At 47.7% G+C, this 57,671-nt stretch carries 30 protein-coding genes and 1 pseudogene (2 of these 31 cut by a window edge); 17 read left to right on the top strand and 14 right to left on the bottom strand.

The features are described 5' to 3' along the window. Window positions 1-2,917: the 5' portion of a SusC/RagA family TonB-linked outer membrane protein gene (locus T499_RS0107140; protein WP_052173534.1), read on the bottom strand. It extends 221 nt beyond the left edge of the window; only the first 2,917 of its 3,138 coding nucleotides appear in the window; it begins with the start codon at window positions 2,915-2,917; its stop codon lies off the left edge, out of view. Window positions 2,918-2,969: 52 nt separating this feature from the next. After that, a complete protein-coding gene (locus T499_RS0107135; protein WP_033150383.1) occupies window positions 2,970-5,117 on the bottom strand; it encodes a GH92 family glycosyl hydrolase in 2,148 nt (715 codons plus the stop codon). Window positions 5,118-5,351: 234 nt separating this feature from the next. Between T499_RS0107135 and T499_RS0107130 the strand changes: the two genes are divergently transcribed. Next, window positions 5,352-6,752, top strand: coding sequence for a glycoside hydrolase family 125 protein (locus T499_RS0107130; RefSeq protein ID WP_232221082.1), 1,401 nt, complete (start codon window positions 5,352-5,354; stop codon window positions 6,750-6,752). 48 nt (window positions 6,753-6,800) lie between these two features. Here the strand turns inward: T499_RS0107130 and T499_RS0107125 are convergent, their stop codons facing one another. The 4 genes from T499_RS0107125 to T499_RS0107110 all read right to left on the bottom strand — a co-directional run bounded on the left by T499_RS0107125 (window position 6,801) and on the right by T499_RS0107110 (window position 16,106). Further along, window positions 6,801-8,414: a RagB/SusD family nutrient uptake outer membrane protein gene (locus tag T499_RS0107125; RefSeq protein WP_033150381.1), complete on the bottom strand. Its 1,614-nt coding sequence runs from the start codon at window positions 8,412-8,414 to the stop codon at window positions 6,801-6,803. Between the two features lie 21 nt (window positions 8,415-8,435). Beyond that, entirely contained in the window at window positions 8,436-11,645 is a 3,210-nt protein-coding gene (locus T499_RS0107120; protein ID WP_033150380.1) for a SusC/RagA family TonB-linked outer membrane protein, read from the bottom strand. 243 nt (window positions 11,646-11,888) lie between these two features. Beyond that, window positions 11,889-13,904 carry a bifunctional carbohydrate acetyl esterase/feruloyl esterase gene (locus T499_RS0107115; protein WP_033150379.1) on the bottom strand — a complete coding sequence of 672 codons (2,016 nt, stop codon included), beginning with the start codon at window positions 13,902-13,904 and terminating at the stop codon, window positions 11,889-11,891. Between the two features lie 24 nt (window positions 13,905-13,928). After that, on the bottom strand, window positions 13,929-16,106 hold the full coding sequence (locus tag T499_RS0107110; protein WP_084162953.1) for a cellulase family glycosylhydrolase: 2,178 nt from the start codon (window positions 16,104-16,106) through the stop codon (window positions 13,929-13,931). Between the two features lie 187 nt (window positions 16,107-16,293). Here T499_RS0107110 and T499_RS0107105 point away from each other — a divergent pair, with 187 nt between their 5' ends. The 6 genes and pseudogenes from T499_RS0107105 (at window position 16,294) to T499_RS0107085 (ending at window position 27,830) form a co-directional block, all read left to right on the top strand. Further along, window positions 16,294-18,561, top strand: a complete 2,268-nt coding sequence (locus T499_RS0107105) for a SpoIIE family protein phosphatase (protein WP_033150378.1) — start codon at window positions 16,294-16,296, stop codon at window positions 18,559-18,561. Window positions 18,562-18,856: 295 nt separating this feature from the next. Further along, the gene (locus T499_RS0107100; protein ID WP_033150377.1) at window positions 18,857-21,973 is read left to right on the top strand and encodes a SusC/RagA family TonB-linked outer membrane protein; all 3,117 of its coding nucleotides are present in this window, start codon (window positions 18,857-18,859) and stop codon (window positions 21,971-21,973) included. Between the two features lie 29 nt (window positions 21,974-22,002). Beyond that, window positions 22,003-23,727, top strand: a complete 1,725-nt coding sequence (locus T499_RS0107095) for a RagB/SusD family nutrient uptake outer membrane protein (protein ID WP_033150376.1) — start codon at window positions 22,003-22,005, stop codon at window positions 23,725-23,727. Between the two features lie 552 nt (window positions 23,728-24,279). Then, window positions 24,280-25,206: pseudogene (locus T499_RS15145) on the top strand (family 43 glycosylhydrolase); the annotation flags it as partial. Between the two features lie 471 nt (window positions 25,207-25,677). Beyond that, the gene (locus tag T499_RS15140) at window positions 25,678-26,376 is read left to right on the top strand and encodes an acetylxylan esterase (RefSeq protein WP_369793380.1); all 699 of its coding nucleotides are present in this window, start codon (window positions 25,678-25,680) and stop codon (window positions 26,374-26,376) included. Window positions 26,377-26,378: 2 nt separating this feature from the next. Then, window positions 26,379-27,830: a family 43 glycosylhydrolase gene (locus T499_RS0107085; RefSeq protein ID WP_033150375.1), complete on the top strand. Its 1,452-nt coding sequence runs from the start codon at window positions 26,379-26,381 to the stop codon at window positions 27,828-27,830. Window positions 27,831-27,881: 51 nt separating this feature from the next. Here T499_RS0107085 and T499_RS0107080 read toward each other — a convergent pair whose 3' ends face one another. The 7 genes from T499_RS0107080 to T499_RS0107050 form a co-directional block, all read right to left on the bottom strand. Further along, window positions 27,882-29,231: a hypothetical protein gene (locus tag T499_RS0107080; RefSeq protein WP_198021260.1), complete on the bottom strand. Its 1,350-nt coding sequence runs from the start codon at window positions 29,229-29,231 to the stop codon at window positions 27,882-27,884. Window positions 29,232-29,250: 19 nt separating this feature from the next. Then, entirely contained in the window at window positions 29,251-31,530 is a 2,280-nt protein-coding gene (locus tag T499_RS0107075) for a C13 family peptidase (protein WP_084162950.1), read from the bottom strand. A 34-nt stretch (window positions 31,531-31,564) separates the two neighbouring features. Then, window positions 31,565-32,629 carry a hypothetical protein gene (locus T499_RS0107070; RefSeq protein WP_157054548.1) on the bottom strand — a complete coding sequence of 355 codons (1,065 nt, stop codon included), beginning with the start codon at window positions 32,627-32,629 and terminating at the stop codon, window positions 31,565-31,567. After that, on the bottom strand, window positions 32,626-35,352 hold the full coding sequence (locus T499_RS0107065; protein ID WP_198021259.1) for a hypothetical protein: 2,727 nt from the start codon (window positions 35,350-35,352) through the stop codon (window positions 32,626-32,628). Before T499_RS0107065 ends, T499_RS0107070 begins: the two co-directional genes overlap by 4 nt. A 257-nt stretch (window positions 35,353-35,609) precedes the next feature. Continuing rightward, window positions 35,610-37,541, bottom strand: coding sequence for an alpha-amylase family glycosyl hydrolase (locus tag T499_RS0107060; RefSeq protein ID WP_033150370.1), 1,932 nt, complete (start codon window positions 37,539-37,541; stop codon window positions 35,610-35,612). A gap of 110 nt (window positions 37,542-37,651) precedes the next feature. Then, window positions 37,652-41,680: a two-component regulator propeller domain-containing protein gene (locus tag T499_RS0107055; RefSeq protein ID WP_033150369.1), complete on the bottom strand. Its 4,029-nt coding sequence runs from the start codon at window positions 41,678-41,680 to the stop codon at window positions 37,652-37,654. A 116-nt stretch (window positions 41,681-41,796) separates the two neighbouring features. Further along, window positions 41,797-42,876 (bottom strand): HAD family hydrolase, encoded by a 1,080-nt coding sequence (locus T499_RS0107050; protein WP_013063153.1) that lies wholly within the window; start codon window positions 42,874-42,876, stop codon window positions 41,797-41,799. Between the two features lie 269 nt (window positions 42,877-43,145). Between T499_RS0107050 and T499_RS0107045 the strand changes: the two genes are divergently transcribed. The 8 genes from T499_RS0107045 (at window position 43,146) to T499_RS0107010 (ending at window position 54,142) form a co-directional block, all read left to right on the top strand. Beyond that, window positions 43,146-46,175 (top strand): SusC/RagA family TonB-linked outer membrane protein, encoded by a 3,030-nt coding sequence (locus T499_RS0107045; protein ID WP_033150542.1) that lies wholly within the window; start codon window positions 43,146-43,148, stop codon window positions 46,173-46,175. Window positions 46,176-46,215: 40 nt separating this feature from the next. Continuing rightward, window positions 46,216-47,802, top strand: a complete 1,587-nt coding sequence (locus T499_RS0107040) for a RagB/SusD family nutrient uptake outer membrane protein (protein ID WP_052173531.1) — start codon at window positions 46,216-46,218, stop codon at window positions 47,800-47,802. Window positions 47,803-47,851: 49 nt separating this feature from the next. Beyond that, a complete protein-coding gene (locus T499_RS0107035) occupies window positions 47,852-48,766 on the top strand; it encodes a hypothetical protein (RefSeq protein WP_033150368.1) in 915 nt (304 codons plus the stop codon). 48 nt (window positions 48,767-48,814) lie between these two features. After that, the gene (locus T499_RS0107030) at window positions 48,815-50,020 is read left to right on the top strand and encodes an esterase (protein ID WP_033150367.1); all 1,206 of its coding nucleotides are present in this window, start codon (window positions 48,815-48,817) and stop codon (window positions 50,018-50,020) included. A gap of 42 nt (window positions 50,021-50,062) precedes the next feature. Next, window positions 50,063-52,453: a beta-glucosidase family protein gene (locus T499_RS0107025; protein ID WP_052173560.1), complete on the top strand. Its 2,391-nt coding sequence runs from the start codon at window positions 50,063-50,065 to the stop codon at window positions 52,451-52,453. Between the two features lie 168 nt (window positions 52,454-52,621). Next, window positions 52,622-52,843 (top strand): helix-turn-helix domain-containing protein, encoded by a 222-nt coding sequence (locus T499_RS0107020; RefSeq protein ID WP_033150539.1) that lies wholly within the window; start codon window positions 52,622-52,624, stop codon window positions 52,841-52,843. Further along, window positions 52,830-53,141: a HipA N-terminal domain-containing protein gene (locus T499_RS0107015; RefSeq protein WP_033150366.1), complete on the top strand. Its 312-nt coding sequence runs from the start codon at window positions 52,830-52,832 to the stop codon at window positions 53,139-53,141. The genes T499_RS0107020 and T499_RS0107015 overlap by 14 nt, the downstream gene beginning before the upstream one ends. Beyond that, window positions 53,141-54,142 carry a type II toxin-antitoxin system HipA family toxin gene (locus T499_RS0107010; protein WP_033150365.1) on the top strand — a complete coding sequence of 334 codons (1,002 nt, stop codon included), beginning with the start codon at window positions 53,141-53,143 and terminating at the stop codon, window positions 54,140-54,142. The genes T499_RS0107015 and T499_RS0107010 overlap by 1 nt, the downstream gene beginning before the upstream one ends. A gap of 285 nt (window positions 54,143-54,427) precedes the next feature. Here the strand turns inward: T499_RS0107010 and T499_RS0107005 are convergent, their stop codons facing one another. After that, window positions 54,428-56,473, bottom strand: coding sequence for an Ig-like domain-containing protein (locus T499_RS0107005; protein WP_033150364.1), 2,046 nt, complete (start codon window positions 56,471-56,473; stop codon window positions 54,428-54,430). 371 nt (window positions 56,474-56,844) lie between these two features. On the opposite strand from T499_RS0107005, the gene T499_RS0107000 reads away from it, so the two are divergent. Then, window positions 56,845-57,462: a fumarylacetoacetate hydrolase family protein gene (locus tag T499_RS0107000; protein WP_033150363.1), complete on the top strand. Its 618-nt coding sequence runs from the start codon at window positions 56,845-56,847 to the stop codon at window positions 57,460-57,462. 36 nt (window positions 57,463-57,498) lie between these two features. Beyond that, window positions 57,499-57,671, top strand: partial view of a type IX secretion system sortase PorU gene (porU, locus tag T499_RS0106995; RefSeq protein ID WP_033150362.1) — the 5' end (the start) only. It continues 2,968 nt past the right edge of the window; only the first 173 of its 3,141 coding nucleotides appear in the window; the start codon lies at window positions 57,499-57,501; its stop codon lies off the right edge, out of view.

Genomic DNA, 57,671 nt, shown 5'->3' with positions numbered 1-57,671 from the left:
CAAGGTTCTTTAAACGTGCATACTTGGCATCGAGCACGAAGATGTCTGACGGGCGGCCCCAGTTGTTGGTATCTGAGGCCGAGCCCTGTGCTGCCAGACGTGGATATTTAGCGTTTGTGTTAGTTGGGGTCCAGAAATCAAGCTGATGTTTGTACATCACATAAGAATAGTTTGAGTGGTATGGCTCGAGCAACTCGCCACGCAGCATCTGCGAACGTTTGCCTACACCCTGCCAGAACATACTGAAGTCGAAGCCCTTCCACTCGAAGCGGTAGGTGAATCCGAAGGTGTAACGTGGGAAAGCGTTACCAACGATGACACGGTCGTTAGAGTCGATGACACCATCGCCATTCTGATCCTTGAACTTAAGGTCGCCAGGTGCTACCTCTGCGCCAAGAGGCAGAGCTGAGTTCTTAATCTCATCGTAGCTCTGGAACAAGCTCTCTACCTGCCATGCATAGTAGGAGTTGAGGGGCTGACCAACGCGAATGATCTTATAGATCTCATCAACACCGCTAATCTGCTCGTTACCAGGGAATTTAGTCACCTTGTTCTTCGAATCGCCGATATTGAAGTAGAAGTTATGCTTCATATCGCCGGTCTTCAAGCGGTAGTTGATAGAGAGTTCCCATCCGTCGTTCGACATTTCACCAATATTGGTGCTTGGCATGGTGGTTCCGAAAACACTGGGCTGCAAGGGCTTCATCAGGATGTCCTTGGTGCGCTTGGTGTAGTAATCAAATGTGATGTTCAGTGCATTGTGCAAGAACGAAGCATCGAAACCTATATTGAAAGTGTTGGTACGTTCCCAAGTCAGGTCCTTCAGTCCGAGGTTGAATCCGGCACCGGCTACGGCCTGATTGTTATAAGCATAGGTGGTAGAGCTAACGCTATAGCGGGTATAGCGGTCGTAGTCGCCTACAGCCTGACTACCCAGAATACCGTATGAACCACGAATCTTCAGGTCGCCCACCTTTTCGCGATATTTCTCCATAAAGGGCTCCTCGCTGATGCGCCAACCTAACGACAGTGAAGGGAAGAAACCCCAGCGGTAATCCTTATGGAACTTTGAGCTACCATCGTAACGGAAGTCGAACTCAGCATAATAACGCTCGTTGTAGTTATAGCCGATACGACCTAACAGTGAGGTAATGCTGGTCTGACCAGAACTATCCACGGTGGTAGCACCACCGATGTTACCTACCTCACCAGTAGTGATGCTGGTAGAGGTACCCAAGTCGGGATCAACATAGTTCTTCCAGATTTCGTTGTTATACCAGGTGTACGACTCGTTGGTGGCACCAAACAGGCCACTAACAGTGTGCACGCCGAAGGTCTTATTATAATCCAGCAGGATCTGAGTGTTCAGACGGTAGTTGTCGGCATTCCAGTTGCTGGTTCTGAAATCCGACTCCTTACGTGGACGGGGCTCGGTAGCATCTTCGCCGGCATAATAATAAGAAGGCATGCTACGCGAGTAACGGTTGTTACCCACCACATCGGCGCCAAACACGCCACGGAGCTTCAAGCCATCGATAATCTTGAGCTCACCGGTAACACTGGCGGTGATGGCATTGGTACGGTACTTATCGAAACCGCCCGACTCGAGCTGACCGAGTGGGTTGAACTCACCCCACACATCATTGAGCAGGTAACGACCATCGGCCGACTTCATCTTATAGATATAGGCACTAGGCACACGACTGGCATCAATCTCCAGACTACCACCATTGGTATTCTTGCTATCGGTGCGGGTATAGGCCAGTGTGGCAGTAAGCTTCAGGCGGCCCAACTCAGTAACCAGGTTGGTACGGAAGTTGTAGCGCTGCAAACCGAACTTCTGGGTGCTCACATAGTTGCTACCCTGATCAAAATAGCCGGCAGAAACCATATAAGTGGTCTTATCGCTACCACCGCTGATGCTGATATTGTAGTTCTGCTGCATAGCTGTCTTGAAGATCTCGTTCAGCGCCCAGCTCTCCTCACTCTGATGGGCGTAATAGTCGAGAATCTGATCCTGACTGTAAACGGGAGCATTACCCACATTGGTCTCGGCCATGTTGCGCAGCACTGCATTCTGATAGCCGGTAACAGGTGTGAACAGGATATGGGGATCTTCCCAACCTACCATACCATTCAGGCGGATACTGGTGCGCTCGTTGTTCTTACCCTTCTTGGTAGTAACAAGCACAACACCATTGGCCGAACGTGAACCGTAGATAGCGGCGGTACCGGCATCTTTCAGAATCGAAATATTTTCTATGTCATTGGGGTTCAGACGATTGAAGTTATCATAATCGGTAACCAATCCATCGATCACAAACAGCGGACTGTTATCGTTCAGCGTACTGATGCCTCGAATATTAAAGTTGTTGTTCTGAGCGTTAGGGTTGTAGTTCTTACGCTGGATGATAACGTTTGGTGCTGCACCCTGCAAAGCCTGTGTAACGTTGGCTACAGGACGATTCTCCAACAGGTCGGAACGAACCTGATCTACAGCACCCACGGCGCTTTTACGAGTAGTGGTGCCATAACCGATAACCACCACCTCGTCGAGGATAGCATTGTCTTCCTTCAGCACAATACGACTCAGGTTGGCATTGGCACGCAGCTCCTGGTTTACATAGCCTACATACGAGAAGACCAAGACATCAGTTGGTTTGCAGTTCAGCGAGAAGCTACCATCAAGACCAGTCACGGTACCAGAGGACGAACCCTTTACCGAGACCGTTACACCGATCATAGGTTCTCCCGATGCATCAACAACTGTGCCCCTGACAGTGGTTTGCTGTACATTGTTAGTAGCAGCCACCGAGACACCATTGGCAAGAGCAACGGACGGACTACCTACGCATAGGGCCACTCCCATAAAACCTTGCCAGATGAATCTGGAATAGTTGAAATTACCTTTTTTCATTTAGTAAAACTTTAGATTGAATGTAATTTTAGTTATAGAACAGTTTAATTGCTTATTCGGTTTTAATCAGCATTTCAGCACCTTTTGCCAGTTGGGCGTGTGGCACGAACCAGCCCTTAAGCGGCTTACCACCTACCGTTATCTGACTGATTTTACGACCACTACCCTCGCGACGGATAGTAAACGTGTTACCAGTGGTGCCCAAGGTGAATCTAACCTTGTTGAACAATGGCACGGTAACGATATACTGCGGATCGGCAGGCGAATAGGTATAGATACCGATGGCATTGAGTACATACCACGACGACATCTCGCCGGCATCGTCCATGCCTGCATAGGCCAGTCCCTCTTCGCCCATACCATAGTAATGGTTCAGCAGCGAATCAATCACCACCTGTGCCTTCTCCTGTTTATCGGCAAAATAATAGGTATAAGGAATGCTATGACCAGGCTGGTTGCCATGACAGTAGGTGCCAAGGAAACCCGTAAGGTTCCAGGCCTCGTAGCCATGGTTAGGCTGGGTAAACAGCGAGTCGAGTTTCAGTTCAACAGCCTTTTTTGATGGGTAGAGCGCCACCATACCCTCAGGATCGTGCGGGGCAAAGAACAGCGAGTTCCAGGCATCGGCCTCACGATACATATAGGCATAATAGGGGTACCAGGGATCAAAATCCTTAATCCATGAGCCATCGGCGATCCTGCCACGCCAGAAACCTGTCGACGCATCAAACAGGTTCTTGTAATTCTGCGAGTGCTGCATCAGTAGTTGGTAGTTTTTCTTATCTTTCAGCTCGCGGGCAATCAGAGCGGTGGCATAATCATCGTAGGCATACTCCTGGGTCTTGGTTACCGAGGCCTTATACTCATCCCAAGTGGGCACGTTAGTGGTATCCTTCTCGGCTATCCAGCCCTGCTTCAGGTACTCTTCGAGCCAAGGACGACCGCCACGACCTGGAACGGTAGCATTCTTGAGCAGGAGCTTATAGGCACGCTGCAAGTCGAACCCTTTGATACCACGCAGCCATGAACCTGCCACAAAGGTAGAGGCATGGTCGCCATGAAAGAAGGTTGGCATATAACCACCGGCTTTCTCGCCTTTATCGATAATCGACTTGATGATATCGGTAGCCACATCGGGGTTAATCATACCTAACAGAATGAGCTTGTTACGATAGGTATCCCAGAACGAAGGATTGGTATAGTAACGGAAGTCGGCCTTACAAACACGGCCCTGCTCGTCGGTATACTCGCCATTCACATCGCTACGCAAGGCAGGCCAAAGGAAGGCACGGTAGAGTGTAGAGTAGAACATGGTTTGCTGCTTCTGGGTACCACCCTCTACCTGGATATGTCCCAGCTGTTTGTTCCAGATGTTATCAGCCTCCTGGCGCACCTGCTCAAAACTCTTGTCGAGCATCTCGGCCTCGAGGTTCTGCTTGGCGTTGGCAATACTTACAAACGAGAAACCTATTTTGAGCTCCAACGCGCGCGATCCTTTATTATTTAGGAAATCGACCACAGCTATCTGATGGCGAAAATCCTTCTGGATGCTTACCTCGCTTACATCGTGATTGGCCACAGCATAGAAGTAGATACGGCCCTCGCCATCCTGGAATCCCTGGAAGGTGTTGGCACCCGACTTCTCGATTTTCCACGTGCGGGGACGATTGTTGCTACGTGTGATATCTACAATCAGACGCTTCTCATCGCCGGCACGGAAGGTATAACGATGGAAGCCGCAACGCAGGGTTGAGGTGAGTTCGGCATTTACATGATAGCGGTCGAGATACACCTGATAGTAGCCAGGATGAGCCGACTCGTTAGCATGACTGAACCATGAGCAGAAGTTATCGGGATAGAACCTACCAGTAGCTGGCATGATGGGCATGTGAAGCAGATTCCAGTGGCCCTTACATGTGTGCGCGAAACCATATATCTGATGGTCTTCGTACTGATAACCTGAACCCGAAGGATACATGGTGACAGGGGTGAGCTGTACCATGGCATTGGGTAAGGCTGAGCCAGGAAATGACTCAGCTCCCCAAGCGCGTTTAGTTTCTGTGCGTGTATATCCCAGATCGGCTGGGCTCCATAGAGTTGTTGTTCCGATAAAAGGGTTCACCTTTCCGGTTAGATTTTCAGCCTGTACGAGTTGTCCTGAAATGAACAGGCAGACGAGTAATGTTAGAGTTTTCTTCATCACTTTACGGTTTTTATTATTTTCGTGTGGCAAAGGTAGACAGAAAGAAACGAAACAATGTCCTCGTTTCTGCAATTATTGTACAACATACTGATTTGACAGGAATTACGACAAGGAGCTTATTTATAATTAGTATCTTTGCAAACAACTAATTAAAACATTAAAAACAGAACAAAAATGAACAGACGTACATTACTCACCACCATCCTGTTGGCAGGGCTATCGGTGCCTGTTATGGCCGACGGGATAGAAGACTGGAGCAAAACGATTGCCGCTCCAGCCGACAACACAAAAGTATCTCGCAGACCCGCCGCCAAAGAGCGACTGTTTTACTCAGACACCATCGAAAAGAAGATTGCCGAGGTAAAAAAGATGCTGAAGGACGCTCCATACTTAGCATGGATGTTCGAGAACTGTTTTCCGAACACGCTCGACACCACCGTACACTACTCGGATGCTGAGGGCGACGACGATACCTTTGTATATACAGGCGACATTCACGCCATGTGGCTGCGCGATTCGGGTGCCCAGGTATGGCCTTACGTACAGTTTGCCAAGAAAGACAAGAAAATCAGAAAAATGGTACGAGGCACCATCCTGCGCCAGTTGAAGTGTATCTGCATCGACCCCTATGCCAACGCCTTTAACATGGGACCTACAGGCAGCGAATGGGCCAGCGACCACACCACGATGAATCCCAACCTGCATGAGCGCAAGTACGAGATCGACTCGCTGTGCTATCCCCTGCGACTGGCCTATTATTACTGGCAGGTAACTGGCGACGATAGTATTTTTGGCGACCTGTGGCAGGAGGCCATCGGTAAGATTCTGAAGACTTTCCGTGAACAGCAGCGCAAAAACGGGCATGGTCCATACCGCTTCCAGCGTACCACAGCCCAGCAGTACGATACCGTGAGTCATGGTGGTTATGGAAACCCCGTAAAGCCAGTAGGACTGATTGCCTCGATATTCCGTCCCAGCGACGATGCCACGGTGTTCCCCTTCCTCATCCCATCCAATTTCTTTGCCGTAACATCACTGCGTAAGGCTGCTGATATCCTGACCAAGGTGAACAACGACACCAAGACTGCCAACGAGTGCACAACCTTAGCCAACGAGGTGAGCGCCGCCCTGCAGCAGTACGCTATCTATAACCATCCTAAATATGGTAAGATTTATGCCTTTGAGGTGGATGGCTTTGGTAACCAGCACCTGATGGACGATGCTAACGTGCCCAGTTTGCTGGCAATGGCTTACTTAGGTGATGTGGATGTAAACGACCCTATCTATCAGAACACCCGTAAGTTTGTATGGAGCGAGGATAACCCTTACTTCTTCCGTGGTAAGGCCGGCGAAGGTATCGGTGGACCTCATGTAGGCTACGATATGGTATGGCCCATGTCGATTATGATGCGTGCCTTTACCAGCACCGACGATCAGGAGATTAAGGAGTGCCTGCAGATGCTGGTGGATACAGATGCCGGCACAGGCTTTATGCACGAGTCGTTCAACAAGGACAATGCTGCCAATTACAGTCGCCACTGGTTTGCCTGGCAAAACACCTTGTTTGGTGAGCTGATACTAAAACTGATAGATGATGGAAAATTGAACCTGCTCAAAAACATTCATAAATAAAAAAAAAGTTGCGATAGCCTATAGTGATATAGGCTATCGCTTTTTTATTTACTCCCAACCAGGATTCTGTGTAAGAGCAGGATTGTGTTGAATTTCATCCTGTGGGATAGGCCAAAGGAGAACCCACTCAGGAATAGCACCAATCTTAACATTATCTACAGGTTTATTCTGGATCTTCGCACCTGAGAGCGCAACCCAATTGAGTTTTCCAGAATAATCGCCAGCAGCTTCTGGATACAAACGAGTACGACGGATATCATCCCATACTTTGAATTCAACAGGGAACTCGTGCAGACGTTCTGTCAAGATAGCTGTAACAAGTTCATCGCCAGTTGCTGTCTCGGCAGTCAAACCAGCACGTTTACGCACCTGATTCAGATACTCCAACGCTTTTGTGGTGTTGCCTGTACGGGCATAGCCTTCGGCAGCTATCAGCAGCACCTCGGCATAACGCATGGTAGGAATATTATAGTCGCCACCGTGGTTCTTGATGATGGCATCCTCATCAAACCACGACCAGATACCAGTATAGTTGAGCGTATGCTCCACACCAGTCTTATCAGTATAGGTATTGAAGAAGAACTGCTTCTCGTGACTTCTGATATCCTCGGGAGCATAACTCTTGAAAATCATATCACATGGATGGTAGGCCTTATGTAACACGTTCATGCTGAACACCTGATTACCATTGGCATCCTTCCAGGTGGTAGCGTCGGAACCGATACTGAGATTAACATAACCATTACCTATATTATTATTAGCATAGTCGTACTCTTTAGCAAAGATGATTTCCTTAGAAGTCTTCGAGGTCTTAATCACATTATAAGCTGAGTTCAGATCGTCGGAACTGCCATTTGCCTGCTCCAGTACAGCAGTACCACCATCAATCACCATCTCGGCCATCTGTGCAGCCTTTTTGTAATCTTCGGCACCACCATTCATGGGGAAACCGGCACGCTGAAGATATACCTGAGCCAGAAGGGTTTGTGCCATAGCACGGGTTACACGACAGCCATTATCGTAGAACGACTTGTTGGGAAGTGCCGTTCCCGTAGCGATATCAGTCAGGTCGTCGATGATATGCTGATATACTTCGGCAGCAGAGTTACGCTCTTTGAACATGCCATCGGTAGATGTGTATGGCTCATCCACATAAGGCACATCGCCAAACTCCTTTACTAAATAGAAATAGGCATAAGCACGGAAGAATTTACCCTCGGCCACATAGTTGTCGATAGTAGCCTGATCGAGCACATCGGTCATCTTGGGCACATTGGCCAACACGAAATTGGCACGGGAGATACCTTTGTAGAACTCATGCCACAAGGACATGGCAGGGCTGGAGAACTTCTCCAAGGTATAGGTACATGCCTTCGCAGCTTCGGCCAACTGTGAGTCGCCATGGTCGTCGTAGAACAAACCAGAGATAATACCACCGTACATCGTGGCTTTGGGCTGCCAGCCACCACCATTCTGATTCAAATAAGGTACGCCACCGAAATAAAGCGCATCAACACCTGTCTGCGCATCTTCCTTTGACTGCCAGAACTGGCTTGACGATTTCTGATCCAGTGGCTTTTCTTCCAGGAATTCGTCACAAGAAGTAAGACCGAATGTGGCACTTGCCATCATTCCATATATGATATATTTTATTGTTTTCATAAAACAGTTACAATAAGTTGTTTAGAAAGTTACATTAACACCAAAAGAGAACGTTTTTGGACGAGGATAAGAGAAGAACTGACGGTTGGCACCCCAGTTATTACTACCCAGACGTGTTGAGTTATCTGGATCGTAACCCTTATAATCGTCGGAGCAGATGAGCCAGAAGTTGTTCAGGTTAGCATACAGGCGCAAAGCTGAAATACCAAGAGTTCGGCAAGCAGAACCAGAGAAGGTATAACCAAGTTGCAAGAGATTAAAACGCAAGTAAGAACCATCACAAACCCAGTCGGAATCGGCCTGATTGTTGGCGCCCATACCGAAGTTATTCAAACGCAAGGCCTGCTCTACCCCATTGGGATTGTTTACTGGATGCCAAGCCTCCTCGTATAAACGATCGAGACCATTGGTAAGGAAACGAGCCAAGGTAGAGTGATAGTACTCCTGCATAATATCTGCACCCATTGAGAACTGAAGATCAAGCGTAAGGTCGAAATTCTTGTAGTTGAAGGTATTGATGAAAGAACCTGTCCAATCAGGCAGACCATTACCCAGAATCTGACGCTGCTTATAAGTAACCTTTTCGCCTACAATAGATGGGATATTCATCGTAGTGGCATCCCAGTTCTCGGGGTGACCATCGTAGATACCAGCGCGCTTGTAACCATAGAAAGTAGAAAGCGCTTCGCCTTCGCGGATAAGCATATCGTAACCTACAAAGCCATCTGTAAGAATCTGACGTTTTCCGCTGACTGGATCAACAGAAGCACCCTCATCGAGTTTCTCCACCTTATTCTTATTAAAGCCCAGGTTCAAAGTAGAGGTCCACTGGAAGTCTTTAGTCTGAATAGGATAAGCTGTTACCAGAATATCAAAACCGTGGTTAGATACGGCACCAATGTTGTCCATAATCGAAGAATAACCTGTTGACTCGGGAACAGGACGATTCAAGAGCAGATCAGAGGTGTACTTATAGTAGTAAGAGATGTCAAAATTCAAACGATTCTTGAATAAACCCAGTTCGAAGCCTAAATCCCACTGTGCCGTCTTCTCCCACTTCAGGTTGGCATTAGGCATATTGTCAAGATAAGAAACGGTTACCATCTTACCACCTAAGATAGTGGTTGACTGACTGACAGTAGCCAGAGAACGATAGGTACCAATCTCAGAGTTACCCGTCATACCAAATGAGGTATGAAGCTTTAACTTGCTGATGGTCTCAATATCCTTCAAAAATCTCTCGTTCGAGGCTAACCATCCTAAGCCCACTGATGGGAAGAAAGCATACTTGTTGTTCTGACCAAACTTAGAAGAACCATCATAACGCCCCGTTACAGTAGCCATATAGGTATTATTGTAGTTATAGGCCAAGCGTAAGAAGTATGAGTTCATGGCCCACTTATCGTAGTCGGAGCCAACAGATGGCTTCAATGTGCCAGAACCTAGGTTATAGTAGCCATAGTAATCGTCGGTAAAGGTATTGTCGGAAGCACCGAAATAATCATATTTGCGTGCCTGCCAAGAAGCACCAGCCATGGCATTCAGATGATGTTTCCCAAAGTCGTTTACATAAGTAAGATAGGTTTCTTCCTGCCAATAAAGTGAGTTTGAGTTACCTGCAGAAGCTGCACCCTGAGAGGCACCTTGGTCGATAAGCTGATGTGGTTGGAAAGGTATATATCCCTTACTGCGGTTATTATGGTAGTCGATACCTAACTGGGTTCTCAAATCCAATCCCTTTGCAAGGTGGAAAGTAAGAGCAGCATTTCCGAAAATCTGAGTCTTATACTGTATAACCTGTACACGCTCAAGCAACTCTACTGGGTTGGCAACACCCTCGGGAGAGAATGTCTGATAACCGCTATTGGGATTATCCTTATCTTTAAGTATACCTGTTGTATTAATCATGTTATTCTGTACATACTCACCATTAAGCTGTACAGGCAACCAAGGCAACTGCTCAATCATCGTGCGCAGAGCACCCTGTCCATAGGGATTGTCGGAGGTATGATTACCCCATGAGTGGTTCACCAACAGATTCAATCCTGTAGAAAGCCACTTAGTTGGGTTATCATCGTAGGCCAGTTTTGCATTTACACGCTTATAATAAGTATTGAGAAGAATACCCTGCTGATCGGTAAAGTTAAGGAATGCACCAACCGAAGAGCCATTCTCGCCAGAGCGTTGGATACTCAGCTCATGATTATGAGATACGGCTACACGAGAACACTCGTCCTGCCAATCGGTATCATAAAGCGGATTACCATTGCTATCAAAATAACGGGTATCGGTGAATATCTTCGACAGGTCGGTATCAAAGTTCATGCCCTGGAACTGATTAGCATTCTCAAGACCTTGCTTGAAAGCGCTCATCCACTCAGAAGCATTCATGACATCCATCTTTCGGGCCATACTGCTTACCGAAAACGAGCCATCATACTTGATGTGCGCTCCCTTACCGGCATTACCACGTTTGGTGGTTACCATAATAACACCATTGGCACCACGGGCACCATAGATAGCCGCCGAAGAGGCATCTTTAAGCACCTCGATACTCTCGATATCATTAGGGTTGAGGAACTGGAAATCAGTCATGGCAACACCATCTACGATATACAATGGACTAGAAGAGGCATTGATAGTTGAGATACCACGGATAATAACACGCATCTCGCCACCAGGCTGACCGGTGTTATTAAAGATGTTTACACCCGCAGCCTTACCTTTTAAACCTTCCAAGGCATTGAAACCCTGCATTTTCAAGATTTCAGAGCCCTTGGTCGTAGAAGACGAACCTGTAAGGTCGGACTTACGCATCGTACCATAACCTACCACAACCACCTCATCCAGGAGTTGTTTATCCTCCAGGAGTACGATTCGCTGCGAGCCACCTTTACCGAGTTTAATGGTTTGGGCAACATAGCCAATAGACGACACTCGTATCTCGTCGCCAGAAGCTGCATCGATGTCGCACCGGCCGTTAATATCGGTAATGACACCTGTTTTAGAAGACATCATCATCACACTGGCGCCAACAACCGGCTCATTCTGGCCATCAACGACGGTAATGATTACCTTTTTTTGCTGTTGAACAGATGTTACCTCTGTCAACGGTTGGGAAACTGAGTTAGCTAGAACACTGACTGGAGAACCGAATGTCATTGCACCAGCAGAAAGTAGTAATAGCGAAGAACACATCGTCTTCGAGACTTTTCTTTCGCGTTTGTACATAATGTTAATTAGTTAATGTGTTAATAATTAAATATTAAGTAATAAGTATAGTGTTGAATTTACGAGTTGGTGAATTTGGAATTCTGGTTGCAAATATCTGTCTTTTAAAAATAATAGCAGTCCTATCCTCTGCCATTTTTGTCCAAAACACGGTTAATTTCCGCATTTTTCTTTATAACCATAATAAAGCGCCCCTCTCGATGTGACTCGGGAGGGGCGCGATGTTAGGTTTGGGGGAATTGGCTATTTTTTGAACAGATGTGGGATAAACTCGTTGAGACCACGGCGCCAGGTGAGCCACTCGTGGGCGGTACCCTTCGACTCGTTTGAATCTACCTTGATACCCAACTCACGCAGCTGCTTAACGATATCGCCACTCTTGATGAAATCTTCCTCGCCCCAGTTCATATACATATAATGTATCTTCTTATTGAACTCGTCGGCGTTGGCAAACACACCATCGTAGGCAGTCTTCACATCGAGACCAAAGATAGCACCGCTGAAGGTTCCGAGCCAAGCAAACTTATCGAGATTGGTCAGTACAACATCGAAGGTCTGATGACCACCCCACGACAAACCTGCCATAGCACGGTTCTCGCGATCGCTCTTAGTGCGGTAGTTGCTATCGATATAAGGAATAAGGTCGTTCAGCAGTACAGGATAGAACGAAGCACCATAGGCGCTGCGACCAGCCTGATTGTTACCACCACCGAATGGAGCCTTGATATCGCCACTCTCCATGACCACAATCATAGGCACAGCCTCGCCCTTGGCAATGGCGTTATCCATGATGTGCTGCATGTGGCCCTGCTTGCTCCAGCCAGTCTCGTCCTCCCCCATACCATGCTGCAGGTAGAGCACGGGGTAACGCTTCTTGGCATTCTTGGCCAACTCGTACTCGGCTGGGGTATAAACCATTGCATGGCGCCAGGTCTTCTGCTCGTTGCTATAGTAATAGATGCTACGAACCTGACCAGCTGGCACACCCTGCTGTGGACGGTAGTAATCGCCCTCAGAACCCTCGGGAATCTCGATACCACCGGCCTCGCGGTTACAGCCGAAGAAGGTCTCGGTTGAAGGATCGATGAAGTTTACACCGTTGATATTCATGAAATAATAGTGGAAACCAACGGGCAGGGGATCGGTAACAGCCATGAAGTTGCCCTTACCATCGCGCTGCATGTCGTATTTCTTGTTGCAGATGTCGAGCACCACCTTGCGGGCTTCGGGAGCTGCGATGCGGAAATAAGCACGACCTTCCTTATCAACCTTGGGGAACTCGTTACCAGGAACGGTTGTCTCGGCAATGAAAGCATCGGCAGGAACCTCAATCTGCTTAGGCATCTCGATATAGGGGCGCTTGGGCTCGTAACCCAGATGACGGGCTACAGCCTCGCCATAACGGCAACCTAACTCACGATAGCCAGCGGCATCGAAGTGCAGACGATCGGGACCATTAGTACAACCATCCGAAGAGATGACCTGCGAGGTGTGCAGGGTAAGAGGCAACTCATCAATCTGCTTCTTACAACCGATACATACACCCTTACCATCGGCCTGAACAATGTTTCCGGCATAGAGGTTTACTTCCTCGGGCTTCAGGTTCAGATCGCCACACAGATTGTCGTAAACCTGCTTAACCATACCAGCCCACTTGGGATCGCCAGTATTGGTCTCGCCCTGGTGCATCAGGATACCCTTGATAACACCATCCTTCTGAGCCTTCTTAGCCAGTGTAACCAAGCGCTCATAGGGATTGTTATCGTAAGCAGCCAGCATACCCTTCATCCAGTTGGGAGCTACCTTCAGGTAGTTCTGGATGCTATCAGGCAGGAAGCCCTTGATATCGATACCACCGATAGCCACGTGGATGACACCTATCTTAATATTCTCAGGCAGTGAAGCCACGAGGGTACGACCGAACCAGTCGGCGGGAGTCAGACCAGTGTTTGGACGACAGAGAGGAGCCGAAGCCTCGCACCACTCACCCATCTTACGACCCTTTTCGGGGAAATCGACAGCGGGCATCAGGAGGAAGCGTGGACCAGGACTAGTCAAATCCTGAGCCTCGGGACGGGCATTACCCTCCATGTTTGACTGACCGAAACACAGGAAAATGTAGAAATTAGGATCGGGCTTGCCAACCTGTTCGGTAGCAGCCTTCTTAGGAGCGGCCTTACGTTTCTGGGCCGACATGCTGGCGGGCAAAATGAGCAATGCCGATGCCAACAGGATAGTTTTTAAAGTTGATTGATACATTTTAATTGAGTTGATATAAAGTTATTATTTAAGTTTTTTCTTTCCACCAACGATGTAGATGCCACGAGGCAGCGCATCCCACTGCTGAAGGGTTGCTATCTTGATGCCCTGAAGCGTATAAACAGCATCGTTATCCACAGAACGCTCTACCTTATGAATACCCGCTGTAACGCTGGATTTCAAGAAATCGAAATAGGCTGGCGCATCGTATTTGGCTGGGGCCGCATCCTTCAGGTATTTGCCCGTAGCCATATTCTTCAATGTAAAGCCCTTGCCACTCTCATATTTAATTTCCCATACAGCGCCATCCTTGACATCTTCGCCATTCAGGTTGTTCAAACCGAGAATAAAGCTACACCAGCCTGTTGTTGGCTGAGAATTAAGATAGCCTGGCTTGCCATAAACGCTGTATTCGCTACCGTTCAACGTCATCAAACGCAACAGATAACAACCATCACGACCAGAAATAGCCTCGGCCTTAAACATATAACCGCTGATACTCTTGTTATTGATGACGCCCAGAGGATCGCCCATGTCAAGATTCTGATTCGCAGGACCATAAAACATCTTCTGACTCTCCTTATTCACGATAGCAAAAGGCTGGTCGGTTATATCCGAAAGACTGCTCAAAGCTGTCAGGGCGCCTAAATCAAGACCGGTAACCTTAACCACAAACGATTTCTTCCAAATGATACCCTGCACATCGGTATATGAGGCCTGTACCTGGGCTTCGCCATTGGCCAATGCACGTATAGAACCATTCTTGACTTCAACCACCGAGGGCTGATCTACTTCATAGGTGGCTACATCAGAGATATCCTTCGTATGGCCATCGCGATAGAGCACATTCAGCAATATCTTGGTCTTATCGCCAATCATCAAATCGAATGACTCCTGATCAGCCTTCAGCGATTCGATGGTATAGAAGTCGCCAGTCTCAGCCTCGTCGTCAGCATGGGGATAGTTCACTGTATAATACTCGGCATACCAATCCATGCAAGCCTTACCACAGGCCTCTTCAAGACCATTAAAAGCCGGATAGACATTGCCCGTAGAGAGCAGCTTATCGATATCGAACAAACAGCCTGTTCCCGACAGCGTCATCGAGATATTACCATAATAGTCGAGCATAGCCTTGTAAGCCTTACCCCACTTTGAGGTAGAACCTGTTGACCATGTACCATAGTTGGGCTGTACCCACTCGTTATGCTCATTATAATGACCTTGAGCCGAGGGGTTCTCGGGACTCCAATCAACCTCGGTAATAATAATCGGGTTGGTATCAACTACAGGCACCTGCTTATGGAACTGCTCAATTTTGTTCTGTGGATCGGGATTGGCATCGCTGCAGCCATACCATCCAGTATAGTCATGAACGGCATAACCGATGTTATCACCCTCGATAGGATAAGTAGCATAACTGGTATAGTTGGCCTGCCATCCAGTACCAGGCGCCCAGATAATACCCGTAAAGCCGTTTTCGCGGATCTTATTGACGATAGGCTGGAAATAGTCATGGAGCGCTTTGGGATCGTCCTGATTCTGGGCATTTCTCAAGTTAACAGGTTCGTTGGCCAACTCAATACTAATCTGACCGGCATGATCCTTCACAAATTCCTGCTGCGAGAACACATCCCATACATACATCAGATACTGATTATAATAATCGCCCACCTTCAAGTCATGAGGACATACACCGGGAGGGCGTACTACTACGTACATACCATATTTCATAGCCATCTCGGCCAACTTCAGATATAGCTGTGGCATGTATTTCTGATAGCGCTCGGGATTAAACTTCTTGATGTCTGCCTCGCCCGACGCATCAGAAGCCTGTCCTGCTGAGCCTGCATAAACATAACCATCGGCAGGATCGTTGGTCCAAGCAGGATCCATGTGCAAACGGAACACATCGCACTTAGCCTTCTCCATGCCTTTGAATAGTTTTTCAAAATAAGCCAGACAGTTAGTAACGCCTGTATCATTATAGTGGTCCCACCAACCAAGTGCCTTGGAACCTTCCCAGCGTCCACCATTAAAATAATTACTGGGCGTATCCATCACACCATGGAGCACCACTTGGTTTCCATGTTTGTCAACAAGCCATCTTCCTTCAGTATGGAGCGAGGGCAATGGCTTGACTCCCTGAGCTCCTGCGCCAAGCGCACATAGAATTGTAATCAGAGTAAATATACGTTTCATCAATGTTTCAGTTTATTCTGGGTGCAAAGGTACGCAGTTTTCAGAAAATACCTTTTTCAAAGAGTTACATTTACTTTTGTGTGCGTATCATCGTCCCCTAACAAGCACTTTTTTGCCTTGTTTTTGAGTTTATTTAAAATTCTTTTGTATCTTTGCATCCAGAAACTTCAATTACTTGGAACAGTATATGAGACAGACAAAAATTTGGATATTCCTGATGGTGATGGCAGGCGTGTTGATGGCAGCCTGCAACAATGAGGAGCAGAACGGACAGATGAGTGAAGCCGACAAATTGATTGAGAACACTCAGAAGACCAAGAACTACCCTGAACTGCTGAAGGTGGTTGACAGTTTAGAAACCACCGGCAGCATCACCCCCACCAAAGCATACTATTGGCGAGGCTATGCCTGCGACAAGATGAAACGACAGCGCCTGGCTGAGTTCTATTGGAAAGCATCGCTCGATGCTGCTGAAAACGCAACCAGCAGCGACGAGATGGCTTACTATGCCAAGTCGGCCAGTCGTCTGGCTAACATGCTATCCGTAAGAGGTGACTACGAAGAGGGACTGAATGCTGCCATACCTGCAGCCAACAAACTGGAAGAACTGCACTGCGACAGTACCAGCGACTACCTGAACATACTAATATATATAGGTTGTTGCCAGGAGGGATTAGGCACAGCCGATGGTAATAGCGACGGTTTTAATAAGGCATACCAGCGCCATAAGGAAAATATTGAGACCTTCCACAACGATGTGGTCTATAAAGATGGTATCACCGGTCTCATCAATATTACCTATAATTATATATATGCCAAGAAATGGCAGGAGGCCCTGACATGGACCACCCGCTTTGGACAGATACTGAGCGAATACGAACAGCGACCTGATGCCGATGCCGACTTTATCGACCGACAGCTGGCCCGCTACGATATCTATCACGCCATAGCCCTGCAAGGCTTAGGTCAAACCGAAGAAGCTGCCAAAGCCTACGAAAAGTTCCAAAGCACCCATTACAGCAACACGCCTAAGGGACGTATCGACGCTAACGACTATCTGACAGCCGCCAACCGCTGGGACGAAGCCGCTGAACACTATAGCAGTCTGGATGCTATGATGGGCGAAACGCCACAGAATTACTCGTTGGAGAACATCGAGAACCTGGTGCTGAAGAAATACCGCACTAACCTGTTGGCAGGTCGACGCGACTCGGCCATCCAAGTTGCCCTGAATATCAGTAATGCATTAAGTCAAGCTATTAACAAGTCGAAGAAGATAGAACAGGAAGAGCAGGGTGTGATTGTAAAAACCGTAGAGAAAATGACAGAGCAGGAAGCTAAGAAGAATCGCAAATATCAGTTTATGATAGCTTTCGGTATAGCCATCGTCATACTCTGTCTAATAGCCTATGCACTCATCCGACGCCGTATGGCCCATCAGCTACAGGCTGCCTACGAGGATCTGAAATACGACTACGACCGCATGGAAGCCGATACGGCAGTGAAAGAACGCGAAGCCTCAGAATTCCGTATCGCCCAGAATATACAACGTGTGATTGCACCTCGACTGTTACCAAAGTATAAGTCGTTCGACCTATGGAGCGCCATAAAAATGGGCCAGATGGAAGGTGGTGGTGTGATGGACTACTGTGTACGCGACGGCAAACTGTTCTTCTGTGTAGGAGAATCAGGCGTAGAAGGTGTCAAAGCATCATTGCTTACAACCATCGTCAAAGCACAGTTCCGTACAGCAGCCACCTTCGAATCGCAGCCCGACAAGATTATGTCGGCTATCAACAACGCATTGGCACAGAAAGAAAACAAGGGTATCGATATACGTCTGTTTATTGGTGTACTCGACATTTATAATGGCAAACTGTACTTCTGTAATGCCAGTCATGCAGCTCCACTGTTGGTAAGCAACGAGTTGCACCACCTGCCTGTAGAACAGAACGTGGCCATAGGCGAGGAACCCAACTATGCCTACGAGGCACAGGAGATTACAATGCTGCCTGGCACCATGATATTCCTGAATACCGAAGGACTTATTAAGGTAAAGAATGCCGAGCACCGTGTGTTTAACGAGAAACGTATGTTAGGATCGGCACTGCAGGCCATGAAGCTGGATCCACGACCAAAGCCCTTTATCGAGAACATGCTGGATGCCGTACACCGCTTTGCCGGCGACTTCGAACAGCGTGATGATATGGCCCTGTTGGCCATCCGTTTCAAGGGTGCTACCAAACTGGAGCAGAAAGCCGACGAGGACTTAGAGCCCGAGGTTGACCCCGAAGTAGAAGCACCAGCTGCTCCACAGCAGCCAGAGCCAGCAATCGCTACTGAGCCCATACCTGAGCCACAGGTATTCGAAGAGCCCAAGGTTTACGACGAACCAGAGTACTACGACGAGCCCGACGTAATCATCGAAGATGCCGAGGCAACAGAGATACAATAGATAAACATTTTGCAAAAACATATTCAAAAGGTGCTGCGCAACACAACGCAGCACCTTTTAATGTTATTAGAAGTTTAAAAATGGTAAACGTTTAATGAGGCGATAGTATTAAAAAGTAACCAGAACTTTATCAAATGTTACATTTTTGGACAATTTGACAATTTTACAAACTCTACGTTACAAAAAATAAACTAAATGAGTTAAATTTATAATATATTTGCAACCGAAAATTGAAACCTAAAAGTACGAATTCAGCCAAATAACATATTCAATTATCTAACTAATTAAATTAATTATGTGGAATTTTAAATCAATCCAAAAGCCGTTAATGGCACTGTTCCTGCTCTGTTTGTTCCCACTGGGAGCGCTGGCTCAGAGCTTGATCAAGGGAACGGTGAAAGATGTATCTGGCGACCCGATCATTGGTGCTAGTGTAAAAGTACAAGGATCAAAATCGGGCGTCATTACGGATTTCGATGGTAACTTCAGTGTTCAGGCCGACAACAACGCCACACTGGTTATCAGCTACATTGGTTACACAACCGAAACAGTAAAGGTTAGTGGCCGCAACAATCTCTCTATTACTCTTAGAGAAGACGCACAGACTCTGAATGACATCGTGGTCATCGGTTATGGTGTTCAGAAGAAGTCAGACTTGACCGGTTCTGTAGCATCAGTAAAGGCCGAGGACCTGAAGAACCGTTCAACCACTGATGCAGCTGCTGCTTTGCAGGGTAAGGCTGCCGGTGTACAGATTCTGAACAGTTCTGGTAAGCCAGGTCAGGGTGCTTCAATCCGCGTACGTGGTTATTCTTCTAACTCAAGCAACATTGGTCCTCTGTTGATCGTTGACGGTCTGCAGGTATCAAGCATCCAGTACCTCGATCCTTCAATGATTGAGTCTATGGAGGTGCTGAAGGACGCTGCTTCGGCTGCCATCTACGGTGCTGAGGCTGGTAACGGTGTTGTTCTGATTACCACTAAGAGCGGTGCAAAGAGCAAGGGTCAGGGTTCTATCACTTACGAGGCTAAGTTCACCAACCAGGGTCTTGGTCACGTTGGTAAGCTCCTGAACGCTTCTCAGTTCAAGGATTGGATGACCATGCAGCTGGGTGCTGAGCGCGTAAACGCTGATTTGGCTGATGCTCAGAGCCTGTACGGTTGGAATCCCAACACTGATACAGATTGGATGAAAGAATATTTCGAGAACACATGGGCACAGCAGCACACTCTGACTTTCCAGGGTGGTAACGACCGTGGTTCTTACTTCCTGAGCACAAGCTATGTAAATCAGGATGGTATCGTAAAGGGCAACAAGGATAAATATGAGCGTCTGACTGCTCAGATCAACGCCGACTATAAGATCAAGGATTGGTTGCAGATTGGCACAAACACTGCTATCGAGAAGTGGTCTTCACGCGGTGTATCTGAGAACGGTTACGGTTCTTCGTTCGAGATGTTGCTTCTGTTGGATCCTCTGACTCCAATGTATTGGACCTCTCGCAACCAGATGCTGGGTGAGTATGCATCATACTACGATGCTATTCAGGCTGGAAACTCTAATTACACCCTCTTTGGTGACGAGAACGGTTACTATGCAACCTCTTACTTCAACCAGCGTCTTGCCGGTGCAAACCCATTCTCTCAGCGCGACCGTGCTGAAGGCAGAAACGAGGGTGTAAACGTAAATGGAACTGTATTCATGAACGTTACTCCTATCAAGCAGGTGACATTCACTTCTCGCCTCGGTTATCGTTTGTCATTCAACAACACTTCTGACTGGCAGTATCCTTACTACCTGAACGGACAGACCAAGGGAGACAACTACACCATCAGCGGTGCAAGCAACAACTCTACCTGGTACCAGTGGGAAAACTTCATCAACTACAACCAGGACTTCGGTAAGCACAATGTAGGTGCCATGGCCGGTATGTCATTCCGCCAGTACAACTCTAACGGCGTAAGCGCAAACGCTTCTGGTCCCGACATCCTGAAGGCTTACGAGCCAAACTTCCGCTATCTGAACTGTGTAAACGGTAACGATGATACTGTTAAGAGCTTCAGCGGTCAGCCTAACATGACTCGCGCACTCTCTTACTTCGGTCGTGTTCTCTATAGCTACGACAACCGTTACAGCTTGCAGGGTAACTTCCGTGCTGACGCATTCGACTCTTCTAAGCTGTCTAAGGACAACCGTTGGGGTTACTTCTTCTCTGGTTCTGCAGGTTGGACATTCTCTAACGAGAAGTTCTTCAAGGACAATGTTGATTCAAGCATCATGTCGTTCGGTAAGATCCGCGCATCTTGGGGTACTAACGGTAACGTAAACGTACTGAACAACTACGCTTACACCGCAGGTATCAACACCAACGGTCAGTGGTATCAGTATGGCGCAACAAACGCTGCTTCTTACGGTTCAATGCCTAACGGTATTGCTAACCCCGACCTGACATGGGAAAAGTCACAGCAGTTCGACCTCGGTGCTGACTTCCGTTTCTTCAACGATCGTCTGGCCCTCGGTATCGACTGGTATAAGAAGAAGACTAAGGACCTGCTCGTATCAGCTCCTGCTATGCCTGAGTCAGGTGTATCTTCTCTGACTATCAACGCCGGTGAGGTAGAGAACAGCGGTCTTGAGGTAGAGCTCTCTTGGAAGGACAACATTGGTGACTTCAGATACAGCATCTCTGGTAACTTCGCTACTCTGCACAACGAGGTAACTTACCTCGATCCTTCTATCGAGCGTATCTCTGGTGCTACTGTTGAGGGTGCAAGCCCTGAGGTTGTACGCTGCTACTTCGAGCAGGGTCAGCCAGTATGGTACATGCGCGGTTATAAGTACGCTGGTCGTGCTGCCGACGGTACTGCTCAGTACTACACCAAGGATGGTAACATCACCAACGACCCACAGGCTGAGGATATGACCAACGTTGGTTCTGGTCTGCCTTCTCTGACCTACGGTATCACTCTGAATGCTGAGTATAAGGGCTTCGACCTGACCATCTTCGGTGCTGGTGAGGCTGGTAACGATATCTACTACGGTCTGTATCGTACAGGTTACAACAACATCGCTAAGGGTATCTACGATGACTTCAAGACTGACAAGATGCCAACTGCAGCCTCAGTTGCTGGTAGCGGTACATTCTGGCGTTCTTCTGCTATGGTTTACAGCGGTTCATTCTTCAAGCTGAAGCAGATTCAGCTGGGTTACACCCTGCCTACCAACCTGACCAAGAAGGTTTATATGCAGAACGTACGTGCTTACGTATCTCTTGACGACTTCTTCACATTCACCAAGTATCCTGGTCTCGATCCAGAAACCTGCACACAGGAGTACAACTGCCCAGGTCTCGACAAGGGTGTTTATCCTAACATGCGCAAGCTCGTTCTTGGTTTAAGTGTTACATTCTAATCCAATAAATTTAAATACCGAATATAAATATGAAAAAAATATTTTTATCTGTAGCTGTGCTCACTGCAGGCATGATGTTTACATCATGTAATCAGGATCTGCTCGACATCGAGCAGAAGGCTACCAGCAGCACTGAGAACTTCTATAAAACAGATGCCGATGCCGAGTCTGCCGTTACAGCCATGTATGCTACATACATTGGTGAGATTGGTGGTACTGAGGGTATTTGGAATGCCTATATCATGGGTTTGAACTACTCTGCTGACGATGTATTCGCAGCTGGTGGTGATATCAACGACCACGCTGACTTCCGTATTCTGAATGAGATGCGTTACGACCCAAGCTCTGGTCCAATCGGAACTCTTTACAACCACATCTATAAGTCTATCTACTCTGCCAACCTGGTTATCAACTATTTCGGCGAGACAGCTGATACACCAGCTAAGAGAAAGGCTGTAGCTGAGGCAAAGGTAATGCGTGCTTGGGCTCACATGCTGGCTGCACAGGTTTACTATCAGCCACCTATCGTTGACCATCTGATTACTACCGACAAGCCAACCAACGCTGAGTCACAGAAGGCTATCTTCGACTTCTGCGTGAAGGATTGTGAAGAGGCTATGGGCGACCTGCCTGAGCGTCAGGGTCCAAACGACAAGGAAGGTGCTTGGCGTGTAACTAAGGGCTTTGCACAGTTCGTTGCCGGTAAGGCTGCTCTGTTCGCTGGTGATAACGCTAAGGCTGCCAGCCTGCTGAAGCCACTGGTAGAGTCTTCAAACTATGCACTGGTTCCCGGTGAGCGTTTCCGCGACCTGTTCCACGTAGAGGGTGATGGCTGCGAGGAGAAGATCTTCGAGTTCAACTATACCACTAACACCGCTATCGGTGGTACATGGGGTGGTAGCATTCAGCGTGGCCGCTGGATGGTTGCCAACGTACTGAACTGGCGTGGTGATGATATCCAGGGTGGTGGTAAGAGCCCACTGATCTGCTCAACCGGTGGTTGGGGCGGTGGTTCTATCAACCAGGACTTCGCTCACAAGATGCTTGATAATGATGGCGACAGCTATCGTCGTAAGGCTACATTCCTGACCTCTGACGAGTTCTTCTATGATGAGACTCTTTGCGGTTGGAAGAGTGACGCAACCAAAAAGACACGTGCCGAGAAGGAGTTTGACCCAGATCGTGGTATCACTAAGTCTGCAGGTTCATTCTCTCGTAGCGACGTGATGGAGGTAAAGATGATGTGCCATCCTAATGATGTTGACCTCTCTGTAGGTGACAACTGTAACAACACTAACCTGTGTATTGCTCGTCTGGGTGAGGCTTATCTGCTCTACGCAGAGGCTTGCTTGGCATCTGGTAACAGCGCAGAAGCTCTGAAGTATGTGAACAAGATTCAGCAGCGTGCTGGCTCAAAGACCATCTCTTCATCAGTTGATCTGCAGACCATCCAGGACGAGAAGGAGTATGAGCTCTGGTTCGAGGGTTGCCGTTGGTTCGACATCGTACGTTGGGGTATCGCTAAGCAGTGCTACGACAAGGTGCTCGACAACATTCCTCTGCAGTGGGATGAGTACTTCCAGTCAGGTGGCAGCAAGCCTCACAAGCTGGTTTACAAGATTCACCATCCATTTGCTGATGCTGGTATCAAGCTGGAGTTCGTAGCTGGTAAGAATGAGTACTGGCCAATTCCACAGACCGTTATCGAAATCAACGATCAGATGCATCAGGTACGTGGTTGGGCTAACAACTAAATCAAATCGGATGTTTAACAAATGAATTATAGTAGTTAGTATTAGACACATTGTTTTGGTATTTCGAAGGTGCTGCGTCGCGAGATGCGGCACCTTTTTTATGACAAAAGCAACATTTGCTTGAATATTAAAAGAAATTAACAGGAATGATATAAATCAAAAAGAATTTGTTACAAGAAATAAAGTGAGATAATCGTTTTTTGTCGTATATTTGCACCATGTTACGATAAGAGTGACATGAGTGATAGTCAACCATAAACCTTTTACCACTATCCCGAAGCTTCTCTTACCAATCATAAGAATCTGACCATACGACTATACAGATTAATACTAAAAAAGACTTGTTTTGGTTTTATTTGTAAGATGCTGCGTTGTGATAACGCGGCATCTTTACGAAGAGGAATGTTACATTCTGTTTTGCATTTGTAACATTTATATATAAAAAGGTAATAAGGGATTAAACGTTTCCCTAAGAAAAGACTCAAATAACTGAATTCTAACGATTAAACGTATTACTATACATTATCTATAATAAATAACAAACCATTGCCAATGAAGAAAATTTGTATTTCTTTACTGATGTCTGTGCCTCTGGTATCATTAGCACAGAATCCGGTAATCCGCGACCAATTCTCGGCAGACCCGACGGCTCGCGTATTCAACAACAAAGTGTATCTCTATCCATCGCACGACATCATGCCACCCGCTGGTCAGCGACAGGACTGGTTCTGCATGGAAGACTACCACGTATTCTCATCAGAGAATCTGACCGATTGGACAGATCATGGTGTGATTGTAACCCAGAACAAAGTGCCCTGGGTACGTCCTAACTCGTACTCGATGTGGGCGCCCGATTGTGTGTACAGAAACGGTAAGTACTATTTCTATTTCCCATCTGCCCCCGCTGAGGGAAAGGGATTTGGATTTGGTATCGGCGTAGCTATTGCCGACAATCCTGAGGGTCCATTCATTCCAGAGCCAGAGCCCATCAAAGGCATCAGCGGTATCGACCCCTGTGTGCTACAGGCTTCGGATGGTAATGCTTACATCTTCTGGGGAGCTGGCCGCTGCGCCAAGCTCAAGCCCAACATGAAGGAGTTGGCCGACGACACCCCCACCGAGAAAGTAAAATTTGGCGAGCGCGAGTTTGAAATGAAAGGTGTGAACTGCTTGAAAGGCCTGCCAAGTCGTCAGGCCGAAGGTCCATTCGCTTTCGAATATAATGGTAACTATTATCTCACCTATCCTTATGTAAGAGAGAATACCGAGGTTCTCGGTTATGCCATGAGTAAGAACCCAATGGGTCCTTATGAGTACAAAGGATTGATTATGGCCGAGCATGCTAACGGCTGCTGGACCAACCATCACAGTATTATCAACTACAAGGGTCAGTGGTATCTGTTCTATCACCACAACGATTTCTCACCACGTGACGACAAGCGTCGTTCGGTATGTATCGAAAAGTTGTACTTCAACCCCGACGGAACCATCCAGGAAGTGAAGCCAACCATGCGTGGTGCAGGTATCAACGAGGCAACAGAGAAGATTGAAATCGACCGCTACAGCGAGGCCAGCAATGATGTAACCACATCGCTGATCGACACTGTTAATACATTCCGTAGTTACCAGGCCACACTCCCTGTAAAAGGTAGCTGGATTAAGTATAACGATGTAAACTTCGACTGTCTGACCGAGGGATACCTGATTGTAAATGCCAAAGCAGCCGGCAATACCACACTCTACGTACGTGAAAAGGCAGCCAACGGCAAGATTATCGCTAAGATCGACATGACCGTGAAACCCGAGAGCCCTGCTGGTGCCCCCGCTATGTTCCGTCGCGACTTCAGTAACCAGTGGCTCACACTCACTGCCCCATTAGAGTACATGCCTAAGGGTGTTACCGATCTGGTAATAACCTGTGAGGGTGATGCTGGCGTAAGCGTTGACTGGATTCAGTTCAAGAACCGCCCTAAGTACTTCTCGGCTGTTACTACACCTACAGCTAAGCCCGATGACGAGGGATTCATCCGTCGCTGGTTGCTTCTGGAGCCTATCGACAAGCCCAATAGCGGCAACACCGTATTCACCGACTCATATCTGCGCGAGCACTTTAACACAACGTACTTCAAGGGCCAGCAGACCATCGTTCCAAAGGATGGACAGAAAGTGAAGGCCGAATATAAGAAGGTAGAAGTAGCTCCCGGCTTCGGTCGCGGCTTTGGTCAGCAGGCACCTGCCGAACCCAAAGTAACAACTGTGAAGCAGACCCTGACATGGCATGCTCTCGACAGCGAGAACATGAACGTAAAACTGTTCCGTTTTGCTGAGAAATGGGGACAGCAGGTTTACGGCGTACTCTTCTGGGCCGTGACCATCATCGACTGTGATGAGGACATCGAGAATGTACGTTTGGCAGTAGGTTCTAACTCAGCCTCAATGTGGTGGCTCAATGGCGAGGAAGCACTGCTGCTCTCTGGCGACCGCCGTATGGTAAAGGACGACGCTATGTCGGCACGTCTCACCCTGAAGAAGGGACGTAACATCCTGCGTGGTGCCGTTATCAATGGCCCAGGTATGAGCGACTTCTGCGTTCGTTTCCTCGACGAGAAAGGTAATCCTGTAACTAACTATACAATCAAAGCACAATAAAAATGAAAAGACTACATACACTTCTGGCGGCACTTGCTGTAACAGCAGCCGCTAATGCGCAAATTGGCGCTCCTTATATTCACGACCCCTCGACACTCGCTGAGTGCGATGGCAAATACTACACCTTTGGCACTGGTGGCGGCGGTATCATTACCGACGATGGCTGGAGCTGGCATAGCGGCGCCGACCGTCCTGGTGGCGGCGCAGCACCCGACGTACTGAAGATTGGCGATCGTTACCTCTGCATCTACGGTGCAACAGGTGGTGGCTTAGGTGGCGGACACGCTGGTCGTATCCTCACCATGTGGAATAAGACCCTCGACCCCAAATCGCCCGACTTCAAATGGAGTGAGGCTGTAGAGGTTTGCGCCTCTGACGGTATGGAAGATCAGGATGCTATCGACCCAGGGTTGCTGTTAGATCCTACTACTGGTCGCCTGTGGGTAAGCTACGGAACCTATTTCGGAACCATCCGACTGATTGAGCTCGACCCCAAGACCGGTTTCCGCAAGAAGGGTAACAAGGAGAAAGATATCGCTATCGACTGCGAGGCCAGCGACCTGATGTACCGCGATGGCTGGTACTATCTGTTGGGTACCCACGGCACTTGCTGCGACGGCGTGAACTCTACCTATAATATTGTAGTAGGTCGCTCACGTAGCGTAGAAGGTCCTTATCTCGACAATGTTGGTCGTGACATGTACCATGGCGGTGGAAAGATGGTGATTGCAGCCGAAGACCGTGCCTGCGGTGCCGGTCACTTCGGACGTTTCATCGTTGACGAAGGCGTTGAGGTAATGTCGTTCCACTGGGAGGCTGATTTCGAGCAGAGCGGTCGTTCGGTATTGGCCGTACGTCCTATCGTTTGGAAGAACGGCTGGCCTGTTGCCGGCGACAACTTCAAGGGTGGTAACTTCTGGATTGAGTCGGAGCGCCGTGGTTATGCACTGGAACTCACTGTTGACTTTATTCGCATGAAGCAGGAGCGCCAGGGCTGGTTCAACCGCAACCAGATGGAGCAGCCTGTGAAACCTATCGCTAACCAGACCCTCGCTGAGGTAATCGACACATGGCCTAAGGGTGATATTCCTGCTCGCATCTGCGACTATATGAACCGTCCTCACCAGCGCTGGACCATTACTCCAGTTGACTCTGCAGGTGGTTATCTGAGCAATCCTTACTTCAAGATCACTATCGAAGGTACCGAGCGCGCCCTGGCTGCTACTGCCAACAAGGAAGTAACAACCGTTGCCGCTTATACTGGTGCCGACGAACAGCTCTGGCGCATCGAGCAGCTCACAGATGGCACTTACCGCATCATGCCTAAGGCCATCCCCTGTCAGGCGGGTATCAACAAGGAGCTCTGCCTCTATTCTGCAGGCGACTCAACACCTACACTCGCTAAATACGATTTCAATACAGACAACTGTAAGTGGAATTTCAAAAAGCGCTAAAAATACGTCTATCATCAAAAATCCCTCACACATACATGTGAGGGATTTCTTTTATTCAGGTTTGGGTGTCTCTTCTGGTTCACTGTTCAAATCGTATATACCATTAGGGGCATCTTGATAATAGTACTTATTATATACATATATATCCTTACAACCATTGATAGAGGTTTTGGGATTGTACACCTTGTTTTTGCTGAGTTGCTTACCTGTTTTATAGCGTACCAGGAAACGGAATAATTCCTTTTCACCAAAAATGCGATAATCGAAATGGTTTCGAAAATCCAGAGGCAGCGTAGATAAGTCTCTCTTCATTGTCAAATAATCTACGCTGTGCATATTATTCATTCCATCCCCCTTACCATCTTGATAATGAGCGTAATAAACGCCACCATTCCATCCGCTACCATAAGGCCATGTGTACCCTCTATAGACAATGTCAACACCTTTACTAGATATGTAATACGCTGCATTTTCTCGCGTCATATCGAGCAAATTATCATAGAGTTTTTGTTCCTGCCATGCCTTATCCACACGTTGCCAGAAATAGATATTATGATACTTCATCCTTTTGGTACTGAAATCATGAAACATCGGAAGCTTAGGCGAAGACATCAAAGTATGCATCCATCTGTCAGGGTACAACATGGCGTAGAGCATCTCTACCATGTTCTGCATGTGCTCGGTGCTCTTACCAAGCCCAGTTGGCAAATAATAGTCGAAAGTATTACTCCCCTTGTAGTGATAAATATTCTCTTCAGGCAGAGGGAACGATGTGGACATCCAGTGACTATCGCCCTTACCCTCAAGTGAAAAGCTGGGGCGCACACAAATCCAATAGCTTCCAAACTCATCCTGCACCACATCGCCAAAACGGTAGTAGGCTGTTCCTGTTAACGAGGCATTCAGTCCCGCCTGTTTTTCGGTTTGGTAGAGAATTTTCTTCAGATGTGGCATTTGTTTGATATCAACAGAAACCTGCGCCAGATACTGGTCGTTCTCAGATCCACGCTGGTAGTTAAGCGATCCGATACCATCGAGCGAGAACTGATAGCCAGCTGTTGATTCGTCGATTTCAAGCCCTACCAGATCGCCATAACGGGTGGCAGCAGTAGCCACATCATTGGTCATCACGATGCGGGTATAAGGATCGTCGTCCTTGGCTACGCCAATAGTCGGTTCGAAGGTTTTATTTTCCCAATCGGCAGGTGCAGTACGCTCGTCACTGAGTTGGGTGATGATATCCCATCCCAACTGCTGCTGTTCATACTGGGCTTCGGTAGGCTCGTTGCCATTATTACCATTGTTGTCATCATCGCTTTTACACGAGATGGTTCCCCAACACAGGCTTGCAGCCATGGCAGCCATCATGAGGGGTGTGATCAAATTTTTCGTTCTCATCATTTTATAACTATATTATAGATTATTCGGGGAAGAAATCCCTAGCATCTTCATAATAAACCGAACCGTAATTCTCTTCGTTGTATAGCGTCACATGACTGCCAGAAGTAGAGAGTGCCAGCTGGTAGTACAAGTCACGCAACTTGATGCGGTAGTTTTTATCAATCTCCTTACGGAACGAACGTGCAAAGGCGTTAGAAAGGAACACACCCAGTTCGCGGTTATGCACGTCGGCCTTCGAGGGTTCAATCTTGTTGGCAGCTGTGATGGCCACCACATCGGGCAGGCCAACAATGGCATCACCAATCAGTCCGCTGAAACAAGTCTCAATAGCCAACATGCAACGACGGTATCCGTCACGGTCGTTCAACTCTTCAAGGATTTGGCGCATATACTCACCTGTGAATGTCTGGCTACCGTTACCATCGTTCCAGCACATGCCGCGCCCGTCGGCACCGTGACCGCTCCAGAAGATAAAGATGTTACTAATCTCGGTAGTATGCAACACCTGAGGCAAACGCCCGCCGTCGGTATCGCCCAGGATGATACGTCGGATATCCTCCATCTTTAAGTCAGAGAAATGGTAATCGCTCACAAATCCCTGATGCACATTTTCGGGCTCAGTATTTTCAATCATATTCTCTACATAGACCTTACCCGGATAGACATTTTGCGATGCGTTGGCCAGATTGTCCTCGCACACCACCACGATATGATCATCGTCGTAGCCGTGCCGGCGCAGCAATTGATACATAGCCATCACATCAGCCTGATGACGATAGTTGGCCCAAGTGGTTGAGGGTGTAACTAGCAGAGCCCAATAATCCTCATAGATAGGCAGATGATGATGCACAAAGAGATCTTCATCAAATTTCTGACTGACAATCTTTTGCCATTCCCATGCAGGTAGTGTGGCCACCTCACCGTTTTCCCCATGGGTTGATAAGGTAATGAGTGGGGTATGAGAACCTTTGCCGTCGGTATGCCACAGCCAGTAAGTGGTCTGCAGGATGGTGGTATGCATCTTGGCATCAAAGAGCAATTTTCCGGTAGCCCCTCTCACATTCGGGTTCTTGCCTTCACTCAGCATATTAAACGCCATGCGCAAGCCATCGGTATTCCAGATGGTAATCTCCCCCGTCTTATCTGCCACCAGGGCACGCATCCAGTCAGACAGGTTCGGACCAAACGGCTCGTCACGATATGCCACCTCTTCGCCATCAATCTTCAGATGGTCAGGCCCCGTGGGATTGCCAGCCCTTTTAGCAGCTCCCAGTGCAGCCAGCATCAACGCATCATACACCTGAGCTCCCCCCTGAGGTACGTTGGTTCCGAGAAGGCTATAATAAGAGGTGTCGAATCCACTGATGGATGAGGGTGCCGGGTTCAGGCCCAAGAGTGGCAGGCTGGCCTGATGCACCGCATCAATGTCGCCCACATCGGGTACGACGTACATCACCATTGATTGGTTAGATTCATTGATCGATAATCTTTTACGCACGTCAAGCACCTGCTTGATGAACTGCAGATATTCCGCTTCGGTACTAAAGGCCATCAGCACCATAGAGGGCTTCGAATTTTCCAAGGCATGACGCTCGATGCCTTCCAACAAGTTGGTAACATCCTTACCAGCCCCATAGGCACATATGTGCTTGGGCTCTACGTTGACACTGTATTCGGTAGCCATATAGCCAAACCAGTTGCGGAACGAGTTGCCGTAGCGATCGTCGGTATAGAAAAGGGCAGCCTCTCGCAGGCCTTGAGCACTACTCACATTGAGAATAATATCACAGGCCGTCACATCGCTCTCGGTAAAGAACCAGGTATTGGGTTTTTCACCATAAACGCGCTGTAACTCGTCGCTGGTCACCACAGGCATCAGCACCGGTACACGACGGATAGCAGCATTCACCAGCACCATTTCGGCCTTCGACGACCTGTAGGGGCCTAGTATCAAATGACACGTGTCGTCGCCAGCCTCAGGAAAACAAAGACGATAAACGGTTTTGTCAAGGTCGGCAGCATTCTCATCATGATAGCGCAGGTTCATGAATACCCGTTTAGGCAGCGCCTTCTGCGCCTCGGCGATATTGTCAAGTGCCAGATTTATCACAGGCTGCCACATCTTCTGAACGTCGGGTGGCAGAATAACATCCACATTCAGGGTATCAACAATCTGTGTCGATACAGGCTGTATAGGAGCAGGCGTGTCGGTAGCGTCGCTGTTAGAACAACTCACCATGAAGCCCGCCAACCAGCCAAAGGCAACAAGCCATATCAAGCTACTGATTATTTTTTTCATACCTTATTATATGATTACCAGTTCAACATTTTAATCAGATTCGCTCTTGCCAGGGACTAAACACGGCTTTGCCGCTCCATTCCTCTTCTGGCATATCGTCGGGATGGGCCATCCAGCGTAGTAGCCACGACTTTAGTTCGTATTTGGGCACTATATAGTCTAATGGCAGATGATTGTTATCATACTCACCGATAATTACAGCCTGCGGTTTCCATGGCGAGTTAAGATGCGTCATAATATACCACTCATACGAACGGTTGATTGTGCCCCAGTCGATAAACTGAATAGGAATGCGGAAATATCCCTGTTTCATATAACTCACAGGGTCCTCCCACATGAGATAGGCCATCAGATAGGCAATTTCGCCCAAATAGCTTGCCTGAGTTGCATTGTATAAATCCATACTGCTAATACTGATATCATTAAGACCAACGTACAACGTTTTGCCAACCTTTTTCTCAGGAAACATTTCAAGCAGTGTCTCTACTAGACTATCAGCATAGCACATTCTATCGTCAAGATTCGTAATAGTAATTTTGTGCTCTATCGGATAGTTACCCGACGACAATGTGTCGGCATACTCCTCCAACGTTAGCTTAGAGCGATATGCCACAGCTTGTCTTACGGCATCAGCATACGATACGTTGAGTACATATGAGCGGCCGGCAGGCCCCACTTGCTTAGCCGAGTCAGCATAGGTTCTCAGCATCAACAGGTGATCGGACGACTGCAACTGAACCCCCTCCATTGCTCGGGCCAACGAGGGAGATGTCAAGATGAGCAGACGGTGCCGACGTTTGTCGGCACCGTACGCTTGTGAAGCCCAGAGCTTTAAAGCCTGGTTAGTTTCAGTATAATTATTTCTGCACAAGAAAGTGCTTGCCAATGAGTCAGGATACGCATTGGCAACATCCTCCACGTCCTTGAGCAGATAGTCGTTGGTACACATCGACCCAATCTGTCCAGGTTCGAACACGATGGCAACCTCCAAAGGAGCCGGCTCTTTGGGTACCTCGGGCACTGGCATCACTTCAGGCGAATCATCGCTGTTGCAGGCAGCCAGCAGCACAAGGGCTAAAAGGATGACTTGATGTTTCATTGATCTGTATTTGTTTCTACTGGTTTGTGATAAACAACAATTGTCATAGGATAATGAAGCATCTTGCCCGATTTTTTATCCCGCAATTGTACTGTATATTGCATTTTTCCCTGCCTTTTAGACACACTCGGAGCTGTAAACTCAAAGTAGCCATGGTAAACGCCACCTCGCCTTACATTGATTTCTTCGGATGTCGCACTAAACTGTTGGTCTCCTGTCAGTTCAACCTTGCCCGAGCGACCAAGCTCACTATAAACCGTGTAGTGAACTTGGAATGTCTCATTCGCATAAACATGTATGTTCTGAAAGTAAGCATCCAAGCTTCCATCAAAGTACTTATCGCAGCTATAGCCACCGTAACGACCAATACAATCAGCATCGCCATCAAAGAAAAGAATTTGATAGGTAGAATTGCCATATATAGACTGTTCAAAAGAGTAATTCTTAGTTTCACCATCACTGCCAGTGAATCCTTCATATCTCTTGTCCACATCCACGTTTTTAACATCTTTCTCTGGAGTATAAGAACTATACTTCGCTGAAAAATGATCACCGCTGACCGAACTACCATGACTGGTAACCTGAATAGTAAACTTCATCTTCTCGCCTGTATATGGATAGGGGTTATCGCAAGTAATCTTGGCCGTATGAGGCACATCGATACCTACCGTATAAGTAAACACCGTATCCGCATCAGCAGCGCCTGGAAGAGCATTAGTCACCTTAATCGTTCGGAATGTCTTTTTCTTAGCCTGTAAATCAGGCACAAAGATGGCAACATCATCTTTAGCTAATAAAGTCATGTCCCATGACTTAGTATTGATAAGCTGATCACCTTCATAAAGAAATACGGTATAAGCCAACGTTCCTACTCTGTAATCATTATGATTGGTAGCATAAAGCTTAAAAGGTTCATCATCATACAAATCTGCGAGTTTGATATACTCAGGCAGATCTGTACTAATCTCAATCATTCCAGCACTGCAATCAGGATTTGAGATGTTGATGGCTGTAGATAGCGTATCTTTACCTCTGTCCACCCAGGCTCTGATTGTGTAGTTACCAGCGAAAATAGTACTCCAAGTATAGTTAAAAGTCTGCTCTTGGTTCTGGCTGATGTTGATCTTCTTGCCGTGTTCTATCACTTCTTCTGAACCAGAGTTCGCTTTCACCGCAACAACATGCAGCGTGGCATCAGTGATCTTCATACCTCTGTTGCGCACCTTAAACTGAATCTTATGGTCGTTCTTGATTACGCATTTACCATCAATCTTCATGTCAGACAAATCAAAGTAGTTGCCGTAAACATAGTCATTTTCATCGGCCACACTCTCTTCCACTGGCTTTACGTCCTGAGTCAGATAGTCGGCTGGTAGTCCCAGCTCTTCCTGGGCGTTATAACGGTAAATCTCTGTTACGCCTGGTATCGCCATCTGCTTGTTGTACTTGCCATTACCATTGTCCTTAGCCAGTTGCTCACCGGTTTTATAGCGCACTACATAAGCATAGGTACTATTCGAAGCGCTCTCAACAGGACTATAACCCAATCCATACTTAGCCAGCGTCTGGATACTGAATTTCTTGCCACCCGACTTGGCAAAACGACGCTTGTCTTCTTTATCGCTACTCTCTTCCTGCCAGCCATTGCCACTGTATGAGCGCATATAGCATCCTGTCTGACTGCTTAGTCCAGCCATGATGTAGCCGTTATAATAAAGTCTAAGCGGTGTATAGCGACTCTTCAGATCGTCAAGTGCTGCATATTCTATCATCTCCTTATCAAACTTAAAGATATTCTGCCAGAGATTGTACTTGGTGTAGAAGTAGCGCACATTCTTCATATAGTATTTCGAGTGATACACATAATCGATATCGCCCAAACCTTTCTTTACCTGTAACTGATTCATCTGCTGCATGTTGGCATACTCCTCGGGCCAAAGGATAGCAAAGAAGAAATCAACGAAGTTACGCATGTGAACAGTGCTATTGCCAAGACCTGTAGGCAGGCACAGTTCATCGTCCTTACCTTTATTATAATATACTAAGTTTTTCTCAGGCAACTCCGAAGTACTAATCCAGTGGCAGTCCTCCTTCTTGCTGTAGGCCCATGCCGAACGTACGCATACCCAGTAGCTGCCATCCTTGTCTTGAATCACATCACCCAGTCGGTAGTAAGGAGTTCCGCTCCACGAACCGTTCAAGCCCAAATCTTTGGCATAGACAATGCGCTTCAGATGCGGCATCTGCTGCAGATCAACATCTACAACAGCCACCTGTCCGGCATCGCTAACCTGTCGATAGGTCATCGTGCCCACTCCATCATATTTCCAGGTATAGCTGGTGGTTGTAGAGTCGATGTCGGCTCCAGTAAGCGAGTTGAAACGGCGTGCGGCATCGGCTGCACCGCTCACACTCTGAGTACGACTATAGGGATTACCATCATCGCCCACGAAACCGTTCGAAGGTTCAAAGGTAGCCTTTGCCCAATCATTAGGCAGTTCGCTTGTCTCGGTCAACTGACTGACGATGCGCAGCAGCGTCACCGCAGCTTCAGTCTGCTTTCCATAGGGGTCTTGTGCCAGTTCCTCTTCAGACATTTCTGTTTTAGCTTCTTCTTGAAGATCATCTTTTCCATCGTCTTTACATGAGGTAACACAACAGCTCAAGGTTATAAGCAAAGACGCCACGAGCCAATACGAGCACATCAAATACTTTTTCTTCATATCGTCATTGTTTTACGTTAATAGATTAAATTTTAAAAAAATAGCAGGGATTCACATCCCGAGTATTAGAATTTGGGCAAAGTTAAGGTTTATTTTAATATAAAACACAAAAAAATCAACTTTTCAAAAAAAATAGTTGTCCCCAAAGAGCATCTTTGTCCCCAAAATCGAATTTTGACTGTTTTCATCGTCATAAACACAACAAAAGAATCCTCGCCGGAGCAAGGATTCTTTCGTTGATATAAGGGGTGTACTGTTTAATACTCCAGAACAAGCGACTGTCGTGGCTTCAGGTCGAAGTTCTTTGACAAATCATAGTAACGATTCGTCAAGATATCCTTAGCCTTTGATGTCTTTCCAATAACCTCGGCATAACGCTCAACTTCAAGTGTTGCTGGTTTCGATGTACCATTCAGGATGGTGAGCGCTGTTTTACCCTGATACTGACGGGCAATCACATAGATGCCATTAAACGGTGTAAACTGAATCTGCTTACCCTTAATAATCACATCGTTACCCTGGCGCCAGTGCAGCAGACGAGAGAGCCAGGTAAACATAGCCTGTTCGCTCTGCGTACGACCTTCCTTGGTAAAGCAGTTATGTGTATCGCCGGGGAATCCACCGGGGAAGTCCTTGCGCACATCACCATCAGTCTTCTCCTTGGTGCCGTTCATCAGCACCTCGGTACCATAATACAGTTGAGGAATACGATTCACGGTGAGCAACAATGCCAATGCTTGTTTCAAGGCAAGAGTGTCTTTGCCATTACCCAAATAGCGATCGGTATCGTGGTTTTCAATAAAAGCCATCACACTCGATGGATTGGGATAGAGATAATCATAAACAAATGAGTTATAGAGGCGGTTCAAGCCTTTCCACCAGCCATCAGTCTCCTCATCCTTAGCCTGTCCCAACTTATCAAAGAAACTAAAATCCATCACCGTTTTCAGATAGCTATTCTTCTCTGAGAGTTTGGAATCCTTCTGCCAGGCAGCGGTGTAGGCAGGCTCGGTGACCCAGGTTTCACCAACGGTATTAAAGTTAGGATATTCGTCGTCGAGTTCCTTCATCCATTGAGCCATAGCATCGGCATAGGCATAAGGATAGGTATCCATACGGATGCCATCGATACCCACGGTCTCAATCCACCAGATAGAGTTCTGGATGAGATAACGCATCAGATGAGGGTTATGCTGGTTGAGATCGGGCATAGAGGGCACAAACCAACCTTCTACGGTTTCTTTCAAATCAACTTCTGAGGCATAAGGATCAACCACTGGGGTAAGCTTATACGATGTTTGCAGATAAGCGCTCTTGGCAGGCTCTGAACCATCGGCATTAGCGGTAAAACCAGTCATCGGGTCGCGACCGCTCTGCTGCTCGTTCAGCCATTCGGGGGTGTTCAACCAGTCCTTGGTTGGCATATCCTTGGTCCAGGGATGCTCAAAACCGCTGTGGTTAAAAATCATATCCATCACAATCTTCAAGCCTTTCTGGTGAGCCTCATCACAAAGGCGCCTGTAATCCTCATTCGAACCAAAGCGGGGGTCCACCTTATAATAATTGGTGGTGGCATAGCCGTGATAGGTTGCGAAATCATTCTTGGTATCGGGCGAATCATTCTCAAGCACAGGGGTAAACCAAAGCGCGGTTACGCCCAGTTCCTTAAAGTAGTCGAGGTGCTCGCGGATACCATTCAGGTCGCCACCATGACGCAGACTGGGCTTGGTGCGATCCTCTACATAGTTACGCATGCCCTTTATCTTTGTAGGATGATTGGCACCCTGTGCGAAACGGTCGGGCATCAGCATATAAAGCACATCGGCATTGGTAAAGCCCATACGCTTATCGCCACTCATCTCACGCTGTTTGAGCTGATACTGTACCTTGGTCTTACCAAAGTTCAACACCATCGTGCCTGGCTGTGCATCACGCAGATTCATATACACCAACAGGTAGTTGGGCGAATCAAGTCGAACGATACTGTCGATGACTGCACCTGGATAATCGGTTGTTACACTGGCAACATCGCGGATACCTTTTCCGTACACCATCAGCTGTACCTGAGGATTCTTCAAGCCTACATACCAGTCGGTGGGTTCGATACGGTCAATCACTTGTTTCTTTGCTGCACTCATCGTTAAAACGTTTGCCATCAGGATGGCGGTTACTAATAAAATCCGTTTCATTTTTGTTCTTAGTTTATTCTCATGCTGCAAAGATAGGGATTTTTCTGATACGTTGTTCGCATCAGAAAAGAAATCCCATAACATAGCTGTGGCAAACGATTGCACAACCCCTACCCCTTGTACTCGGTAGGGGTAACACCAAACTGTTTCTTGAATACCACCGAGAAGTGACTCTGGGTACTGAAGCCCGTCATATCCGCAATCTCGGCTACCGTATGCTTACCACCCTTTAACAGTTCGGCAGCGCGGTTCAACTTGTAGGTACGGAAGAAACTGCTGGGCGTTTCGCCTGTCAAACCCTTTATCTTATAATAGAGTTTGGTACGCGAGATATAGAGCATCTTGGTGATACGGGTTACATCGAGTTCTGAATTCGACAACTCTTCCTCCATCAGTTTATAAAGTTCCTCCATAAAACGCTTATCCTGCTCCGACAGAACGTTATCCACACCTTCATCCTCGGTAGTAGTGGCATTGGTGAGCAACTTACGCACACGGTCGCGGTTCTTCAGCTGCGACTGGATGAGTGCCGAGAGCACAGCGGGCTCGAAAGGTTTGGTAACATAGGCATCGGCACCTACATTCAAGCCCTCAACCTGATTTTCGGCTGTTACCTTGGCTGTTACCAGAATAACAGGGATATGACTCAGCTGGATATCCTGCTTGATTTCCTGACAGAGCTGATAGCCATCCTTACCAGGCATAGCCACATCGCTCAGAACGATATTCGGTTCTGCGGCACGCATCTCTTCGAGTGCCGTGTCAGCATCTAGGCAGGTAATCAGTCGATAATCATGCGAGAACAGCATTCGCATATAGTTAATGATTTCGGTATCATCGTCAACAACAAGGATTGTCGGACGGTCATCATCATTCTGATGCGAGGTGATGGGTGATGACTGATAGGTGGTAGTGGTTAGCTGGGCGCCGACTGCTAACGTATTATCTCCTTCCAGCGGTCTGCACTCTGCATCGGTATATGCCTCTTTATTCATGGGATAAACCAAGGTAAACACAGCTCCCTCGCCATCAGTACGGTTGCCTGCTGTCAAGGTTCCATGATGCAGCTCGGCTAATCGGCGCGAATAATAAAGACCTATACCCGTACCATAGTTTACGATAGCCTTCGTCTGATTATCCAACTGATAGAAGCGTTTAAAGATGTTTTCCTTGTGCTCCTCGGGGATTCCCTTACCCGTATCGGCGATAGTTACCTTCACCTTATCATCAACCACATCCAGCTGCACATCTATCCTGCCGCCACGTGGGGTAAACTTCAACGCATTCGACAGCAGATTGCTCACAATCTTCTCCAGTTTGTCGCCATCGGTCCAAGCCATCAGCTGGTCTTCCATACCAAAGCGGTTCAGTGTCAAGCCCTTTTCCTTGGCATTAAACTCGAAGGTATCACAGATGTCGTTCAGTAGTTTCACCACATCTATCTGCTCTACACTCAGTCGCAGGGTATCGTTTTCCAGTTTATTAAAGTCCATCAGCTGGTTTACCAGTTTGAACATACGCAGAATGCTGCGCTGGGCGATATTCAGCAAGTTACGCTCCTCGCCGCCTACACTATTGCTCTTAGCCAACTGTGCCACAGGTCCGGCAATCATCGTTAACGGTGTACGGAATTCATGAGCGATATTCGCAAAGAAACTCATGTTCATCTGGTTGGTACGCAGTTCCTGTTCCTTCTCCATCTCGGCCTTTCGGGCAGCACGACGGGCAGCCACCACACGACGTGCACTCTGGTAAAGATACAAGGCAATCAATGCGCCTACTATCAGATAGATAAGCCAAGCCCACCACGAAAACATCGGTGCAGGCTCTACTATCACACTTATCTGACGCTCATCGCTGCTAGCCTCATCACTGGCGCTATCAGAAATACGCACTCGGAAAGTGTAATGTCCCGAAGGCAGATTGGCATAACCGGCAGCATGTCTGCTACCCGCATCAATCCAATCGTTATCAAATCCATCCAGCTTATAATAATAATGTACGCGCTCGTATTCGCCAAAGTCGAGGGCGGTATAGGAGATGCTGAAACTATTCTCACTGTGCTTCAAGCGTATCTCCTTACAATTATCGAGCATCGACTCGATGGGAGCGCCCTCTGTGGGACGTATCATCTGGTTGTGGATCTTCAGATGACAGAACTTCAAGGGAATCGTCCTGAGCGTATCGATATCAGCGGGATTGAACATGGTGATACCATCGGTACTACCGAATACCAGACTACCATTTGGCAACTGGCACGAGGCACGATCGGCAAACTCATCGCCAGCCAGTCCGTCGGCCTTATAAAGTGCAGTCATCGTGCCTGTCTTGGGGTCGAGACGGTTCAAGCCTTTCATGGTACTAATCCACAGATTACCCTGTCGGTCTTCCTCAATGCTACCTACATCCGAACATGACAGGCCGGCAATACGACGCACCTCGTTGGTCTGCGGATAATAGCACAGCAGTCCATTGCTCACAGTACCAATCCAGATATTCCCTTTCGCATCCTGAAGCATATCGGTAGGGATATACACACTGCGACGGATGCAACGCTGCAAGCTGGGGATATCCAACGCACTCAGCTTCCCCGTTTGAGGGTTCATCTTCGTGATGGGCTGGTAGAAAGCAGATATCAGCATCGAGCCATCCTTTAATTTCAGCAGCGATGGGATAAACGTAAAGTCAACATTAAAGGCTTGCTTGGCCTCCGGTTCTGTGCTTCCTGGTCTGAAGGCGAAGATATAGGTGGTGCTTGTAGCTGCCCAGACAGTGCCATCGCCAGTTTGTTCGAAACACATCGTTGGTGGCAACTGCCACTGACTCAGGATATTCAGTTTCGTACCATCATACTGGCACTTCATCACCCCACTGGTGGTAGAAAGCCAAAGCTGTCCGTCGCGATCGCAGAAGATATTGGTGATCGCATTCTTCTTCTCGCCTGCCGGCAGACCAGCAATCTCGATATGCTCGGCTTTCTGGGTGGTAGAATGATACACAAACACCCCCTTCAGCAGCGTAGATATCCACAGATTGGCCTGTTTATCGATAGCCACTGCCAATACCGACGAATTCTCAATCACCCTATTCAGGTAGTTATCGCTACCGCCGAACTTCTCTTTATAATAGTAGTCGGCAAAAAGGCCCTTATCATACGTACCCAACCAGATGTTCTTTCTGGAATCCTGGAAAATCTTAGTGACATAGGCATCTGGCACCGGTAAGGTGAAGTTAGCGTCGGCCTGACCTTTCAGCGTATGAGTGAGCAGGTTCAATTCAAAGAGTCCGTTACGTGATGTGCTGAGCAGGATGGTATTGTTATCCAGCAAACAGGCAGCCTGCAGCACACTATTGTGAGCTGTTAGCCTCTCATGCATCTCGGTACTGAGCGGAATTATCTGCTGCGACTTGGTATCGTAGAGCACCAACGTGCCATTACCCGAACACAACAGCAAACCGTTGGGCAACAGTTCGAAGAAATAGAAGCCCAACTGCTGACCGGCCTTCACCTCGGCTTTCTGTTTAAACGTCTCGCCATTGATGACCAGCAGATTGTCGGCGCTCACCATCAGGATATTATCGGCGCCATCAATAAAGCAGTCGCCCCACGACTGATTGGTGGCCGTTCTGTTAAACTTCGACAGGAAGATATGATGCTGCTCGTCGTACATCAGCAGGTCCATACCATTATACACAAATATGCGGCCCTTACTGTCCATCAATAGTTTACGGGCATTCCGGTTGCCCGTTTGCATCGGTATCGATTCAAAATTGTCCTGTCGGGTATAACGGCACACACCATTTACGGTAGCCACCCAAAGCCTACCTTGCTGATCGCAAAGCAGACTCTGTATCTGATTATCGGGCAGCCCCAAGGAGTCGAAGGTACAGAAATACTGGTGATATTCGTGACCATCGTAACGGTTCAAGCCACGGAAGGTGCCAATCCACAAGTAGCCATCGGCATCTTCGGCGATACACTGTACACGACTGTTCGACAGTTCATTGGCCACCACCAGATCGTGCTCCTCATCCTTATCGAGTGTAGTACCAATAGTCCCTTGACGCTGGCAGCCCAGCATCAACATAGCAAGCATTGCACAAACTATAATCGCGAAAACAGGTTTTCTATTAGTCATCTTTTTGTAGTTATTTGCTTGCAAAGATAACAAAAACTCCTGATAATTCAGCAATTATCACCATTATTTGAACATACACGACAACTTTTAAACAAATCGGACAACCCGCGTAGGGCTTATTCGAAGGTGAAAGGCACCTTCACTACCTCTGGTCCGTAGATGGTTTTAAAGTCGTCGCGCATAGAAATCACATGGTAGCCGCTATCGCGCCACTTCTGTGCCAGCGATAGTGCCTTTTCGCGGTTAGCATGGTCGCGAGCCTCATCATCAGCCACCAGCATAAAGGCGGCAGCACGGTGTTTGCTATTGCTCAAGCAGTAGTTATGCATGGCGCTGTCGCCACCGCTATTGCCAAACGACAGTACGGGCACCTTACCAATCTCCTGTGATATCTGCAGCACCTTATTGGTCTTCAGATTCTTGATAATCAACTCATCGGTACGCACCAAGTTCTCTTCTTTGCCCATGGTATAGTTCACACCTGCCACGTCGCCCTGACTGCTAGACACCAGTCTTACATCCATACCTATCACCCTGTTTGGTGCAATACCGATTGACTCTACCAATGCACGACAGATAAAACGATCAGAACCCGATACCACATAATAGGTAAAGCCATGCTCCCTCAGATACTCGAACACCTCGAGCATGGGACGATAGAAGCTCTGACCATAGGTCATACCTGTAAAACCGTTAGCAGTCTTAGCAGCATAGGCTTTTACGTAGGCATCAAACTCGGCCAGCGTCATACCAGCATAAGCTTTGGCAGCGGCTTTGGCATGAATCATATCGAAATGGTCGGGCAACGCCGTGCCGTTACGCACAAAGTCTCGGATGTTCTGGGCTGCTGTACGCACATCCTCGGGAGCTTTGTCGCGGTAGTCAGCATCGTCGAGCACACGGTACTCCAGCAGATTATACTCAAAATAAGTAGGATAAAGCTCACCCACAAAGGTGCCGTCCATATCAAAGGTGGCAATACGGTCTTCCTCGCTGATATAGTTCGGCGATTTCGGGTTAGTCACATCCTCAACATACTCCTGCAAGGCAGTCAGTGCCTCACACTTGTTCCAGGACTCAAAATACGATTTTTGTACAGTAGCTTCTACATCATCATTACTGCACGAAGTAATTGCACTTGCGCCGCTGAACGATAACAAAGCGGCAAACATCAAAACGGTTAATTTCTTTATCATCTTATCATAAGATTAGTTTGTTGTTGCAAAAGTACAAAACATATTTAATAATGCAAAAGAAAAATACGGAAATATGAACAAAATCGACAAGTTTTAAACAAATCGAACAACACCTATATAGATTTGAACAAGCGCGAAAAACGAAAAACAGAATAAAAAAACACTATTTAATAATTCGTGTTACCTTTGCAGCCGATATTTTCATAACCAAATAATATTCCTAACAATTAACTCAAAACAATTAAAGCTCAATGAAGAAGAGTAGTATTATGTTGATGTTGATGGCACTGATGATGTCAGTAACATCTTTCGCCCAAGGACTGAAGGGCCATGTAATCGACGAGAACGGCGAACCCGTTATCGGAGCAACCGTAGCCGAGAAGAACAATCCCAAGAATGCCACCATCACCGATTTTGATGGTAATTTCGTGGTAAACATTCAAGCAGGTCATACCCTCACGGTGACCTACATCGGCTATCAAACCTTTGAAGGTGCCGCTAAGAACGGCATGACTATCAACCTGAAACCCGACAACAAGGTACTCGACGAAGTCGTTGTTGTTGGTTATGGTGTACAAAAGAAGAGTAGCGTAACAGGTGCCATCTCTCAGGTAAAACCCGAGGATATGGAAAACCGCACCATCGCCAACGCTCAACAAGCCCTGCAGGGTAAGACCTCGGGTGTACAGATTATCCAGTCGAGCGCTGCTCCTGGTTCATCACCAACCATTCGCGTACGCGGTTATTCCTCTAATTCAAGCTCAGAGCCCCTGTTCGTTGTTGATGGTGTGCGCCTGAGTGATATCAGTGGTATCGACCCCAGCACCATCGCCTCGATGGAAATTCTGAAGGATGCAGCCTCGGCCGCTATCTACGGAGCCGAGGCCGGTAACGGAGTTGTTCTTATCACCACTAAGAAAGGTAAGCCTGGACAGGGAAAAATCTCTTACGACTTCATGTTTACCGACGAGAGTCTGGCCCGCATTCCCAAGATGCTGAACGCCGAGCAGTATATCCAGTATATGGACGAGGGTAACATTTTCACGAAGGACTATATGCTGAAGAACTGGGACGGTGTGACCAACACAGCGTGGACCGATGTGGCTTTCAATCATGGTCACATGCAGAAGCACGCCCTCTCGTTCACCGGTGGTAACAACCGTGGCAACTATTTCCTCTCGCTCGCGTACCTTAATAATAATGGTATCGTGAAAGGCGACGCTGATGTGTACAAACGACTCACAGCCACCATCAACGCCGAATATAAGATTAAAGACTGGTTGAAGGTAGGTACTACCAACCAGATTGAGAAATACGACGTTCGCTCGGTATCTACCAACAGCGAGTACGGCTCGCTGCTGACATCCATCCTGATGCTCGACCCACTGACTCCCGACACCTACACCGCCGAGAACCTGCCTTACCAGATGGTAAATGCCCAGGCCAACGGCAAGCAGCTGTTGCAGGACGAGAATGGCAACTACTATGCCGTATCTAAGTTCTATGCCGGCGAGCAGTATCATCCCATGATTATGCGCGACAACGGTCTGTCGAAGAACCAGGGATTCAATATCAACGGTTCTATCTATGGTGATTTCACACCATTAAAAGGCCTCACTGTTACCTCTCGTTTCGGTTATCGCCTGGCTGGTACACGTAACAGCAGCACCAGTCTGCCATTCTATGGTAACGGTGTTCAGAGCCGCGACTACCTCGACTTCAGCGCAGGCTCATCTACCTCTATCTACTATCAGTGGGAGAACTTTGCCAACTATATGAAACAGTTTGGTGGTCATACCGTTACAGCCATGGTAGGTATGTCGTTCCAGAAGTCATCAAGCGACAATGTGAACGGTTCGCTGACAGCCAATGGCGAGGATGCCTTGAAGAAGAACGACCCATTGTTCTACTATCTGAACTATGCCAACGCATCGGCCACGAAAGGTGTGAGCGGCGAAACCAACGAGAGTACCAAATACTCCTACTTCGGTCGCCTGTCTTACGATTTCATGGGTCGTTACCTGCTGCAGGCTTCGCTGCGTGCAGATGCTGCCGACTTGTCGAAGCTCTCAAAGAAAACCCGTTGGGGTTACTTCCCTGCCGTATCAGTAGGTTGGACCATCAGCGAGGAGAAGTTCTTTGCACCACTGAAAAAAGCCTTCGATAGCTTGAAGTTCCGTGCCAGCTGGGGTCAGAACGGTAGTCTCTCGGCATTGGGTGGCTACAGCTACAGCACCGATATGGCACTGGGCGGACTCTATCCATTCTCTTCAGGTATCAACTACACCCAGGCCGCAGCCCCATCAACCATGGGTAACGACGACCTGAAGTGGGAAACCTCAGAGCAGTTGAACTTTGGTTTCGACGGCATCCTGATGGGCGGTCGCATGACCTTCGGCATCGACTACTTTATCAAGAAGACTAAGGACCTGCTGGTATGGGGTACCACACCATCGCTTATCATCGGTGGCAGCACCTCGCCTATGAATGCCGGTAACGTTGAGAACAAGGGCTTTGAGTTTGAGCTGGGCTGGCGCGACCATATCGGCGACTTCAACTACAGCATCCGTGCCAACCTCTCTACCCTGAGCAATAAGGTGACCTATATCGATCCTTCTATCACCCGCCTGAGCGGTAGCAGCTTCCACACTTACACCATCACCTACTTCGAGAAGGGCTATCCCGTTTACTACTTCCGCGGCTACAAGTTTGCCGGCATCGACAAGGAAACAGGTAATCCTTTGTTCGAGGATCTGGATGGCGACGGAAAAGTATCTGATGGCGATCTGACCTACATCGGCGATGCCATCCCCGATTTTACCTATGGTCTCACCCTCACAGCGGCCTATAAGGGCATCGACCTGACCGTATTCGGAACCGGATCGCACGGCAACAAGATTTTCAACTGTATCAACCGTCCCGACTACGCTGCTTCGAACCGTTTGAAGGAAGTGTTCTACGACAACCGTTGGACGGTAGATAATCCTAACGGCACCGTCCCCCGTGCTGGCGCTAACGACATGGATAAGTATGCCACATCGAGTGCGCTGGTTTACGATGGCAGTTTCTTCAAGATCAAGCAGATTCAGCTGGGTTACACCCTGCCTAAGAACCTCATCAATAAAGTAGCCTTGAGCCATGCCCGTATCTACGCTTCGCTCGACGACTTCTTCACCTTCTCTAAGTATCCAGGCTTCGATCCTGAGGCTGCAACCAACTCTACCTCGGGTATGGGTATCGACAAGGGTGGCTACCCCACCTCGAAGAAAGTGGTACTTGGTTTGAACATCGAATTCTAAGAGAGTTAAAGAATTAAAGAATTGAAAAATTGAAATCATTATGAAAAAGAATATATATAAAATGGTTGTAGCAGGAGTATTCTCCTTCCTCCTTCCTCTTTCCTCTTTCCTCGTAGTGAGCTGCGACAGCGAGCTCGACATTGCCAAACACGGCAACCTGGGAAGCATGGAAGACTTCTACACCAACGACGGGAACACCATGCAGGCCACCTCTTCGCTCTATCTGCAGATGCGTAGCCTACATTACAATTGGTTTATGACCAAGAACTGTCTGTCTGACGATGTCTGGACAGGTGGCGGTTCGCGTGGCGACAACGCCGAAATGGAGAAACTCAACGAATACACCTTCGGCACCGATCACGGTATGGTTCAGAGCCTCTACTCGGGTCTCTATGGCGTCATCTATAAAGCCAACCTGATTATCGACAAGACACAGGGAGAAACCTCTATTATGAAACGCGCCATCAACGAGGCTAAGGTGTTTCGTGCATGGGCTTCGTTCGAGCTGGTAACACTCTTTGGCACAGCTCCTGTTGTGGACCACCTGTTGGAACCAGGTGAGTATCGCTTAGGCAACAGCGATCCTGCCGAGATGTGGGCACTCATCGAGAACGACCTGAACGAGGCCATCAACAGTGGAACCCTGCCCTCAAAGAGCGACGTGAACGATGCCGAGGGAGGCATCCGCATCACCAAAGAGACGGCTCAGGCATTCTTAGGTAAAGCTTATCTCTTCGAAGGCAAGTACAGCGAGGCTGCCGCCATGCTCGACAATGTGATTAACTCAGGCAAATACGCACTCTATCAGGGTGAGTACGACGCTCAGTTCCATGCTGCAGCCAACAACAACTGCGAGTCGGTATTCGAACTGCAGAAGCGTAACGATACCGAGCAGATGTGGAACCAGTTTGATATGTACCTGTTGATGCAGGGCTGGCGTACTGACAAGATGAACTACAGCGGACAGGCTGCTACCGTGATTGCTCAGGGAACCTACGGATTCATGAACCCACGCAAGTCGCTCTACGATGCGTTCGTGGCTTGGGAAGGTGCCAACGGCTACCGTCTGAACAAAACCATGATGACCTACGAGCAGCTGAAGAACTTTGGCGTTAGCATCCAGACGGGCGCCTTGGTATATGGCTGCGAGGGTTACTTTATGTGGAAGAACCAGTCGCTGAAGGAGGACTGTGTTGTCGATCAGTCATTCTTCCAGGGTGTTCAGTTCACCAATCTGAAGATTATGCGCTACGCCGAGGTTCTGCTGTTGGCCGCCGAGGCTCAGCTGCAGGCAGGCAACAGCAGTAAGGCACTCGACTACATCAATCAGATTCGTGTACGTGCCAAGGAGACACCGCTGACCAGCGTAACGCTGAACGACATCAAGACCGAGAAGCGCCTGGAGCTCTGCAACGAGAGCGTACGTTTCCAGGATCTGGTTCGCTGGGGCGATGCAGCTTCGGCACTGGGTCAGCAGGGTAAGGAGATACCAGCCTTCGGTACCGAGGGTGTACAGTGGCTCTTCAAGAACGACAAGTATGGTTTCCAGGAGAAGCACAACCTACTGCCAATCCCTCTGAAGGAAATCGAACTCAACCCCAATATGACTCAGAACACGGGATGGTAATTCTACAATGTAAAAATGTAAGAATGAGAAAATGTAAAAATTGATAATTATGAAAAAGTTTAGATATATCATCATGTTGTTGGCTGTGATTGGCTTTACGGCTTGCGACAATAAATCAATCGAAGACCTGCAGGGCGAGTTCAACAACATCACCTTCTGCACCTTCAATAACGGCAGCGTACAGCCTACCACCAAATTGGGCAAGGGCATCAAGGCGCTGAACACCCAGTTTACCGATGCTGCAGGCAACAGCCTCAGCCTCAGCTTCGGCAGTAAGGAATGGATTCTTAGCGAGGGAACCTATCAGCCTGTAGCCACCCTCACTACAGGTGGCACTTACGCTGGTAGCATCAATGGCGCAACCATCAGCGAGGGTAGCATCGACGTGAGCGCCGTCAACGGTTGCTACTTTATCAGCGGACTGGTGAAGACCAGCGACGGCAAGCAGTACAAGCCTTACTTCAAGGGTGAGCTGACCTTCATCGTTGGCGAAGATGATCCTGAGCCCAGCGGCTATACCATGACCATCGCAACGAGCGAGGTTGCCATCATGGACTGGACCACCTTCCAGAACACCGTTTATCCCGACGTTACCAAATATACCATTACCGTCAAGGATCCTAATGGTCAGCAGGTAGCCCTGTTCGATGCCATCAATGGCAACAACAAGCAGGCCGACGGTCTGGCTGGTACCTATACCATCGTTGGCGATGCGCATGATGCCATGCAGATAAGCGCCGGCTACTCAATACCCGATTACGGTATGGCAGGCGGCACCAGCTATCTGGATAATGGCGGCACAATGCAGTATCTGACAGGTGGTAGCGTGGAGATAACCACCGCCAAGAGCGCCGAGGGCGAAACGCTGTTCTCGTTCAAAGGCACAGGCCTCGAAACCATCGATGCTGCAGGTACTACCGGTAGCGGTGCATTCAATTTGATGTTCATTTCACTTGTAAAGTAAGAAAAAAATTGTATATTTGCAGCGTGAATAGCTAAAAAAATAATAATAATGAAGAAACTAATGCTTATGGCTGCCCTCTGCCTGATGGGCATGGCAGCCCAAGCTCAGCAGAATCTGAGCTGGGGTCAGGGCCCACAGGTGGCCTCACCCGATGTACATGCCGACAACAGTGTAACATTCAACCTCATTGCCCCTGAGGCACAGAAGGTACAGATTACCGGCGACTTCCTGCCTCCCAAGAAGGTTGAGTTTGGCGGTAACACCTACGACGCCCCTAACGTAGTTGATTTGGTTAAGAACGAGAAGGGTGTTTGGAGTTTCACGACCGAGCCCCTGAAGCCCGAGCTTTATACCTATAATATGATTGTGGATGGTGTAAAGATTATCGATCCCCTGAACGTTTACAATATCCGTGACATTAACAACCTGTTCAGCGTACTGCTGATTGGTGGCGATCAGCGTACCGACCTCTACAAGGTTAACAAGGTGGCTCATGGCACTGTAAGTAAGGTATGGTACGAGAGTCCTACTGCCGGTCTTACCCGCCGTGTAACCGTTTACACCCCTGCCGGCTACGAAACCAGCGGTAAGGAGTATCCTGTACTCTACCTGCTGCATGGTATCGGTGGCGACGAGAATGCTTGGAGCGAGCTGGGTCGTGCTGCCCAGATTCTCGACAACCTGATTGCTCAGGGCAAGGCCGAGCCTATGCTGGTAGTGATGACCAACGGCAACATCTCGCAGGAGGCTTGTCCAGGCGAGACCAGCGAGGGATTCAAGGTGCCAACCATGATGCTGCCTAAGACCATGGAGGGTAGCTTCGAGACCGCCTTCCCCGATGTGGTTAAGTTTGTAGAGAAGAACTACCGTGTCAAGAAGGATAAGGCTCACCGCGCCATCGCCGGTCTGTCGATGGGTGGTTTCCACAGCCTGTTCATCTCTATCAACAATCCTGATATGTTCGGTTACGTCGGTCTGTTCTCTGCCGCTGTCGATCAGCAGCAGCCTAACGGTGGTTTCCCCAACATCTATGCCGACCGCAATGCTAAGATCGACAAGCTGTTTGCCAAGAACCCCAAGCTGTTCTGGATTGGTATCGGTAAGACCGACTTCCTCATCAAGAACAACAACGACCTGCGCGCTTATCTCGACTCTAAGCACCACAAATACACCTATCTGGAGACCGAGGGTGGTCACATCTGGCGCAACTGGCGAATTTATCTCTCAGAATTCACTCCACTACTTTTTAAATAATGAAAAAATGTAATAATGTAATAATTAAAAAGTTATATGATTATGAAGCAGTCAGATGGCTTAATTTTTAAATTTTCTCATTTTTACATTGCTGCAGCTGCTTTGCTGCTGACAGCCTGCGCTACTGCTGACAAGCAGAGTCCCAAGAACACCATCAATCAAGACGAGGTGATGTCGAAACTCTCACTTGAGGACAAGGCACACTTCGTGATCGGTACTGGTATGGCGGGGTTCTCGGGCAATGATGCCGTGATTGGTGCTACCCGTAGCTTAGTGCCTGGTGCCGCTGGTACTACCTACCCTCTCGACTCTTTAGGCATTCCCGCTGTGGTATTGGCCGACGGTCCTGCCGGACTGCGTATCGATGCCAAGCGTGACAATGATTCAGCCACCTACTACTGCACCCACTTCCCCATCGGAACCCTGTTGGCCTCAACATGGAACACCCAGCTCATCGAGCAGGTGGGACAAGCCATCGGTGAGGAGGTTAAGGAATATGGTGCCGACGTACTGCTGGCTCCTGCCCTCAACATCATGCGTAACCCACTGTGCGGTCGTAACTTCGAGTACTATTCTGAGGATCCCGTTGTAGCTGGTAAAACAGCTGCTGCCTATATCACAGGTGTGCAGAAGAACGACGTGGGTACCAGCATCAAGCACTTTGCGGCCAACAATCAGGAAACCAACCGCATGAACAACGATGCCCATATCTCTCAGCGTGCCCTGCGCGAAATCTACCTGAAAGGTTTCGAAATTGCCATCAAGGAGAGTAAGCCTTGGACGGTGATGACCTCTTATAATTATATCAATGGCGTTTACACCTCAGAGAGCAAGGACCTGGTAACCACTATTCTGCGTGATGAGTGGGGCTACGAGGGTACGGTGATGACCGACTGGTTTGGCGGCAAGGATGGTGCCAAGCAGATGTGGGCTGGCAACGACATGCTGCAGCCGGGTAAGGCCGAGCAGTTCGACAGCATCGTAGCTGGTGTGAAAAGCGGTAAGCTGAGCGAGGCCGACCTCGACCGCAGCGTCAAGCGCATTCTGAACCTGGTTGAGAAGAGCCCCCGCTATCAGGGTTATAAGTATTCAAACAAGCCTGACCTCAAAGCACATGCTGCTGTCACCCGTCAGAGTGCTGCCGAAGGTATGGTGCTGATGAAAAATGGAGGCGCCCTGCCTTTTGCCAAGAGTGTTAAGAATGTTGCCCTGTATGGTAACACCTCTTACGATTTTATTGCCGGTGGTACTGGTTCGGGTAATGTGAACCACGCTTATGTGGTGTCGCTGCTCGACGGTCTGAAAAATGGCGGCTATACCGTTTCGGACGAGTTGAAGAACGCCTATGCCGCCTACGCTGCCGAGTGCAAGGCAAAGGTAGAGGCAGAGATTGCAGCTGCTGCCAAGAAAGATCCCAAGAACGCCATGCTGCTGCGCTTCATGCCCCGTCCACTGCCTGCCGAAAAGCAGTTCAGCGCCGACGAGCTCACAAAACAGGCCGCCGCTTCGGATATCGCCGTGATCACACTCGGTCGTATCTCTGGTGAGTTTATGGACCGTAAGGCTGCCGACTTTAACCTGAGCGACTCAGAGCGCCAGCTCATCACTCAGGTGTGCGATGTTTACCACAAGGCTGGCAAGCAGGTTGTGGTACTGCTCAATATCGGTGGTGTTATCGAGACAGCCTCATGGAATCAGCTGCCCGATGCCATCCTGTGTGCTTGGCAGGCTGGTCAGGAAGGTGGTAACAGCGTGGTTGACGTGCTCAGCGGTAAGCAGTCACCCAGCGGAAAGTTCACCATGACATGGCCTGTAAACTTTACCGATGCCTACAGTTCAAAGAACTTCCCCGTGGATCAGGATCCACGTATCGACATGACCAATCAGGGCTCAAAGAGCGCCAATGTGAAGAATGTGGATTATACCGATTACGAAGAGGATATCTACGTGGGCTACCGCTATTTCGACTCGTTCGATGTGCCCGTTAGCTATCCATTCGGTTTTGGTTTGAGCTACACCACCTTTGCGTATAGCGATGCCAAGATTGTTGAGAATGGCGATGCCTACGAGGTGAGCGTAACGGTTAAGAACACCGGTAAGCACGAAGGTAAGGAGGTGGTAGAACTCTACATCTCAGCCCCCGATAACCAGGCTGCCAACAAACCCGTCAAGGAGCTCAAGGCCTATGGTAAAACCAAGCAGTTGGCTCCAGGCGAGAGCGAGACAATAACGATGACCGTACAGGCCGCCGACCTGGCTTCGTTCGACGAAGCAGCCTCGGCCTGGGTAGTAGCCGCCGGCGAATATCAGTTCCTGGTAGGCGCCTCATCGCAGGACATCAAAGCCACTCTCAAAGCCCAAGTCAAGGGGCAGCAGACCAAGGTTAACAACGTGATGAAGCCCCAGGGCACGATGAATCTCCTGAAGAGATAATACCTAATCAAATTTCTAACTATTCCCGCCGCCGATGAGCATCTCCCCCAGATCTCACCGGCGGCTTTTATTTAATAAATCACAATTTATTGTGAATTTTCTTGGAGGATATTGTTCTTTTTCTTATCTTTGCAGCGAAATCACAATATAATGTGATTTTAATTGCTTATGAATCAAAAGGAGATAGGAACTTGCATTAAGGAGCGCCGCAAACATCTTGGCGTAAATCAGCAGACTTTGGCCGATCTGGCAGGGGTGGGCATCAACACCCTTGTAGCAATCGAGCGTGGTGAGGGTAATCCACAACTCGTAACTCTTCTTACAATACTCAATACCCTTGGGCTGCAGATGGATCTAAAAGTTAAGACATTGACATATGAGACAGTGTAAAGTATTAGTTCACAACAAAGAGGCAGGCATTCTGCAAGAAACCGACGATCGCCAGTATATCTTTACATATCATGATGGATATCATGGCGACGCAGTATGCTTAGCTATGCCTGTACGAAAAGAACCCTATTATTCCTCTTTCCTGTTTCCTTATTTTTTTAATATGCTTTCCGAAGGTGCCAATCGCGAGCTGCAGTCATGTCTGCTTCATATTGATGAGAATGATGACTTTGGTATTCTTATGGCCACAGCTCAATTCGACACGATAGGAGCCGTAACCGTTAAACCAATAGAGTAATGGAAGAACTTAATATTTGTCCCTCAACTCTTGCCGAAGGTTTTAGCACCTATTCGCCTGCTGCGCTTAAACAGTTATTTGATGGCGAACAGGTTTCACATATTCTGCCCTTTGATAGTCCTAACAACGACAACTCAGACAACGCTGAATATGCCAAGCATGTTGGACGCATATCACTTTCGGGCGTACAACCCAAAGCAGGCTTACTTGTGAAAGATCATCAGCTTGCAAGACCGATGGAGAGCGAACAGGGACGTTATATCCTAAAGCCTGCACCTACGTCGTATAATTTATTGGAACGTAAGTATTGTCCGGCTAACGAGCATCTTAGCATGCAGTTGGCTGCGCAGGTATATCATATCGATACAGCAGCCAATGCTGTATGCTTTTTCAGGGATGGCGAGGTGGCCTATATCACGCGCCGTTTTGACATAGCACCTGATGGTAACAAATATCACCAGGAAGATTTGGCTTCGCTGGCTGGCCTTACAAAGGCTCAAGGCGGAAGTGATTACAAATACTGTAATCTTAGTTATGAAGAGTGCGCCGAGATTATTGGTAGATATACGACTGCTCCTGCCGTCGAGATTTTGAAGTTTTTCCGTGTGGTGGTGTTCAATTACCTGATTCTAAATGACGATGCCCATCTTAAGAACTTTTCGTTAATTATGCGTGGTGATGGCGAATACCATCTGGCACCAGCCTACGACCTCATCAATACAAGCCTTCATCTCTACGAACCTCGCATCTTTGCGCTCGACAAAGGTCTGTTCCGTGAAGGCATGACACTAACAGATACCCGAACAGTTAATCGTGGTGATTTCGAGGAGTTTGGCAGTCGCATTGGCCTGGCACCAAGGTTGGTAAAACGAGAACTGGATACTTTTGCCACAGAACAGCCCTTAGCAAAAGAGCTTATCAATCGTTCATTCCTATCTGATAAACTTAAAAAGTATTATTGGCAATCATTCAACTATCGCCGCTTAACGCTTACTTTTTAGCAGCTATTCTACGGAATCGATATACCCTAACAGTAGAGCCCTTGTAGTATGATACTATAGGGGCTTTAGTATGATAGCATAAAGCTCCCCGTTACCTGTGTGGAAGATGGTAGCGGGGAGCGAGGTTTAATTGAACTATATAAGTAGATATCCTGATCTAGCCAAACATACATCTCGCTAGATGTAGGGTTTTATAAAGCCCCGCTACCTGTGTGGAGCGGTAGCGGGGCCGGGTCATCTAATTTTTGACTAAACTAATTTATTTGTTTAACCTAAACTGTGATATTACTCAGATACCTTGTTTCTGATGTACTTAGGTCTCTCAGGACCAGTAATCGCGGTATAGTTTGTACCATCAGTACTGCCTTCGAATGTGCCAACCAAAGCACCGCTTACTGCGTGATGATCTGGGCTTTCTGCATAGAACTTACCACCAGAAACCTCAACATCACCCTTAACAGCAAATACAGTACCAGCAGGACCATAAACTTTCAGATCACCACCAGTCATTTTAACCTTAGTGTCTTGTTCTGCGGTTGCAGTAAACCCTACAATTTGACCGACGGCATCGGTTGTAGGACTACTTGTGCCGACAACAATAGTTCCATCACTAATATTCAGAGCATTTGTCTCGATTCCTTTAAAGTTAACTGTTCCATCAGTCTTGTTAATGGTAACAGATCCAATCTCAGTCAACGTTCTTGCAGCAGTTGTCTTAACCTTTTTAAGTGTAAGACCCGTAATGGTAGCCATATCATCAATAGGAGTTTCACTAATGACAGCTGTTCCAATATTTGTCAAAACACCTATAGAAGTAGCATTATCGATTGTAAGAGTTCCAACCTTATTCGCAGCACCTGCAGCACCGATAGCGCCTACAGAAGCCTTGGTAATAGCTAGAGTTGTAATGCCCTTCAAATCGTCTGCACTTGTACCTTCTGAAATGGTAACAGTTCCAACATTAGTCACATCATCTACATCTGGAGTACCTGTTGAAGCGACCTTAGTGAGGGTAAGAGCTGCAAATTTTTCAACATTCCAAGCAGTACCATCAGTAATATTAACATTTCCAGTACCTGTACCAACCAAATTCTTGATTGAACCATTAATAATGTTAACATTTTCAACAGCGTTAGCAGGAGCACTTATATTAACTCCACAAATATTAACCTCTTTGAACTCCTTAATGTTTGCGAATGTGGCAGCACCGGTTGCAGGTGTTACACCAGTCTTTTTCTGTGCAAAGAAATTCAGCTTATAATTCTGCGCTGCACTTTCATCCATAACGTCCTTTGATGTGCTAAAAGTAAAAGCATTATTCAGGATGATATTAACATCGCCCTTAACTCGAATATTATTATTAAAACCAGCTAAATTACGATCAACATAATACCAACCAGCATCAAGAGTTACATCAGTTGTTAAGAAAGCAGTCTTTCCTGCATTCATCAGCTTGTCACTCAGATCGGTATACTTCTGGCCAGCATAATCCTTGAACAAGGTCTCACGGATTTCAGAACCATCAGCTTTATAACCAGCAATGTAAGCAACACCTGGCTTTACCTCTACAACAAATGTATCAGTCTCCAACTGATCACTGAATGAAGTTATCTCGAAGCCATCAGGTACATCAGTTTTTGCAGCAATCTTTGCGATAACTTTTGCCATACCAGTTTTGCCACTAAGAGTAATTTTTCCGCCTGCTGTTGAAGAAATAATACCATTAGGATCAACTGTTGTGGGATCACCCTTTTTATTAGGAACCGTAGTATAAGTCAAATTCAGTCCTGTTGTACCCAATGCAGGCCATACATCCAAAACCTCAGTCAAGTCGATGGAGGTAGCCTCAACGGCAGGTGTAGCAGTTGGATCAGCTGGTACAAAATCAGCAACATTGAGAATTGCTGGTTTAGCATCCTCAGTAAGAGCGATACGAGCGCGATAGTCCTTAACCTTTACAGTGAAGCTCTCTTCAGCCTCCTGATAAGTCTGCTTACCGTTACTATCCAAACCTGTGGCCTTAACGATAATCTGACACTCACCTTCGCCTACACCTGTAATCTTACCATTAGCATCAACGGTAGCCACCTTCTCATCAGATGAAGAGTACACAAGCTGTGCACCGGTAGCAGCAATACCCTTACGGATAAAGGTTGCCTTCTCAGGATGAGCAGCATGCAACTCAAGGTTAACAGCAGCCTGACTAACAGTTAAGTGCGATGGAATGGGATTGTCAACGTCACCAAACACATCGTCACAACTTGCAATTACCAGAGGAGTGCAGATCAGAACAGCTGCCTGCATCAGGCTCTTAAAATTGTTCTTTTTCATAAGCTTTAAAGTTTTAAGTTAATAAATTAAAAGAATATCTATCTTAAACAAACTATATGTTTTTTTATTATTGGTAAATAATGTACGCGTTCGGAAGAGACGCGTACCTATCTAAAGGAATTTTCTTTTATGATGATTAGATTTTCTCATACATTCCAAATTGTCTTAGACTGTTCTAAACTTTTTGGCAAATATAAGTAAAGTTTTAGATATACACAAACCTTTCGACTATTATTTATCGTTTTTTAACACTTTTATTGCTTCGTCCCAATTTTCACCTCTTTTATATATATGGACCAAATAAGCATTAAAGTCGAAAAAGTTGCGTTTTATTTGGATATTCACTGAATTTACACTATCTTTGCAGCCATATGAAGATATTTGCTATTGGCATGAACTATGCCGCACATAACCAGGAGTTACACGGGACGCTGAAGCGCCCTGATGAGCCTGTGATATTTACGAAGGCCGATTCGGCGATACTGAATCAGGGTAAGCCATTCTTTATCCCCGACCATCTGGGTCGTATCGATTACGAGACCGAGGTGGTGGTACGTATCTGTCGTTTGGGCAAGAACATCCCCGAGCGTTTTGCCCATCGCTACTACGACGCTGTGACCGTAGGCATCGACTTTACAGCACGCGACCTGCAGCGCAAGGCCAGCGAGGCCGGACAGCCCTGGACCATCTGCAAGGGATTCGACGGCTCGGCAGCCATCGGCGAATGGGTGCCCAAAGAGAAGTTCATGGATCTGCAGGCACTGCACTTCCATCTGGATATGAACGGACAGACCGTTCAGGAGGGTTGCACCAGCGATATGCTGTATAAGATAGATGAGATTATTGCCTACATATCGCAGTTCTTTACCCTGAAAACAGGCGACATACTCTACACCGGCACACCCGCTGGCGTGGGTCCCGTAAAGATTAACGACCGCCTGGAAGGTTGGCTTGAGGAACGAAAAGTGCTTGACTTTCATTGCAAGTAACGCAATAAAACACAGCTCTTTACGTTAATACATATAGTGAAGACCATCAGCACGTTACTTTCAGTGCTGCTCATGATAGCCTTAGGCACCACGGCCAAGGCACAAGGGCGGTATGCGGAACACTCGGTGCTCCGCGAGGGTAACTGGGCAAAAATCAGCGTTGCCGAGAGTGGTTTTTACGAACTAACAGACGGATTGGTTAGAAAAGC

This window comes from Prevotella sp. RM4 (assembly GCF_000701965.1).
Taxonomy (GTDB): Bacteria; Bacteroidota; Bacteroidia; order Bacteroidales; family Bacteroidaceae; genus Prevotella; species Prevotella ruminicola.
Note: the sequence above shows the minus strand (reverse complement) of the source record. Positions and strands in the feature narration are given on the sequence as shown.

Excerpts from the sequence above, each read along its gene's own strand:
- T499_RS0107135 (WP_033150383.1), bottom strand. The coding sequence starts at position 5,117 with ATGAAGAAAACTCTAACATTACTCGTCTGCCTGTTCATTTCAGGACAA.
- T499_RS0107130 (WP_232221082.1), top strand. The coding sequence starts at position 5,352 with ATGGCCGACGGGATAGAAGACTGGAGCAAAACGATTGCCGCTCCAGCC.
- T499_RS0107125 (WP_033150381.1), bottom strand. The coding sequence starts at position 8,414 with ATGAAAACAATAAAATATATCATATATGGAATGATGGCAAGTGCCACA.
- T499_RS0107120 (WP_033150380.1), bottom strand. The coding sequence starts at position 11,645 with ATGTACAAACGCGAAAGAAAAGTCTCGAAGACGATGTGTTCTTCGCTA.
- T499_RS0107115 (WP_033150379.1), bottom strand. The coding sequence starts at position 13,904 with ATGTATCAATCAACTTTAAAAACTATCCTGTTGGCATCGGCATTGCTC.
- T499_RS0107110 (WP_084162953.1), bottom strand. The coding sequence starts at position 16,106 with ATGAAACGTATATTTACTCTGATTACAATTCTATGTGCGCTTGGCGCA.
- T499_RS0107105 (WP_033150378.1), top strand. The coding sequence starts at position 16,294 with ATGAGACAGACAAAAATTTGGATATTCCTGATGGTGATGGCAGGCGTG.
- T499_RS0107100 (WP_033150377.1), top strand. The coding sequence starts at position 18,857 with ATGTGGAATTTTAAATCAATCCAAAAGCCGTTAATGGCACTGTTCCTG.
- T499_RS0107095 (WP_033150376.1), top strand. The coding sequence starts at position 22,003 with ATGAAAAAAATATTTTTATCTGTAGCTGTGCTCACTGCAGGCATGATG.
- T499_RS0107085 (WP_033150375.1), top strand. The coding sequence starts at position 26,379 with ATGAAAAGACTACATACACTTCTGGCGGCACTTGCTGTAACAGCAGCC.
- T499_RS0107080 (WP_198021260.1), bottom strand. The coding sequence starts at position 29,231 with ATGATGAGAACGAAAAATTTGATCACACCCCTCATGATGGCTGCCATG.
- T499_RS0107075 (WP_084162950.1), bottom strand. The coding sequence starts at position 31,530 with ATGAAAAAAATAATCAGTAGCTTGATATGGCTTGTTGCCTTTGGCTGG.
- T499_RS0107070 (WP_157054548.1), bottom strand. The coding sequence starts at position 32,629 with ATGAAACATCAAGTCATCCTTTTAGCCCTTGTGCTGCTGGCTGCCTGC.
- T499_RS0107065 (WP_198021259.1), bottom strand. The coding sequence starts at position 35,352 with ATGAAGAAAAAGTATTTGATGTGCTCGTATTGGCTCGTGGCGTCTTTG.
- T499_RS0107060 (WP_033150370.1), bottom strand. The coding sequence starts at position 37,541 with ATGAAACGGATTTTATTAGTAACCGCCATCCTGATGGCAAACGTTTTA.
- T499_RS0107055 (WP_033150369.1), bottom strand. The coding sequence starts at position 41,680 with ATGACTAATAGAAAACCTGTTTTCGCGATTATAGTTTGTGCAATGCTT.
- T499_RS0107050 (WP_013063153.1), bottom strand. The coding sequence starts at position 42,876 with ATGATAAAGAAATTAACCGTTTTGATGTTTGCCGCTTTGTTATCGTTC.
- T499_RS0107045 (WP_033150542.1), top strand. The coding sequence starts at position 43,146 with ATGTTGATGTTGATGGCACTGATGATGTCAGTAACATCTTTCGCCCAA.
- T499_RS0107040 (WP_052173531.1), top strand. The coding sequence starts at position 46,216 with ATGAAAAAGAATATATATAAAATGGTTGTAGCAGGAGTATTCTCCTTC.
- T499_RS0107035 (WP_033150368.1), top strand. The coding sequence starts at position 47,852 with ATGAAAAAGTTTAGATATATCATCATGTTGTTGGCTGTGATTGGCTTT.
- T499_RS0107030 (WP_033150367.1), top strand. The coding sequence starts at position 48,815 with ATGAAGAAACTAATGCTTATGGCTGCCCTCTGCCTGATGGGCATGGCA.
- T499_RS0107025 (WP_052173560.1), top strand. The coding sequence starts at position 50,063 with ATGAAGCAGTCAGATGGCTTAATTTTTAAATTTTCTCATTTTTACATT.
- T499_RS0107020 (WP_033150539.1), top strand. The coding sequence starts at position 52,622 with ATGAATCAAAAGGAGATAGGAACTTGCATTAAGGAGCGCCGCAAACAT.
- T499_RS0107015 (WP_033150366.1), top strand. The coding sequence starts at position 52,830 with ATGAGACAGTGTAAAGTATTAGTTCACAACAAAGAGGCAGGCATTCTG.
- T499_RS0107010 (WP_033150365.1), top strand. The coding sequence starts at position 53,141 with ATGGAAGAACTTAATATTTGTCCCTCAACTCTTGCCGAAGGTTTTAGC.
- T499_RS0107005 (WP_033150364.1), bottom strand. The coding sequence starts at position 56,473 with ATGAAAAAGAACAATTTTAAGAGCCTGATGCAGGCAGCTGTTCTGATC.
- T499_RS0107000 (WP_033150363.1), top strand. The coding sequence starts at position 56,845 with ATGAAGATATTTGCTATTGGCATGAACTATGCCGCACATAACCAGGAG.